The sequence below is a fragment of the Paenibacillus sp. FSL M7-1046 genome, assembly GCF_038007405.1.
In the GTDB taxonomy this organism is placed as follows: Bacteria; Bacillota; Bacilli; order Paenibacillales; family Paenibacillaceae; genus Paenibacillus_AQ.
Genome location: NZ_JBBOXB010000001.1, coordinates 4036168 through 4093838 on the forward strand (window position 1 = coordinate 4036168; position 57671 = coordinate 4093838).

Genomic DNA, 57671 nt, shown 5'->3' on the forward strand with positions numbered 1-57671 from the left:
ATCTCCATTGACCTGGATATGCGCATTATCGGATTTAATCCTGCAGCCTCAAGAATCACGGGAATCAGCTCAAGTGCCTTTAAGGATCAGAACATGATGTTCATTCTCTCGATTGTGGCTGTGGAGGAGCAGGACCGGATGCAGAAGCTGTTCTCAAGATCTTTTGCCGGAGAGGAACTGAGCTATGAAACAGCGATCATCCATCAGGACGGGCACCGTGTCGAGATCAGTGTGGTTAACGCTCCGGTCATGGTCGACGGGCAGGTGGTCGGAACCTATGTAATTGCCAGAGATGTGACAGAAGAAAAGCGGGCCAAGGAGAAAAATCATTACCTTGCTTTCCACGACGAGTTAACCGGTCTGCCGAACAGAAGAATGTTCAATGAGCTGCTGTCACAAACCATTGAAGCGCATAGTGAAACGATGGAGCCGTTTGCTGTTATGGTTATGGATCTTGACCGGTTTAAAATCATCAACGACTCATTGGGGCATATGTACGGCGATCTGTTCCTCCAGGAAATGAGCAGCCGTATCCGGCATAGTGTTGTGAATGAGAATGTGACGTTGGCCCGGATTGGGGGAGATGAGTTTGCGATGTTGTGCCGGTTCTCCCGGAAGAACATGAATGTAACAGCCATTGCGGAGCAGATGGTTGCAGCGATTGAGCAGCCGTATCGTCTGAAAGAGCAGGATTTTTACGTTACGGTAAGCATCGGAATCGCCTTCTTTCCCTGCCATGGTCAAGATGAGGTACAGCTTCTCAAGAATGCGGACACTGCCATGTACGAGGTTAAGAAAAACGGTAAAAATGATTATCAGTTTTTCTCGGACGATCTGGATGAGCAGCTGCTCCAGCGGGTTGAAATGGAAAACGATTTACGGAAAGCGCTGGAGCGCGGCGAGTTTATTCTGTACTACCAGCCGCAAATCCGGGCGGATAACAATCAAATTATCGGAGTAGAGGCGCTGATCAGGTGGCAGCATCCGGACAAAGGGCTCCTGCCGCCTGGCCTGTTCATTTCGCATGCGGAGGAGACAGGCCAGATTGTTGAGCTCGGAAACTGGGTGCTGCGCGAAGCCTGCCGCCAAATGCGGCTATGGCAGGATGCAGGCGGCCCGCTGATTCCTGTGGCGGTGAATTTGTCGTCCCAGCAGTTCCACCAGTACAATTTGCTTGGGGAGATTATGGGGATTCTGGAGGAGAGCGGGCTTGCTCCGCAGTATCTTGAACTGGAGATTACGGAAAGTATGATGATGAACGCTTCTGCATCTGCCGGAATTCTGAACAATCTGACCCGGAACGGAATTCGTATCAGCCTTGACGACTTTGGAACAGGCTACAGCTCCTTCAGTTATTTGAAATTATATCCCATTCATAAAGTGAAGATTGACCGTTCCTTCATCAAGGATATTGTCGCAAGCAGCGATGACCGGGCCATAGTGTCCACCATCATTACTATGGCAAGGCATCTGAATATGCAGGTCATTGCCGAAGGTATAGAAACCAAAGAGCAGCTGGATATTGTGGTGGAGTGCGGCTGCAGAAAGGTGCAGGGCTATTATTACAGCCGCCCGCTGCCGCCGGAGGAGCTGGAGGCGAAATTTCTGCTGGCGACGCAAAGCTTGTAAATACAGTTTTAAGCAAACATGGACCTTCCGGGGTTCATGTTTTTTTGTTGTGGTCAATTTTTCCAGTAAAAGGATGTCGCTAACAGCTTTTATCGTTTATGCTCAGAAAATGAACCTTTTGATGAGCCGGATTGTTAAATAGACAGATCACACAAGAAAGGAGGGGGACATGTGCAGAGCAATCGGGAGTTATTTGAAACCTACAATAAGGATGTGTACCGGACCTGCTACTACATGGTGCATGATGCCGCCGATGCCGAGGACCTGTGCCAGGAGGTGTTCATCACCGTATTCCGCAGCAAATGGGAGGATGTTAAATATCCCCGGGCATGGATTATGAAAATTGCGGTCAATACCTGCCTGAATTACTTGAAACGCCGGCGCAGTCTGCAGCAGAAGGTAGCTGAGCATATGCTTCTGCTGAAAGGCCGTGCCGAAACTCCGGTAGAGCTCTTAATTGAAGAAAAAGAAACGGCGCTGGAATGGAGCAGTTACATGACCAGGCTTCCTGTGAAGATTCGCGTGGTGCTTACGTTAAGGTATATGCATGATTTCAGTCTGGCTGAAATAGCGGAGGCGTTGTCCATCCCGGTCGGGACGGCCAAATCCAGACAGCATAAAGGATTGAAAATGATGAAAAAGATGCTGCAGGAAGCAGGAGAGCATGCAGAGGCAGGGGAGGAGGTTTTGTATGAAATCGGTGGAAGATGCGCTGAAACTGCGCTTAAATAATGATCACGGAATGGAGTATCCCGATTTTGCAAGCATGTGGGAACGGATGGAGCAAGCTGGACATACTGGTGATTCGGACAGCAAACGGGCACGGGGGAGATCGGTCCAGCGCCAGGGACGGAACTTACGGAAATCAGTTGTCGCGCTCTCTCTTGCAGCCCTTCTGGCTGCAGCTCCCGTATATGCAGCGATTCAGGTGGACTGGAACGGGCTGCTTCATGGCAAAAGCGGGATTCAAGCCGCACTCTCCGAGCACCTCGGCCAGGAGCTTGAACAGTCGGTGACAAGAGATGGGGTCACGCTGACCTTGCATACGGCGGTTGTGGATGAGAACCGCACGGTGATTCTGTACAGCCTGAACCCCGGTGAACATAACCGGGCTGAATTCATGAAGTTCAAAGGAATCTCTCTGAGGGATGAACAGGGAAACCTTAGCGAAGGGATTCTTAGAGATATGGTGTGGGATGCCGGCAGCGGCAGATACACCGGCTATGTAGAGAGCAACTGGACACCGGAGGGGGATACGGCAAAGGTAGAATTTATAGCAAGGGATCTGCAAAGCTTCACCCGGCAGGAGCAGGAGCTGGAGGTGGACAATACGACAGGGGAAACGCAGAGCTTCAATATTGCGCAGGACGATCTGCAGGCGCTTCATGTGCAGATGTTTCCCCGGGAGGATAATAGGCTGCTGGTCTACAGTGAGATTACCTTTGAACAAGAGGAGGCTGCAGCATGGGCCAAGCCGCAGGTTGTTGCTTACCGGGATGGAGCTGTCGTAAAGGAACTTACTGGCAGCCTGCAAGTGCGGAGGGGTGATAACGGTGAATATATCAGCCAGCAATTCTATCGACATAGCGACGTTTCGGATGAGAGCACAGCCTATCGGCTGCAATATATGAAAGAAGAAGAGCGACTGGACGGGAAATGGTCATTCGATCTGAACCTGAGCAAGAAGCAGATGAACACAGGGACAGCGAAATATGCTTTGAATAAGCCGCTGGAGACTGGCAGCGACGATATTACCCTGGAACAAATGGTAGTTACTCCGACCCAGATCCGGATCAGCTACCGGACCAGAGAAGCCTATGCTCATCTGCCTTATGAGAAGCTAACTCTTGAAGTACAAGGTATGAGCCTGCAGGGTGAATTATGGTCGACAGCTGAACGGGATCCGAATAAGGGAGCGATTCGCTTCGAACGGCCTTCGGGTCTCGTAATGAACGGGAAAACCCCTGTAACTCTAACAGGCAAATACAAGATTACCAATCATAAGGGGGAGCGGACTCCCATCCGTTTGACAGCTATCAGCGGGAAGCGGCAATCGGTAACATCGCAGGTAGGCGGTTATCCGGTAGTATGGATATACTACACTCTCGATGGGGATTTATATGTGGAGACCGGGAGCCAGACCCCAGGCTTTGGCGGAATCGTTTCGTTCGAAACGACCCGGAACAACTCCTATTTTGCAGGCGAAACGCTGATAGCCAATTACTCCGGGGATGATGACAACACGGCTATAAAGAGGTATGAGGGGGTTGAGCAGACGAAAGCATCCATGTATGTCAGCCGTTATATTACAGTTGAACCGGATCAGATGATACAGGTGCAGCTGCTGCCTTAACCGGCAGGGTGATGAAGCGGAAACAATAGATTGAAAGAGAAACCTTTAATATAAGAGGTTGTCCGGCCCTTGTGGGAAACGGAGGCCTCTTTTATTTGTGTATACAGGGTAATGGCGCTTAGAATATAAAGAGACGCTATATAATTTGAACTGAAGAACTACCTAGAGGCAAAAGCAGCGGAGGGGAATTTTGGAACTGTAGGAGCGATAGCGATCGCCTTTGTCTCCGGATTTCAACCGCAATAGCGGTATAAATCAAGAAATCGGGAGACAACAGCGGCCGGAAGTCCAAACATTCACTGCAGTTGCGTTCTATGCCGGCTCGGTAAATCTAAAGTTCAACTTATTATAGAAACAGCCTATGAATAATGTTCTTCGGACATAAAAAGGAGAGAAGGAGACAGGTGAACGAGATCCGCTGTGACTGGGTGAATGAAGATCCACTATATATTGCTTATCATGATGAAGAATGGGGCAAACCGCTGTACGATGACCGGAAGCTGTTCGAGCTGTTGATGCTGGAGGGGATGCAGGCCGGACTAAGCTGGTACACCGTCTTGAAGAAGCGGGAGCATTTCCGCAAAGTATTCGACGAATTTGATCCGGTGAAAATCGCGGAATATGATGAAGTCAAAATAACCGCACTGCTGGGCGATCCGGGCATTATCCGCAACCGCCTCAAGATTAACGCGATCATCCGGAATGCGGCCGTGTATTTGCAGATCGTCCAGGAGGAGGGCGGCTTTGCAGACTATCTCTGGAGCTTTACCGGGGGTGTGCCGGTAATCAATAACTGGAAGAGCAGAGCGGAAGTGCCGATTACAACCTCCCAGTCAGACCAAATGAGCAAAGCGCTGCGTAAAAAAGGCATGAAGTTTGTCGGCTCAACCATTTGCTACGCGTTTATGCAAGCTTCCGGAATGGTGGACGATCATACACAGGAATGCTTTTGCCGCAGCAAAAGTCAGCTTTCCGGAAGCTGATCCGCAGTTTGGCGCTACCCGGGGAAGAAATGGTATACTGTTAAGCAGCGCTCACAAAACTTTTTGTGTATGCTTCCGAAGCCAGTTTTGCCCGAAGAATAACCACGTAAGCTGCGCTCACAAAACCTTTAGGAGGATCCACAAAGATGTTATGGCATGAACTGACAGTACATACAACAGAAGAGGCGCAGGAGATGATTTCCAATCTACTGTATGAGGCCGGGGCAGGCGGTGTTTCCATCGAGGAATCCGGAACCCTGAATAAGGTACGGGATACACGTTATGGTGAATTATACGACGAGCCGCTGAATGATATCCCTGAAGGGGAAGCGGTGATTAAAGGGTATTATGCCGAAACCGTCCCGATGGATGCCATTATCGAAGAGCTGGCTCCACGGATCGAAGAGCTGAGAGAGTTCGGGATTGATCCCGGCAAAGCACTGATTTCGTGGAAAACTGTGGATGAAAATGATTGGGCGCATGCCTGGAAGCAGTATTTCAAGCCGCTTCGCGTATCGGACCGGCTGACGATTAAGCCCACCTGGGAGGAATATACCCCTGCCGGCCCGGAAGAAAAAATTATTGAGCTTGATCCCGGCATGGCATTTGGAACCGGAACGCATCCAACGACAGCACTGTGCCTGCGGGCACTGGAGAAACATATCAGCGGCGATGAGGAAGTGATTGACGTTGGAACGGGCTCCGGCATTCTTGCTGTAGGCGCGGTGCTGTTAGGTGCCAAGTCTGTGCTGGCGCTGGATCTGGATCCGGTGGCTGTGGAAAGTGCCCGCGAGAATGTGGCGCTGAACCGGCTGCAGGAATCCATTACGGTAAAAGAAAGCGACCTGCTGTCACTGCTCGGCGGCGAAGGCGCGGCAGATACGGCGGCGGGAGATATGTGGCCATCGGCAAGATCCGGCCATACGGACACGCAGCAGGCTGTTCCAGCGAAGCCAAAAGCTGAAGACAGTCTTGGTGTCACACTGCCGGTGAAGGTTGTGGTCGCCAATATTTTGGCAGAGATCATCGTGTTGTTCACCGATGATGTCTACCGTGCCCTGCAGCCGGGTGGCCTCTATATCACCTCCGGTATTTATAAAGATAAGGAAGGGCTCGTGGCGCAGGCGCTGGAGTCGTCCGGGTTTGAGATTAAGGAAGTATCCCGTGAAGAAGATTGGGTGGCCTTTACAGCCGGAAAGAGGTAGAAATGGATTTTTTGGATGAAATTTTAGTAGTACCCCTGCAGCAGCTTCCGTTTTTCCTGATTACACTGGTGATTGCATTTACCGTGCATGAATTCGCCCACGCCTATTTTGCCAACAAATTTGGTGACCCAACCGCAAGGCTGCTGGGCCGCATGACGCTGAATCCCGCAGTGCATTTCGATTTATTCGGTATCATCCTGCTGCTGATTGCCGGCTTCGGCTGGGCACGTCCGGTTCCGGTGAACCGCGACAACTTCAGACGCCCCCGCCTGATGGGGGTTATCGTGTCTGCAGCCGGTCCGATCAGCAATCTGCTGCTCGGTATTCTCGGTACTCTAGTATATGCCGCCCTGCATGCCAGCGGCGCCATTGAGTCCATTACGAATGAACAGCTGCTGCGGGCGGTGTACTGGTTCTTTGGCATGTTTATTCAATTTAATTTCTTCCTATTCCTGTTTAACTTAATTCCGCTGCCTCCGCTGGACGGCTACCGGATCGTAGAGGATGTGGCACCGCGCCCGATCCGTGCAAAATTACAGCAGTATGAGCAGTGGACGGTCTTTATCTTTTTGCTTATCATCTTTATCCCCGGCCTGCGTGCCTACACGATCGAACCGCTGAACAGCTGGGCACTGCAAATCGGGAACGACTTTTTCCGGTTGTTCTTCAATCTGTTTGGAGGGTAAAGCCTGAACAGGGGCTGTTCACAGGCAGGCAAACGTTGTATGATGTAATGTGAATTTTTAGACGGTTTACAAGTGAGTAGAGCGGCGGCTGGAGACCTGAACAGCAGGATCGCCGCCGCTTTTACGCTGAATAATGGATAGGATGAGGATGAAGATGCAGCGTTATTTCGTAGCACCGGAGCAGTTCGGCCCGGAACAGGTAACCATTGACGGCGAGGATGCCCGCCATATTGCCAAAGTGATGCGCGGCAAAGCCGGAGACAAGCTAATAGTCAGCGACGGCGTTTCCCGCGAGGCGTTGGCGGAGATCTCTTCGATTGAGATCGGCGAGATTATAGTAGACATACTGGAGTCTCTGGAGATGGCGCATGAGCCGCGGATCAAGATTACGGTGGCCCAGAGTCTGCCGAAGGGAGACAAGCTGGAAACCGTCATTCAGAAGTGCACCGAAATCGGTGCGGTGGCTTTTGCCCCGTTCCTCTCAGAGCGCACGATAGTGCAGTATGACGAGCGCAAGGAGAATAAGAGGCTGGAACGCTGGCGCAAGATTTGCAAGGAGGCAGCGGAGCAGGCACACCGTAATATAGTGCCGGCCGTGCATGCGCCTTTGAGCTGGAAGCTGCTGCTGCAAAGCTTCTGCGACTATGATGCCGTTTACTTTTGTTATGAGAAGGAAGAAGGACTGCAGCTGCGGAGCGCCGCCGCACCATGGTTGTCTGCGTTGGCGCCGGAATCGCCGGGCCGGGTAATGATCGTTGTCGGTCCTGAAGGCGGCTTCAGCCCGGAGGAATGCCATGCGGCCGAAGAGGCCGGAGCGGTACCGGTAGGCCTTGGGCGGCGTATTCTGCGCTGCGAGACGGCCGGCATGGTCGCTGCAGCCTGCATCCTGTATGAATCCGGAGAAATGGGGGGAGCTTGAACAATGCCATCCGTAGCATTTTATACTTTAGGTTGTAAAGTGAATTTCTATGACACTGAAGCCATCTGGCAGCTATTCAAAAATGAAGGTTACGAGCAGGTTGATTTCGAAGGGCCCGCCGACGTATATCTAATCAACACCTGTACGGTAACCAATACCGGCGACAAGAAAAGCCGCCAAATGATCCGCCGCGCCGTGCGCCGCAACCCGGAGGCTATCGTTGCCGTAACGGGCTGCTATGCGCAGACCTCACCCGGCGAGATCCTTGATATTCCCGGGGTCGATCTCGTGATCGGCAACCAGGACCGTGAACAGATTATGACTCACGTTAAAAATATCCAGGGGTCCCGCCAGCCGGTGAATGCTGTCCGCAACATTATGAAGACGCGTGAATTCGAAGAGCTGGATGTGCCGGGTTTTGCCGACCGGACGCGGGCGTTTATGAAAATCCAGGATGGCTGCAACAACTTCTGCACCTTCTGCATCATTCCGTGGTCGCGCGGGCTGTCGCGCAGCCGCGATCCGAAATCGATTGTCGCCCAGGCGCATCAGCTGGTGGAGGCCGGCTATAAGGAGTTTGTTCTTACCGGAATTCATACCGGAGGTTATGGCGACGATCTGGAGAATTACCGTCTCGCCGATTTGCTGTGGGAGCTGGATAAGGTGGACGGGCTGGAGCGGGTACGTATCAGTTCGATTGAAGCCAGCCAGATTGACGATAAATTGCTTGAGGTGCTGAACCGCAGCTCCAAGATGTGCCGTCATCTGCATATTCCGCTGCAAGCCGGACATAACGAGGTGCTCAAAGCGATGCGCCGCAAATACACCACCGAAGAGTATTATGCCAAGATGGAGCTGATCCGCCAGGCGATGCCGGATGTCGGGATCACCACCGACGTTATTGTCGGATTCCCCGGCGAGACCGAGGAAATGTTCCGCGCCGGCTATGATTTCATGAAGGCCGTGAACTACTCCGAGATGCATGTCTTCCCGTATTCGAAGCGCACAGGCACTCCGGCGGCACGAATGCTGAACCAGGTTGACGAGGAAATTAAGAACGTCCGCGTACAGGAACTGATCGACCTATCCGAGGAGATGCAGCTTGCCTATGCGCGCAGGTTCGTCGGCAAGACATTGTCTGTTATTCCTGAACGGTCGGCCAAAGGGGCCCCGGGCCGCAGCACACAGCACGGCTTCAGCGACAATTACCTGCAGGTTTTCTTCAGCGGCGATGATTCGCTGCAGGGAGAACTGTGCCAGGTGAAAATAACGGAAGCGGGCGTTAATGAATGCGGCGGGACACTGGTTGGCATGTCACAAGCTGGCCTGAAACAGGCGGTCCGCCAATAAATACAGCTTGGAACCAAGGATTTCGTCCCCTGCAAGGGATGAAGTCCTTGTTGTTTGTTGGGGGACATGTTTGCAGCAGACTGGATCATAAGAGCCTGCCGCGCGTATGCGAATCATTCTGAATTTCAACATGAGGCGCTGGTACTGGAACATATGGGAAACACTGGTTATAAAGTCCCTAATTGGGCTTTTAAGACCCCTGATTTCAAGAAAAGTTAAAGTCTTCAGTGCTAAATGTCGATAGTAGTGGAAGAGTGTGGGAATGTACCCTCCCAGAACAACATCACAATGAAGGAGAGAAATGATGACTGTGAACAGGAAAATGACGAAGTTGCTTCTCATCATAGCGCTGCTGGCTACCGTAGTATTTCCGGTAAGTGTCTTTGCAGAAAAGGGAGATATCAACTCGATTGAGTTTGAGAGTTCGGCCAAATTGGATCTCGTAGTCGGCCAGACACCGAAGCAATTGAAGGTGTTCGCCAATGTAGAAGGTTCTTCTTCCAAGAGAGATGTAACGGGTGCGGTGACCTGGAATTCTTCCAATACCACTGCTGTAAAGGTTGTAAACGGCCTTTTGACGCCGTTTGACAGTGGCACGGCTATTATTACAGCTACTTATAATAGCATGCTTACTACGATTGAAGTTTCTGTGACTCATCCATTCAAGGATTTGAAGATTGAGCATAAAGAAGGCAACTATAAGCTGGGAGACAGTGAAGAGAAGCGGACTATCAAAGCTAAGGTACTCGGAGGAAAGTCCATCACCGAAGCGACTGATGTTACGAAAGATGTTGAATGGTCCAGCTCTGACACCAATGTATTGACGATATCGGACGGTAAAGTCAACCTTCTTAAAGAAGGTAAGGTAACGATCACTGCGAAATACAAAGGCCTGACGGCTACATATAAGACAGAAGTTGAAATGGCTTTTACCGACATCGACATCAAACAGAATGATAAGGTTGTGAAGGATGTCGAGACCCTTATGGGGGATAGCGCGATTAAGCTGACGGCAACTACCAAAGCCGCTACCCAAGCGGAGTCTGAGGACGTGACGGCTAAAGGCGACTGGAGTTCTTCAAATACTGCTGTAGCTACCGTCAAGAACGGAGAACTCAAGGTTCTGGCTACGGGTAAGACTGTAATCACGATTGCTTATCTGGGTGTGAAAGCTTCCGTAGACGTATACGTCCGCTCGTCGTATGAAGCGATTCTATTGACGCCTTCCAAGGAACAGAAGCTGTTCATGGGTGAAGTGCTAGATGTGAAGGCTGAGGTCAGAGATGCTGCCAACTCTACGCTGAATGTATCCCAGAACGCCACCTGGACATCCAGTGATCAACTGGTAGCCACAGCCAAATCCGAAGCAGACGCTGCGGACATTACGGCTAAGGGTGTGGGCGACTCTACTATCAAAGCGGAGTATAAAGGTGTCAGCAGAGAGATTAAGCTGAAAGTGCTTCCGACCATCACGGCCATAGAGGTTGAGAAAGCAGAGAATGAAAAGTCCGAAAAGGAAATGTTCAAAGGTGACACTTTAAGCTTGCCTAAGGTAAATGGCACCAAGCTCGACGGTACCAAACTTGAACTGAGCCAGGAGATAGAGTGGACTTCTGACAATGCAGAAGTTGCTACCATCAAGGATGGCAAGATTGAAGGTAAAGCAGCCGGTACAGTTACACTGATCGGTAAAATTAAAGAAAGCAACGTCAGTGCCTCAAAAGCGGACATCCGCAACAAGAGCGTTGAATATAAGCTTACTGTTCTGGATAAAGTGCTGGTGCTGATCGGGCCTGAGGACAACCTGGTGGTTGTTACTGGCGAAGAGAAGGCTATGCCTTCAGTTAAAGTAGTTATGGAAAACGGCGATGAGCGTGAGACCTCCGACAAGATTACTTGGGAGATTACGGGCACGAATGCCGTGATCAAATCAGGCACAAGCGGAAAAACGGTCAGAGGATTGGTAAAGGGCAGTGCAAGCCTAAAAGGGACCTATGCCAACAAGACAATCACCATTCCGGTGACCATTGAGCAAAAGATTACCAAGCTTGAAGTTGAGCCGGCATCGCTGGAGATGAACATTAAAGCCTCCAAATCGGTAAAAGTAACAGCTTATTACTCCAACGGAAAAACAGCCAACTTCTCGAATACGATTAATTGGGAATCCTCCAATCCGGCAGCAGCGACTGTCAAGGGCGCTTCCGTGAAGGCCGTGGCTGAAGGCACAACTACGTTAACGGGATCTTATCAGGGTATTAACGTCAGCCTCAAGGTCAACGTGATTCCCAAGCTGACCAAGCTGACAGTGAATGAATCACGCCTGAAGATGGCTCCGGGAGGCAAACAGACCGTTGTGGTAACCGCCTTGTATGATACTGGTAAAACGGCAGACGTGACTGGTCTGATAACCTGGACCAACTCGAAGCCGTCTGTAGCCAAGCTCTCCTCAGGCAGCATCACAGCGCTGGCCAAGGGAAGCACTTCTTTCAAAGGCAAATACAATAACAAGACCGTGACAATTTCGGTTAAAGTCAAGTAGCAGCAACAAACTGCTGTATGCAAAATCAAAGAAAGACCAAAGAACTGCAATGCCGCCTTGGGGCACTTTGCAGTTCTTTTTTTTCTGGTGCGCTCGACATTTCGTCTTTGCATTAGATGAAAAGGCTCAATTGAAGTATAATAGTACAGCGATAGCGCATGCGTCCGGGGATAGCCCGATCGGCCATGCGCATGTTCTCACGGCTGGAGCCGGCTTTCCAGCCTGGACCATAAGGGAAGGTAGCACAACGGGAGAGCCAACAGCGAGCAGACCACATTGAAGATCGTCTGGGCATGGGCGAGCTGTGCGGCGGGACCGCCGCCGATCCAGGCGGCGAGGCTCTGCAGCGGCCCTATAAAGGGCAGGAACAGCAGTGCGCCACCGACGTTGAGCGCCACATGCGACCAGGCGACGAATACCCCGGAAGGCGAGCCGCCGATTGCGGCAATTACGGCGGTGACACAGGTGCCGACATTTGCGCCAAGCACGATGGCGATGCCCAGCTCCGGCGGCATCACGCCGGTGGAAGCCAGGCCCATCGCCATCCCGATGACCGCCGCGCTGCTGTGCAGCATTGCGGTCAGACAGGCTCCGGCGGCAAGCCCCCAGAGAGCGCTTGTGGCAGCATGGCCAAGGAACCAGCGGAACAGTCCGCTGGCTTGCAGCGCGGGGCTGATCGACTGCATGACGGCGATGCCCCACAGGACAAGCGCGAAGCCGGCCACCGCGAGGCTGATGAACTGGAGCGGCCCGGAGAATTTACGGCAGGCTCCCGCTGCCCGCCATGAGTAGGGCGGCAGTTCGCCGATCATGACTGCCGCGGCCCAGACGCAGAGCGAGGCAGCCAGCAGCGGCGTGGCCATCGTGCTGATCTGTAGTCCAATCAGCTCGGTGGTTAAGCAGGTGCCAATGTTGCTGCCGAGAATGATGCCCAGGGTACGGGCATAGGTAAGCAGGCCGGCATTGACCATGCCGATGGTCAGCACCGTGACGGCAGTACTGCTCTGCAGCAGTGCCGACAGCAGACTGCTGGCTATGAGGCCTTTTACTGGCGTAGATGTGGCCTTATGCAGGCCCCGCGACAGCAGGGGTCCGGCAAGCCGCGACAGCGCGGCTTCCATAAGCTTCATGCCGGCAAGAAAGATAACTAGACCATATATAATAGGGAACAGCAGGTCACGGATCATAAGGACAGGCTCCTTTGAACGGGGGTTGTACACCAATATATGAAAGCATTGCAGTGGACATGTATGAAATCATTAACAAGAACAGGGAGTTGAAGTCATTGGCATCGGTTATTCTGGAACGAAACCGCAAGAAAAGACTGGAGCAGGGTCATCCGTGGGTCTACGCCAGCGAGGTGGCCTCGGTGGATGGAGATCCGCAGGCAGGCGGATTGGTGGATGTGCTTAATCACCAGGGGCGTTTTTTGGGTGCTGGTTATTATAATCCGGCTTCGCAAATCCGGGTGAGAATTCTCTCCCAGAGTCCGCTGGCCGTCATGGATGCGGCCTTTTTCGCGGAGCGGTTCTCAAGCTGCCTGCAGCATCGGGAACGTTTTCTGCCGGGAGCAGACGCGTACCGGCTTGTGTACGGTGAAGCTGATTTTCTGCCCGGTCTGATTATTGACCGTTTCGGCGAGATTCTTGTCGTTCAGCTCTTGACGCTGGGCATGGATCTGCGCCGCGCCGAGATCGTGGAAGCACTAGTACAGGTGATGAATCCACGCGGGATTTATGAGCGGAGTGATGTTAGTGTACGGGAGCTGGAAGGCTTGGAGCAAAGAACCGGAGTGCTCTACGGGGAATGTCCGCGCCACATTACTGTAAGCGAGAACGGTCTGAAGGTAATCGTGGATATCGAGGAAGGCCAGAAGACGGGCTATTTCTTCGACCAGCGGGAGAATAGAGCTTCCATCGCTCCGCTGATTAAAGGCTGGGGCGGCCGCAGCGGAATTACGCTGCAGGAGATCGAGACGGAAGAAGGTCTGGTCCAGACCCTGCCGGTGAACAAAAGCGGCAAGCCGGTCACCTTCCCGTATTGGGACGGTGCGACAGTGCTGGAATGCTTCGCGCATACGGGCAGCTTCACACTGCATGCCTGTAAATACGGAGCCAAAAAGGTTACCTGCCTCGACGTATCCGCGCACGCGATCGAAAGCGCCAAGGCCAATGTGGAACTGAACGGATTCACGGACCGTGTGGAATTTGTGGTGGATGATGCTTTTGCTTTTCTGCGCAATCAGGTCAAAGGGCTGGAAGAGCGGACGGAGCGTGCAACCGGTACAGGAGAAGCTAAGTCGGTAGCCAAGTCGGCGGCTAAGGCCGATACGGCGAAGCCGATGACTGCTGGCGGCGGACGCACATGGGATGTCGTCATTCTGGATCCTCCGGCGTTTGCCAAAACCAAAAGTGCTGTTGCCGGTGCCTGCCGTGGTTACAAGGATATTAACCTGCACGGCATGAAGCTGGTCAATGAGGGCGGTTATTTGGTGACGGCAAGCTGCTCCTATCACATGCAGCCGCAACTGTTTCTGGATACCATTGCCGAAGCGGCGAAGGATGCCGGTAAGGTCCTGAGACTGATTGAATGGCGGGCCGCAGGGAAAGACCATCCGCAAATTCTCGGTGTCGACGAAGGGCATTATCTGAAATTTGCCATATTCGAAGTGCGCAGCAAGAAATAACGAACCCGGCCCCTAGGCCAGCTCTGCGGGAGTCTCTGTAAAGAGGCTCTTTTTTTCTTTTTTTCATTGATAATCATTCTCAATAAAAGCTATAATAACTATAGCAGGGGGCGAGGATCATAATGGGAAATAACATTTCGAATAAAGATGCAGAAAGAATTGATGCCTGCAAAACGCTGGAATGCGACGGGTATAAATATACATATCAACTGGATGGAAGCCATTTCGAGATCAGGCCGCCGGAAGAGCTTGGCAAGGGCAGCTGCCGGAGCCTGCTGTCACAGGGCCGGATTCAGATGACCGACTTCAACCTCACCTTCCACCGGAACATTGAAGCCAGTGGAGAATTCAGAGTTCCGCGGACAGAGCTGATTTTTTGCCTTGGCGAAGGGATTGAATGGGGGACCTCGCTTAAAGGCAGTACCTTTGGAATTGAAACGGGTGAGATCGCGCTGTTGCATGGGGGTGGAAGAGCGGAGAACTGCCGGTATATCGAGAACGCCGCTTACCGCTTCCTGAGCATAGATATGAGCCCTGAACAATTCGGGCGGATGACCGAAGGGATGAGCGGGGCTGACCGGCAGCGGTGCGGAATAGGAGTAGAGGCATTTTTTACTAAGCATAAGCTTACCGCATCGATACGAATGATCCTTGCGCAAATTTCCGAATGCTCGTACGGGCAGGGAATGCGGGAGCTTTATTTGGAAGGGAAAATGCTGGAGCTGTTCGCGGTCTATCTCAACGAGGTATTTTATGAAGCCGATAAGGTGCCGTTAACAGTAAAGCTGTCCAAGGATGATATGCGGAGTCTCCATCTGGCAAAAGAAATGTTGCAGCGGGATTATGCGTATCCGCCAACACTGGCCGGACTGTCACGCAGTATCTGTCTCAATGAATTCAAACTGAAAAAGGGCTTTAAAGATATGTTCGGGACCACGGTTCATGCCTATGTGATTGAGCAGCGGCTGCAGCGGGCGTATCATTTGCTGTGCCACGACAGGCTAAGTGTCAGTGAAGCGGCTTCGCAGGTGGGCTATGGAAATGTCAGCCATTTTGCAGCAGCCTTCCGCAAGAAATACGGCGTACGCCCCGGGGAATATGCCATGAACAGCAGGAGAAGCTCAGCGGAGCAGTTGTAGCTGCGTTTGCGGGTGGATCGAAGGACGGTAGCGATACGATCCTTTTTTGAGCATAAATAATCCCGGAAGCAGTAGAGAAGGGCTTAGTTTTTCTTCTACACTTGTGCACAGATAATCATTCTCAGTGCACTTTTTTTGTGCATCCATTTATAGAACGGAGGAAAGAGCTGTGAGTAAGAGTAAGACGGGCATACCTCGATTACTGGAAATTGCCGGAGAGAAAAAAGGGCTGCTTCTCCTGTCCGGGTTGCTGTCATCCGCCAGCGCCGTGCTGATGCTCGTTCCCTTCATTTCGGTTTATTTTATTCTCGCCGAGCTGTTGCGCCATGCAGCTTCCCCCGGAGGGATAGACAGACAGGCTGTTATTTTCTGGGGACTTGCTGCACTTGGCGGGCTGATTCTTGGGTTGATCACTTCCTATTGCGGGATCATGTGCTCGCATGTGGCCGCTTTCCGCATTCAGTATCAGCTGCGGATCACTATGACGGAACATCTCGGCAGGCTTCCGCTGGGTTACTTGAACGGGACATCGACCGGCGCTGTCAAAAAAACGCTGGAGCAAAATGTAGATAAGGTGGAGAACTTCATCGCCCATCAGCTTCCCGATATTGTCAGCGCAATGGCAACTACAATACTGATGCTTGGGGTGATGTTCTGGCTCAGCCCGCCGCTGGCGGCCGCTTGTCTGCTCCCGGTTCTGCTCGGGATCATTCTGCAGGCGGTTCTGATGACCAGCAGCAGGGGGCAGGCCAGTGTGAAGCAGTATCATCAGTCGCTGGAGAACATCAATGCATCTGCTGTGCAATATGTGCGGGGGATGCCTGCTGTCAAGGTGTTCGGCCAGACGGTCCACTCCTTCCGCAAATTTTACCGCGATATGGTCAGCTACCGGGATTACTGCCTGGAGTACACAGACCGTTTCCAGAACGGTTACATCACCTTCAAAACATTGCTGGCTTCCTTGTTTCTCTTCATCCTGCCCGTTGGCGTCTACCTGCTGAGCCGGGAGCCGGACAATAGGTCGACAGCCGCGGTGCTGCTGTTCTTTCTGATTATGGCGCCGGGCATTTCAGCCCCGCTGTACAAGCTGCTCGCGCTGGCCTCCAGCACCCGTGATATCGGCGAAGGCGTGCGGAGAATGGACGAGCTGCTGGCACAGCAGCCGGTACCGGAACCTCTGTCGCCGGAGTCTCCAGGCAGTTTTGAGATCGAGTTTTCCGATGTGAGCTTTACGTATGATGAGAGCGGGGAAGCTGCTGCTGCGCTGAGTCATATTTCCTTTCGGGCAGAGCAGGGGCAGGTAACGGCACTGGTCGGACCCTCCGGTTCGGGCAAATCCACGGTGGCGAGTCTGGTGCCGCGGTTCTGGGACCCGCAGGAAGGGAATATTTGCATCGGCGGCGTGGACATCCGGCATATGGCAGTTCGTGAACTGATGGACACAGTGGCTTTTGTGTTCCAGGAATCCTTCCTGTTCTACGACACGCTATACGAGAACATTGCCGTCGGCAAACCGGGAGCTTCAAGGCATGAGGTCGAAGCTGCAGCTAGAGCGGCCCAGTGCGACGATTTTATTACACGCCTGCCGCAGGGCTACGATACGCTGATCGGCGAAGGCGGGGTATACCTCTCAGGTGGAGAAGAACAGCGAATTGCGGTGGCGCGGGCCATTCTTAAAAATGCGCCGGTGCTGGTGCTTGATGAAGCGACTGCTTTTGCCGATCCGGAGAATGAGCATCAGATGCAGCTTGCGCTTACTGAGCTGATGCGCGGCAAGACGGTCATTGTCATTGCCCATAGACTATCCTCGATCCGTGAAGCCGGGCAGATTCTGGTGCTGCGGGACGGACAGATTGCTGAGCAGGGCAAGCATGAGGGGCTGCTCTCGCAGAACGGCCTCTATGCGGACATGTGGCGGGCTTATACCGGTGCAGGAGAATGGGTGATGGAAAAGGGAGGCTTGGAACATGAAGGTACTGCATAATATTACTGCGGGTAATCCGCGCCAGTTGCTAAAACCAGTGCTGTATTCGCTGCTCAGTAATTTGGCTGCCGTTTTTCCGTTTGCGCTTATTATTGAAGCGGTCCGGCTTATTTTCGAGCCGTACATTTCTCCCGGGATGGTGCTGCAGACAGAGCGGCTATGGTGGATTTGCGGCGGACTTGCGGCCACGGCAGTGCTGATGTTCCTCAGTGAGATTCCCGCTTACCGCTCGGCATACCGGGGAGCCTACAACGTGGCTGCACAGGGCCGGGCAGAACTGGCCGAACATTTGTGCAAGCTTCCGCTTGGCTATCTGACACGCCGGGACCCCGGCGATCTCGCCAATATGATCATGGGCGACTTTACGCTGGTGGAGACCGGCATCTCCCATCTGCTGCCGCAGCTCGCCGGTGCCTTTGTACTGCCGCTATTCGCCCTGTCCGGCATGCTTATGCTGGACTTTCGCATGGCTCTGGCCATGTTCGCCGCACTTCCGTTCGCCCTTCTGATGATGATTCTGTCTTCTCGCCTAAGACGTAGGCTTGGAGCCTCGCATATGCGGGCCAAGCTGAACGCCGCCAACCGGCTGCAGGAATATTTGAACGGCATCCGCGTGATGAAGGCTTATAATCTGACAGGCCAGCGTTTTGTCCGTCTGGAGCACTCCTTCAAGACTCTAATGAAAGAAAGCATCAGGCTTGAGGGAATCTTCGGGCCGGTGATCTTGACTGCCATGGGCCTTCTAAGAGCCGGACTGCCGCTGATGGTCTATATCGGTGTACATCTGCTGCTCGGCGGCGAGCTTGGCGTGCTGCAATTTGCCGTGTTCCTGGTCGTCGGCACCCGAATCTATGATCCGCTGACGAACGCACTGGCGAACTATGCGGAATTCCGCTACAACGAACAGGCAGGCGGCCGTATCGTTGATCTGCTGAACGAACCGGTCATGACTGGAGAATCCGCACCGCTGCCGCAGAACGGCGACATAACCTTCCGGAATGTAACCTTTGGCTATGGCGGTGAACCGGTGCTGAAGGATTTGAGCATGGTGCTGCCCCAGGGATCGCTGACAGCTATTGTCGGGCCCTCAGGCAGCGGCAAAAGCACTGTGCTTCGCCTAATCTCGCGGTTCTATGATCCGAATGAGGGCCATATCACGCTTGGAGGACGAAAGCTCAGTGAGATAGAGCCGGAGCATTTACTGAAGGCGGTATCTGTGGTCTTCCAGGATGTGTATCTGTTCCAGGATACGATTGGCAATAACATTGCCTTCGGCCGGCCAGAGGCTTCTCATGAAGAGATCCGGCGGGCGGCGGAAACGGCGCGCTGCCATGATTTCATCATGAAGCTGCCCATGGGTTATGACACCCCGGTAGGTGAAGGCGGGAGTACGCTGTCCGGTGGGGAGAAGCAGCGGATCTCGATTGCCCGCGCCATTCTCAAGGATGCTCCGCTTGTACTGCTGGATGAAGCGACTGCCTCACTGGACCCGCAGAACGAAGCCGAAATCCAGCAGGCCATTGATGCCTTGATCCAGGGGCGGACGGTCGTCGTTATTGCCCACCGTCTCAAAACGGTCCGCGGCGCGGATAACATTATCGTACTTGAAGAAGGAAGACTGGCTGAGCAGGGACGCCATGAGGCATTGCTGGCCTCGGAGGGGCTGTATGCCCGTCTATGGAAGCTGCAGCAGCAATCAGGCGGGTTCCGCATATCATCGTAACAGGGGGAAGGGAAATGAGCCTATCGACAGATGAGTCTGGTTGGCCGCTTGTAAGCATTAATCTTGGGAGTGATTTTGGCCGGGAGACGGTGGAGGAGTATATCCTTTATTGGGAGAAGCTGCTGGAGCGAAAAGTGCCTTTCGGGCTGCTGATGCTGCAGCAGGGAGAACGCAGTGAACGTCCTCCGCGTGACTCGGCGAAGCAGTACATGGACTGGTGCAAGGCCCATAAGGACGAAATCGCCCGCCTGTGCGTAGGTATTGCCGTAGTAATGGGAAATGCCAAGCTGCTTGCCTTGTATAAGCCGGTGACCGCATTGTCCACCAAAAGAATGTATGGCTGTCCGGGAGGGGCGTTCTCCTCCCAAGAAGAGGCGGCCCGGTGGCTGGAACCGCTGCTGATGAAGAAAGGGGAGGGCAGCAGGAAGTGAAGCTGGACCATGCTTATTTGTGAATATTACTGTGAATGATCAAGAGACTGCCGCAGCTTAAAAACGCGGCAGTCTCTTTGTGCTGTACATGCGGATATCCATCCGCTGAAACTTGAAAACAATGGCAAACGTATGTTCCGTTTGGAAGAGATATGCTATAATGTTGGGACGGATTCATCAACTGGGTTTAGAAAATTGATACCGGTTGTATTCATAGATTTGGCCACGGAAGGAGTCTACTGCAATGACGGTAAACTTTTTGATAGGCCGCTCGGGCAGCGGCAAGACAACAAGAATATGGGAAACGGTATCCTCAAAGCTGGAGTCTGAGCCGCTGGGCGCACCGATCATTGTACTTGTTCCGGAGCAGGGCTCGTTCGGGGCGGAGAGAGGCCTGCTGGCAGCAGGCAGCGTGAAGGGCAGCATCCGGGCCCAGACCTTGAGCTTCTCGCGGCTTGCATTCCGGGTGAAGCAGGAGACCGGGGGCAGCGCCAGTCTGCCCATCAGCGAAGAAGGCAAAAAAATGCTGATATACAAGATCATCAACCGCCGCAAGGAAGAACTGAAGCTGTTCGGCGCTTCAAGCGACAGACCGGGCTTTGTGGAACGGCTCAGTGCACTGCATACCGAGCTGAAACGCTGCTGCCTGGGTGCTTCCGATCTGGAAGAACAGCTGGCAAGAATGCGTGAGGCCATAGGAAGCAGTCCGATTCTGGCCGGTAAGCTGGATGATCTGCATATCGTATTCAGCGAGTTGGAGCAGGAAATGTCACAGCTGTATATAGATCAGGAAGACCGGCTGGCTGAACTGGCGGAGCATATTGCGGATTCCTCTTACATAAGAGAAGCCGAGATCTGGGTAGACGGGTTCCATGGTTTTACCCCGCAGGAATTTATGGTGCTGCGCGAACTGATGCAGCATGCATCAAGGGTGACAGTGGCCCTTACGCTTGACCGGATTTATCCAACGGGGCTGCAGCCGCATGAACTGGAGTTGTTTCACCCCTCCGCAGTTACGTATATCAAGCTGCGCGGGATGGCCGAAGAGCTGGGCCTTGCGGTCTGGGACGAGCTGCTGGCGCCGCCTGTGCTTCCGCGTTTCGCCGGAAGTCCGGCCTTGGCCCACCTGGAGCGCGGATTTCACCGCCGCAGCCGCTGGAGCGGCGATACCGGGCAGGCCGCGGAAGCCATCACGATCAGCGCTGCAGTCTCGCATAGAACAGAGGTCGAGGGCGCGCTGCGTGAAATGATCAGGCTGGCCCGGGATGAAGGGGCAGAGTACGGCGAGATGGCTGTATTCATGCGCAACATTTCAGATTATGAGCAGCTGATTACCCCGTTGTTTCAAGACTATGACGTCCCGTTCTTCCTGGACCAGAAGGTGAATGAGCTGCATCATCCGCTGGTGGAATTTGTACGGTCCGCACTTGATGTGGTGCGCCGCCGCTGGCGGTATGAGGATGTGTTCCGCTGTGTGAAGACCGAGCTTCTGCTTCCGCTTGACGGCAGTATTACCCGCGAGGATATGGACGCGCTGGAGAATTATGTGCTGGCCTGCGGCATCCATGGATACCGCTGGACCGACGGACGTTCCTGGAAAGGAATCCCCAGTCTTTCGCTGGAAGGCAGCCGGATTGTGGATGAGGAGCTGCTTCTGAAAATGGAGCGGTGCCCGGAGTGCATTACCGGTCCGCTGTATGCTTTTGAGAAAAGAGTCAAGAAGAGCCGCAGTGGTCTGGAGCTATGTACAGCGGTGTACCTGCTGCTCCGGGAGTCGGATACCGCCCGGAAGCTGGAGAAGCTGAGCAGAGAGGCACTTGAGCTGGGACAGCCGGAACGTGCGCGGGAACACAGCCAGCTATGGGATGCAGTGCTCGATTTGCTGGATCAGATCGCGGAAATGATGGGATCGGAGAGAATGGAATTCGAGCTGTTTGCCGGGGTGCTGGAGACCGGACTCAGCGAGCTTAAGATGGGTTTGGTTCCGCCTGCCCTGGATCAGGTGCTGGTCGGAAGCATGGACCGGACGAGGGTTTCAGGTGTAAAATATGCTTTCCTGCTGGGATTCAACGAAGGGGTTGTCCCTGCACAGTTCAAAGAGGACGGCATCCTGTCCGAGGGAGAACGGCTGCTGCTGGAGAACAGCGGAATGGAGCTGGCTCCGGGATCCTCGCGCAAGCTGCTCGATGAGCGCTTCCTGATCTATGGCGCGCTGACAACGGCAAGCACCAGACTGTGGATCAGCTATGCCACAGCCGATGATGAGGGCAAAGCGTTACTGCCTTCGGAAATCATCCGCCAGCTGCATAGCATGTTCCCGGATGCTTTGCAAGAACGGTCCCTTTCCGGGTTCCCCGCAGCGGTATCTCCTGACGAAGCCGATGCAGGTGAAGCTTTGCATCTGGGCTTTGTGGGGCATCCCGGACAAAGCCTGCGCATGCTGATTATGCAGCTGCGCCAGTGGCGGCAGGGAGTGGAAATCCCTGGACTGTGGTGGGATGTCTATAACTGGTTCGCGGAGGATGAGCATTGGAGTCCGAAGCTGCAGCAGCTGCTGGGTTCGCTGTTCTACCGCAATGACGGCATTCCGCTTAAGCGGGAGACCAGCCTCCGTCTATACGGAGGCAGAACATTGCGCGGCAGCGTGTCGCGTATGGAGAAGTTTGTTGCCTGCTCCTTCTCCCATTTTGCTTCATACGGCTTAAGGCTGAAAGAACGCCAGCTCTATAAGCTGCAGGCGCCGGACATTGGACAGCTCTTCCATGCCGCGCTAAGCGATATGGCCAAGCGGCTGCAGGAGCAGGGCCGCGGCTGGGGGAGCTTGACGGCTGAGGAATGCCGCCGGGAAGCCGGAGAGACAGTAGACAGGCTGTCGCCGCTCCTGCAGGGCGAAATTCTGATGAGCAGCAAACGCTACGGATACATTTCCCGCAAACTGAAGAATATTGTCGGCCGCGCTTCCGTGATCCTCGGCGAGCATGCCCGCCGGGGCAGCTTCGAGCCGGTGGGGCTGGAGCTGGACTTTGGCCCGGGTAAAGATCTCCCGCCGCTGAGAATTTCATTGCCTAACGGCTGTGTAATGGAGGTGGTGGGCCGGATTGACCGTGTCGATATGGCCGAAGGAGAGCATGGAGTTCTGTTGCGGGTTATTGACTATAAATCAAGCCAGAAGGATCTTAAGCTGCATGAGGTGTACTATGGGCTGTCGCTGCAGATGCTGACTTATCTCGATGTGCTGCTCACCTATTCCGAGCAGTGGCTGGGCAAGGCTGCGCTTCCGGCAGGAACCCTGTATTTCCATGTGCATGATCCGCTGCTTTCGTCGCCAAACGGGTTGAACCGTGAGCAGGCGGAGCAGGAGCTTCTGAAACGGTTCAAAATGAAGGGTCTGCTGACTGCGGACCGTGAGGTCGTTTCACTAATGGATACTACGCTCGATAAAGGGCATTCCTCAATTGTGCCGGTAGCGCTGAAGAGCGACGGCAGCTTTTACAGCAGCGCCTCTGTAGCCACGCCTGAGCAGTGGGGGCATTTGCTGTCCTCGGTGCGGAGCAATATTTCCGATATCGGGACGCGGATTACGGAAGGCGATGTGGCGATCCAGCCATACCGGATTCAGCAGGAAACAGCCTGCACGTTCTGTTCCTTCCGGCCGGTATGCCAGTTTGACGAGGCTGTGGAGGGCAATGGCTATAACAATCTTGCAAAGCCGGGCAAAGACGTGATTTGGGATCTGCTGTCCCATAAAGGAGGAGAGAAGCCGTGAGCATTAGAGCTGAAATAGAGGCCAAGCCGGAAGGCAGCCTGTGGAGCGATGATCAATGGCGCGCTATTGCTGAGAGCGGCGATGATATTCTGGTTGCGGCAGCGGCAGGCTCCGGCAAAACAGCCGTACTGGTCGAGCGGATCATCCGCAAGATCAGCAACGAGGAGAACGGCTTCAGCGTGGACCGGCTGCTGGTGGCCACCTTCACGAAGGCGGCAGCCTCCGAGATGCGGCAGCGGATCCGCGAGGCACTGGAGCGGAAGCTAGAGGAGCAAGAGGGGGCGGAAGAGGGCGGTGCAGCGGACAATGACTACTTGCGCCGCCAGCTTGCCTTGCTGGGGAGAGCGTCGATCACGACCCTGCATTCCTTTTGTCTGGAAGTCATCCGGCGTTATTATCAGCAGATCCCCATTGACCCCGGATTTCGGATTCTGAATGAGCACGAGGCGGAGATGATGCGCCAAGAGCTGCTGGAGGAGCTGCTGGAAGAGAAATACGGCGAGGTCTCTGAAGACGGAGAAGATGGCATTTTCGTAAAGCTTGCAGACTGGTTCAGCGGCGAGCGTACCGATGATGCGGTGCATGCGCTGGTCCAGCGGCTGCATGATTTTGCCCGCAGCCATCCCTGGCCGGCGCAGTGGCTGAGGGATACTGCGGCTGATTTCTCGCTGCCGGACACGGAAGCTCTGAGCCGTACGGCTTGGGTGCAGAGCATTCTTGCCGAGGCGAAGCTTACGCTGGACGGCGCGGCCAGCCAGCTTATTCAGGGGCATGAAATCGCCTTGCAGCCCGGCGGACCGGCTCCCTATGCGGAGAATCTGACTGCGGATCTGGCAATGGTCCGGGCGCTGCAGGATGATCTGTTAAATAAACCCTGGGCAGAGCTCTATAATATATTCATAGAGATTTCCTTTGGCAAGCTTAAGGCTTGCAAGAAGGATGCAACTGACCCAGGACTCCAGGAGACGGTCAAGGAGCTGCGGGACAATGTGAAGAAGAGCCTGCTGGAGCTGCAAAAATCGCTGTTTGGGCGTCCAGCCGAGGTTTTTCTGGCGGAGCTGCATGAGGCGGCTCCGCTGATGCAGGAGCTCGCTGAGACGGTCATCGAGTTCGGTGAACGTTACCGGATTGAGAAAGCAGGCCGCGGTCTGGTCGATTTCAGCGATCTGGAGCATTACTGCCTGCAGATTCTGCGCCATCCTGATTCTGCACCGGGCCATTCGCTGCCATCGGATGCGGCAATGGAATACCGCGGGCAGTTCGATGAGGTACTGCTGGATGAATACCAGGATACGAACAGCGTACAGGAAGAGATCGTGCGGCTTATCTCCCGCGAATCGCCGGGCAACCGGTTTATGGTCGGCGACATGAAGCAGAGTATTTACCGCTTCCGCCTGGCGGAGCCGGGGCTGTTCCTGGATAAGTATCTCAGCTTTAGTGCGTCAAATAACGGGACTGGCCGAGAGGGGATTCTCGGAGATGAGGAAGAGCAGGGCGGAGCAGCTACTGCCCGGGGCTCGGTGATCGATCTGGCGCGTAATTTCCGCAGCCGGATGGAAGTTGTGAATGCCGTGAATATGATTTTCCGCCAGATCATGAACCGGACCGTTGCAGAGATCAGCTACGATGAGCGTGCCGAACTGGTCTACGGGGCGAATTTCCCGGGAGCGGAGGAGAACCGGCCGGATACTTATTTCGCGCCGGAGCTGCTGCTGATTGACCGGGGGACTGCACCGGCGGGCCGCATGGAGGAAGCCGCTGAAGACGGGGAGCTTCCTCCCCAGGAGAGCGAAGCCATCGAGAGCGAGACGGCGCAGCTGGAAGCGCGGGCCATTGCCCGGCGCATCTCGCAGATGACCGGGATGACCGGCGGCGCGCCGCTGCTTATCTATGACAAGTCCTTGCGTATCATGCGTCCTGTAGTGTACGGCGACATCGTTATTTTGCTGCGTTCTGCGCGGATATGGACACCGCTGATGATCGAGGAGCTCCGCCTGGAAGGCATTCCGGCCTACGGCGATCAGAACAAGGGGTATTTCCAGGCAACGGAAGTGGAAATTGCCCTGTCGCTGCTGCAAGTAGTGGATAATCCCCGTCAGGATATTCCGCTGGCGGGGGTGCTGCGCTCACCTGTAGTCAATTTAAATGAGGAAGAGCTGGCAATGGTTCGTCTATGCAGCCCGGGTTCTTTCTATGATGCCCTGATGGCGGCTGCAGGTGACTCGGCTGCGGGCAGTACCCGTGAAGTCACTAGGGCTGAACAGGAGCTTACTGCTGCGGCTGAGATTGCTGCGGCTGTATCCCCCCTTATTAACGTTCCTGCAGCTTCCGCAGAAGAACTTGAATCCGGCGCTGTGACCGGTGCGCTGCAGTTAGGCGCCGCCGGATGGGGAGCCGATGAAGCAGCGGTGTCACAGATTCCGCCTGCACTGCGGAAGAAGCTGCAAGCTTTCACAGCATTATTGGAGGGTTGGAGAAATGCAGCCCGTCAGGGCAGTCTCAGTGCGTTGATCTGGCGCATCTACGGCGAGAGCGGATACCTGGAATGGGTGGGCGGCCTACCTGGCGGATTTCAACGCCAGAACAATCTAAAAGCACTGTACGACCGGGCGGTGCAGTTCGAGAAGGATACCTCCGCGCGCGGTTTGTTCCGCTTCATGGTGTTTATCTCCCGGCTGAGGGAGAATGGCGGGGATCTGGGTGTTGCCGGGGGAAGCGGTGAGGAAGCCGGTGGCGTCAGAATCATGACGATTCATAAATCCAAGGGTCTGGAATTCCCGGTTGTCTTTCTGGCCGGGATGGCCAAGCCCTTCAACCGGCAGGATCTGTACTCCCCGTTCCTGATGCACAAGGAGCTGGGCTTCGGCCCGCGGTTTGTGGAGCGGGAGACGCGTGTCAGCTATCCGACTCTCCCCTATCTGGCTATTAACCGCCGCTCGCGGCTGGAACTGCTGGCGGAGGAAATGCGCGTGCTCTACGTCGGGTTAACCCGACCAAGAGACAAAATGATCCTCGTCGGCACTGTAAGAGATTTGCCGCGTGCCGTTTCAGGCTGGACAGGTATGCAGGGCCGCGAGGAACTGCTGCTGGCCGACCATCTGCTGGCCCGGGGCCGCAGTTATCTGGATTGGGTAGGTCCCGCTTTGATCCGTCATCCCGGCGCAGCTATTCTGCGCAAGCTGGCGGGAGCGGAAGGCACCGTCTCACCGGTGCTGCATGGCGATGCTTCCAATTGGAGCATCTCTGTACTGGCTGCTTCCGGACTTGGGTCAGGTTCTTTTGCCGGCACGGCGGATGATGCTGCAAAAGGTGAAGAACGGCAGCTTGTCCAGAATGCGCTTCGCACGGGCAGTGCACTGCGTTCACTAGAAACACCGTATGAAACAGAAATCTCCGGAAGACTGGAATGGGAGTATCCATACGCGGCAGCATCCGGCATTCCGGCCAAAACATCGGTGACGGAGCTGAAGGCCATGTTGTCTATGGAGGAACAGCCTTCCTATGACCTGCTCGAAGAAGGGTATTCTGCAAGCGGGGGTAACGGGTCTGGCCGCAGTAATGCACTGGCGGAGAGTCTCCATTTGCGGCGTCCAAAGTTTATGGAGAAGCGGGGCTTGTCAAAGGCAGAACGTGGAACGGCGTACCATACGGTGATGCAGCATGTCCCGCTGGACGGGCCTGTGGACCGTGCTGTTCTGGAAGCTGTGATGGCCCATCTGACCCGGGTCGCTATTCTGAACGGGGAGCAGGCGGAGGCGGTTGACCTTGCCGAAGTGGAAGCTTTTTACGCCGGTGAGCTTGGGCAAAGACTGCTGGGAGCATCATGGAAGCGCAGAGAGCAGCCGTTCAGTTATATGGTTCCGGCAGGCGAAGCCTACCGGGGACTTGATTATTTTGATAGAGAGCTGTCTAATCTTTCGATGGACAACGGCCGCCGGACGCTTGACGAAGCAGTGCTGATTCAAGGGGTGGTTGACTGTCTGTTCCGTGAGGAGGAAAGGCTGATTCTGCTGGATTATAAAAGTGATGCCGTGCTGGAGCATGAAGGCGGACTGGACGGGCTGAAGGAGAAATACCGGTTTCAGCTGGAGCTGTACAGCAAGGCGCTGAATGATATTTTAGGAGAACCGGTTAGCGAGATTTGGCTGTACTTTTTTGACGGCGGACATGCTGTGAAACTATAAGTCTACTATAGAAGATAAAATGAAAAAAACTAACCCAAAAGGTGAGATTGACGGAAGTTGATCTTATATCACCTATATGATGGCCGCGTGAGGGCGGGGAAAAGAGGGCGAAAATGCGCATATTGCATACGGGCGACTGGCATTTGGGCCGTACGCTGGAAGGACGGAGCCGGCAGAAGGAGCAGGAGCAGTTCATGGATGAGCTGGTGGAGATTGCCGATGACTCCAAGGCTGATCTTATTCTAATGGCGGGGGATGTGTATGATTCAGTCAACCCTCCGGCTGCGGCGGAGCAGCTGTTCTATGATGCCGCAGCCAGACTGACGGCGAACGGCAGGCCGCTTGTTGTCATCTCCGGCAATCATGACCAGCCGGAGCGGGTAGCTTCCGTGTCACCGCTTGTGCGCAGACAGGGCATCACCCTGGTGGGGCTGCCTACCTCGGAGCCGGTGACGGTACATGCCGTCCGGACCGGTGAAATTGCCAAAATCGCTGCACTTCCCTATCCCTCCGAAGCCCGCCTCGGGGAGCTGCTCGCCGGGGACAGCGGGGAGGATGAACTCCGGCTGGCCTACAGTGCGCGGGTAGGCAAGCTGATGAAGCTGCTCGGCCGGGAGTTTACACCGCAGACGGTGAATCTGGCCATGAGCCATATCTATGTGCTCGGAGGCGTGGAAAGCGATTCGGAGCGCCCCATTCAGGTAGGCGGAGCGTATACCGTAGATCCTTCGGCTCTGTCCTGCGGTGCGCAGTATACGGCGCTCGGACATCTGCACCGCGCCCAGCGGGTCAAAGGCGAGGGTATGATCCGCTACAGCGGCTCACCGCTGGCCTACAGCTTCTCCGAAGCGGGCCAGGCCAAATCGGTGACGATGATTGATGTGGTACCGGGCGGGGAGCCTTCCTTTGAGGAAATCTATCTCCGCTGCGGCCGTCCGCTGGTGAACTGGAAATCTTCCGGCGGACTGCAGGAGGTGTATGGCTGGCTTGATGAAGGCAGGGATGCCTCCGCCTTTATCGATCTGGAGCTCCGCCTGAGCGAAGCGATGTCGATGAATGATATTCAGCGGCTCCGCAAATCACGGGAAGGGATTATACATATCCGCCCGATCTATCCGCAGATGGAGCTTGAGCTGGAGAAAATCTCCCGTTCGCGGATGCCGGTCCAGGAGTTGTTCCGCAAGTTCTACCAGCGGCAGACCGGCGGTGCGGAGCCGGAGGACAGCCTGATCGAGCTGTTCCTTGAACTGACGGAAGAAGAACGGCGCCAGCCGGAGGAAGGGGAGGAGAACTAGGTGAAGCCGATTCTATTAAAAGTATCCGGGCTGCAAAGCTATCGGGAGCAGCAGGAGATTGATTTTGCGGGTCTGACGGAAACCGGGCTGTTCGGGATCTTTGGGCCGACCGGCAGCGGGAAATCCAGTCTGCTGGACGCTATTACATTAGCGATGTATGGCAAGGTGGAACGGGCAGTGAACGGAACGCAGGGAATTATGAACCATTCCGAGGATCAGCTCAGTGTGGCTTTCACCTTCGAGCTCACTTCCTCCGCCGGTGCCCGGCGTTACCGGGTGGAGCGGAAATTCAAACGGACCGGGGAGCAGTCCATCAGCAATACAATCAGCCGGTTCATCGAGGTCACGGAAGACGGAGACCAGGTTATGGCTGACAAGCTGGCGGATGTTACCCGCTGTGTAGAAGAGCATATCGGGCTGAAAATGGATGATTTCACCCGTGCGGTGGTTCTGCCGCAAGGCAAATTTGCCGAGTTCCTGTCGCTGCGGGGTGTGGACCGCAGGCAAATGCTTCAGCGGCTCTTTCACCTCGAACAGTACGGTGACCAGCTGGCCCTCAAGCTCAGCCGCCGGGTCAAGGAGAATGAGGCGGCGCTGCGGGCGCTTGAAGCGGAGCAGCAGGGCCTTGGCAGTGCAGGGAAGGCGGATGTAGAGGCCGCAGCGGAGCGGCTGCAGGAAGCGGTCCGCCATGCAGAGGAATGCCGCAAGAAGCTGGAGGCGGCTATGCAGCTTGCCGAGCGCTTCGCGAAGATCCGCGAGCTGCAGGAGGACCGTACCCGCCGTGAGCGGCGGCGGCAGGAATTGCTGTTGCAGGAGGAGAACGTCCTCCTGCTGGAGCAGAAGCTCGTCAAGGCTGACGAAGCCGAGAAGCGGCTGCCTGTGCTGAAGGCGTGGCGAAGCGCCGAGGATGCCTGGCGGAGCCGGCTCGCTGTTGCCGAGAGCCGGGAGACCTTGGCAACCGCCGCCGAGCATGAGGCGGCGGGGCTTGCTGCGGCCGAGGCTGCGGCGCAGGCGGCGCTGGCCGCCGAGGAGCCGGCCCTCCGGCAGGGGGCCGATACCTACCGCCGCGCGCTGGAGCTCGAAGCCGAGCTCAGCGAACTGCGGCGTGAGCGCGCGGCGGTGCAGGCGCGCCAAGGCGAGGCCTCCCGCGGGCTGGCTGCCCGGCGGGAGAGCATGGCCCGGGAGCGTGAGCTTTTGGCCAAGGGCCAAAAGCGCCAGCAGGAGCTGCAGCAAAGCCTGCAACCGCTTGCGGTCCGCTCCCAGGAGCGGCAGTCTCTGCAGGAAGCGATGCAGAGACTGCAGGAACTGCGCTCCGCCGAGTCCCAGTGGGAGACGGCGGAGCGGGAGCGCCGCGAGCGCGCGGCGGTGCTCGCGGCGGCAGAGGCGCGGCTGGCCGCAGCCGAAGCCCGGCGGCAGTCGCTGGCCGCAGCCCGCGGAGAGCACATTGCTGCGGCTGCGCTGCACCAGGAGGAGCTGCGGGCTGCGGAAGCCGCTGCAAGAAATGCCGCCGAACGCCTGGAGCTGCACGGCGGCACGCTGGAGGCTGCGCTGAAGGAGCAGGAGCTGCACAGGCTCTCGCTTACCCTAGCCCGTGAGCTGCAGGACGGGCAGCCTTGCCCGGTCTGCGGCAGCGGGCATCATCCCTCGCCTGCGTTGTCCCAGGACAACGGCGGGCGGGAAGGGCTGGAAACTCAGCTCCAGCATATCCGTGCGCTTGAACGGCGCGCGCTGGAAGTCCGCCATCTGTTCCGCAGCCTGCTGGAGCAGGATGGTGCATGGCTGGAACAGATTTATGGTGAAGGGGTTATAGGCGACGCTCTGAAAACACCTGCGGCTGCAGGACTGGAGCAGGGCGGCACGGATACCTCTATGCATTCAGCTTCCACCGGGACCATCCCGGATGAAATGTCCTTATCCGGACTGGAGGCACAGCACATGGCCCTGAAAGCCCGCTCCGGCGAGCTGCGCCGGGAAGCGGCGGAATGGCAGCGGGGTATGCAGGAACAACAGCAGCTATGCCACCAGGAAGCGGCTGCGGCCACTGCCGAGACGGCCTGGGTGGAAGGGCTTGCCGCCAAGGCTGGCGATCTTGCCGCCCGGTTGAGCACCTTGCGCCAGGAATGGGCGCGGCTGTTCCCTGAACTGGCCGTGGATGAGGCTGAGAAAGCTTATCGCGGGATGCTGGCAAAGGACGAACAGGCTGAGGAAATCAGAGGCCGGCTCGACATCAGCGTGAAGTTTCTTGAGGAGAAGGGCAATGCTGTACAAGTTCTGCAGGAAGAGATTGCCGGGCTGGATAAAGAGCTGGCCCAGTGGAATGCCCAACTGGAAGGCAAAGAAGCGCTCGAGCGCGAGAAGGAGCAGCGTCTGCTCCAGTGGACAGGCGGCCGTTCCGCCGCCGCCTTGCTGGAGGAATGCGAGCGGCGTCTTCAGGAGCTGCAGGCGGCGCTGGACAATAATAAGCAAAGGCACCGCCAGGCAGCGGACAAGGCGCAGCATGAGGTGAAGGAGGCGGCCATTGCCCGCCAGGCGGCGGAATCAGCTCGTGAGCATAGCGCTGCGGCCGCGGCCCACTGGGAGGAGAGCCTGAACTCTTCTCCGTTTGCTTCCGCCCCTGAGGTTGAAGGGGCGGCGCTCATGCCTGAGGAACGCAGCGGAGCCGCTGCCCGTATTCGTGCTCACCGGGAGGAAGAGGCGGAAGTGACGCTTCAGCTGCGGAGCATCGAGGAGAAGCTGTCCGGAGCCTCCTTAAGCACTGAGGAATGGCAGGAGAGCCAGTCTGCCCTGCAGACATGCAAGGAAGAAGATGAACACTCTCTGCAGAGCCGTGCGCGCGCAGAGCGTGATCTTGAGGATCTGCAGCACCGCCATATCCGCTGGATGGAGCTCGAAGGTCAACGTAAGGAGCATGCGGCGCAGCAGGACCGGCTGTCCAAGCTGCAGGCTGTGCTGCGCGGCAACGCCTTTGTGGAATATATCGCCGAAGAACAGCTGATGCAGGTATGCCAGGCCGCTTCACAGCGGCTGCGGTTCCTGAGCAAGCAGCGTTACGCACTGGAAGTTGACTCCGGAGGCGGCTTTGTTATCCGCGATGATGGCAATGGAGGAGTCAGACGTCCGGTCTCGACGCTGTCTGGCGGAGAAACCTTCCTGACCTCCCTTTCATTGGCGTTGGCCTTATCGGCACAGATTCAGCTGCGGGGTCAGTATCCGCTGCAATTCTTTTTCCTTGATGAGGGCTTTGGTACTCTTGATCCGGATTTGCTGGACACCGTCATTACTTCACTCGAAAGATTGCATAATGACCAGCTGTCCGTCGGGATCATCAGCCACGTTCCTGAGCTCCGGGCGCGACTGCCGCGCAAGCTGATAGTCGTACCTGCTGAGCAGGGCGGGGGCGGTTCGCGTATTCTTTTGGAAAAAATGTGAAAGCGGGTTGAAGGTGTGATGACAATCACAGATACACCTTCAACCCCCTGTTATAATACAGCTAAGCCGACATCATTTTGAAACACCTCGGCGGACGTATGACCGGGAAACGCTCCTTTTCATACGTCCGCCGCCGAATCAGCTTTTTAAGCTGGTAGGGTGTTTCTTTTTTTTGCTTTTTTTTATGAATCTGATGGGTCCCGAAGGTTGAGATCCCTGTCAGATATGCGACTAGATTAAGCTATCATTACCTTGTTCCCACGTACCGAACCCGCAACTACACATAGAGAAGCGCCTCAGCAGTGCCTTTTTGACAACGATTACTTTGTATGACGATCACCCTGAATGTTGGATACGGATGATGTGGGACAAACAGAATACACTTTTTCTGTATCTGATACAGATAAGCGGGATATAAAGCTCCACATAAATATAAATGGGCTGATAGAACACAGTCCGTGCGTAAAAAGTCCGAAGTCTGAAGTGCGTCCTGGGCAACAAAGGAACCGGGCAGATAGATGCCCCCGGAAGTCAGGCCACAAGCGAAATAAATAAAACAATACCAACCCGTTTGCCGGCAGCTAACACTGTCTATAATACAGCCATGGTGATAAGCAGAGTTCTGTATTATCCCTAGTACACATTTTCACTAAGCAATGTCCCAATCCATGTTTGAGCTATCCTCCTGCTTGCGTGTGTATTCATTTCATTTGACCGATGATATGATCTTTCCGGCTTCCCCGCGTTGTATTATTCTTGTGCCGCTTTCGTAATCCATGATTATCCTGTATGATTAGAGAACATAAAAACTAATTGTGGCGAAGAAGGCCGGTCTGAAGAATTACTACGGAAGTATCGCTCCACAAACTTTTAGGAGGAAGCGTTGTATGGAAACTGTCTTTAGCAAGATTATTGAAGGCTCAATCCCTTCCAAAAAAGTGTTCGAGAACGAGCGGATACTGGCATTCTACGATATTGAGCCTGCCGCACCGGTGCATGTGCTGATTATCCCTAAGAAGTTCATCGCTTCGATGAATGATGTCACGGCTGAAGATCTGCCTCTGATCGGTGAGATTCACGCTGTAGCGCAGCAAATTGCTATTCAGTTGGGAATTGCGGAGACAGGCTACCGTCTGATCAACAATTGCGGTCCGGACAGCGGACAAGCCGTGCCTCATCTTCATTATCATTTGCTTGGCGGTGCCAAACTGGGCGCACTGGTCGGCAATTCCGCATCACATGCTTAGCAGATATTTCAAATTCTGATAACCTGCCTAAAAAAAGAATAACACGAAGGTTGACACCTTATTTCGGTTTGACCTATAATGAAATATGATGAACCGTGTTATGCTCTTGGACGGTCTGGTCGGAGGGAGGGAAAACTGGTGTCTGAAACGAAAGTTCGTAAAAACGAGACAATTGATGCTGCACTTCGTCGCTTTAAACGTTCCATCGCTAAAGATGGTGTCTTGGCTGAGGTGAAGAAACGTAAGCATTATGAGAAGCCAAGCGTAAAGCGCAAGAAGAAGTCTGAGGCTGCTCGTAAGAGAAAGTTTTAGGAGGATTACCCACGCATGAATCTTAGCGAACGATTAAACGAAGATATGAAGCAAGCGATGAAGAGTAAGGACAAGTTCAGACTCTCCACCATTCGAATGGTTCGTTCTACAATAAAGTATCTTGAAATAGATTTGAAGAGAACATTAGACGACAACGAAGTGCTTGATATCCTTAGTCGTGAAATCAAACAGCGCAAAGATGCCCTCCAAGAATTTGAATCAGCGGGTCGCGACGAGCTTGCCGCGAGTACGAAGGCAGAAATCGAGATTATCATTAAGTATCTTCCCGAGCAGCTTTCCGAAGAAGAAATTAAAGTAATTGTACAGCAGACCATCCAGGAAACCGGTGCTTCTTCGAAAAGTGAAATGGGTAAGGTCATGAGCGCACTGATGCCTAAGGTCAAAGGTCGCGCCGATGGTAAACTCGTGAACCAGGCGGTTCTGCAATTTCTGCAATAATATAACGCTAGCACCCCTTGAATAAAGGGGTGTTTTTCATTATTGGTGGATAAAATGAAGGGAGAAAGTAAAGCGCAGCTTACTTCCTCCCTTTTTTTGTTGCTCCGCCCTGTTTCCGCTAATGTGTTCCTGAACAGACCGAACGATTGTTTGAAACATATTTCCGGGAATGGCGTACTAAGGATTATGTGCTGGAGTTATTTTTAGAGAAAGGAGGTTTACAAGTGAAAAAAATCCGTAAAATTGCCTTTTCGGGCATAGTCACCGTCCTGCTGCTGATGCTCTTGACGCCGTTTGCAGCTTACACGCAAGCAGAGGGAACCTCGTCGGCTGCAGGAGGAACGGCTGCGGAAAAGCTGAAGGGCGGGCCGGTGTTCATTATTCCGGTTGACCAGGAGATTGAACGCGGACTGCAAAGCTTTTTGGAGCGGGGATTTGAGGAGGCGGCAAAATACGGGGCGGTTCTGATTGTACTGGAGATTGATACACCAGGGGGACTTGTCGACTCTGCGGAACAAATCGGGCAGATGGTCAGGGACAGTGAAATTCCTACAGCTGCTTATGTTAAAGGAGATGCTGCGTCTGCCGGCAGTTATATTGCCCTAAACGCCAACTCAATTATTATGAAGCCCGGAAGTATGATTGGCGCTGCATCGCTGGTGGATATGAACGGAAAAAGCGTGGAAGACGCAAAGATGGTATCCTACTGGAAATCCAAGATGGTTGGTGCCGCTTCACTGAACGGACGTGATCCGGAGATTGCTGCAGGAATGATGGATGTGAACCTTGTCGTGAACAAGCCTGAACTCGGGGTGAACAAAGCGCAAGGCCAAATTATTGCTTTGACCAGCGATGAAGCGCTGAAAGCCGGATATGCCGATCATCTTGCCGATACTCCGGAAGAGGCCATCACTTTGCTTGGTTATTCCACAGACGACATTTTTCGAGTGGAACATACCGGAGCAGAAAAAATGTCGCATTTTCTGACAAATCCGATTATTATGACGATATTGCTCTTCATCGGCATCGCCGGAATTGTCATTGAGCTGCTGGTGCCGGGCTTTGGCGCTCCGGGAATTATCGGGACGCTCGCATTTGCCCTTTATTTCTTCGGCAACTATGTGGCGGGCTTTGCTGGAGCGGAGACCTGGCTGTTATTCATTCTGGGGCTTGTCATGCTTGTACTGGAGCTGTTTGTCCCAAGCTTCGGGATTCTGGGTTTGCTGGGCTCTGTAAGCCTTGTGGCAGGTGTTGTTCGGGCTGCGTTCAGCTTAGAGCATGCATTCTTGAATCTGGGAATAGCCTTTGCGGCAGCCACGGTAGTTATCGCCATCGTAGCTGTGGTCTTCAAGGAACGGGGCATCTGGAACCGGTTTATTCTGCGCGACAGTCTAACCAAAGAGCAGGGATTTGTTCCGGTGCTGGAGAAATTGAGTCTGATTGGTGCCTCGGGCGTAAGCATTACACCGCTTCGTCCGGCCGGAACGGCCTTGGTCGGCAATGAACGTGTGGATGTGGTAACCGAAGGGAGCTTCATCAGTTCGGGGGTTCCGGTTTCGGTAGTGAAGGTCGAGGGAGGCCGTGTGGTTGTGAAGGAATCCGAGGAATAAGCGGAGCCTGCAGCCAGCATGTTTATGAATTTTAAAAATGTAACGGAGGTTGACAAAAAGTATGGGCGAAGCGTCTTTAATTCCGATTTTGCTGATCGCGGTTGTTGTGATCATTGTACTGAGCGTGTTTTTCAGTTTCTTCCCGGTGATGCTGTGGGTTTCCGCATGGGCATCCGGCGTAAGAATCAGCATTATTACCCTGGTGGCTATGAGACTCCGCCGGGTTACTCCGAGCCGGATCGTTAATCCGCTCATTAAAGCCACCAAAGCAGGACTTGGCCTGAATATCAATCAACTGGAAAGCCATTACTTGGCCGGCGGTAACGTCGACCGGGTTGTCAATGCATTGATCGCCGCCCAGCGGGCGGATATTCCGCTTGAATTCACACGCGCCGCTGCCATTGACCTTGCCGGCCGCGACGTGCTGCTGGCCGTACAGATGAGCGTTAATCCACGGGTGATTGAGACCCCGATTGTCGCTGCTGTTGCCAAGAACGGGATTGAAGTCAAGGTTAAAGCGCGGGTTACAGTCCGGGCGAATATCGACCGGCTCGTCGGCGGTGCGGGGGAAGAAACAATCATTGCCCGTGTCGGCGAGGGGATTGTTACGACAGTGGGCTCCAGTAATTCGCATAAAGACGTATTGGAGAACCCGGATTCGATCTCGCGGACCGTTCTGTCCAAGGGTCTGGACTCCGGCACGGCCTTTGAGATTCTCTCGATTGATATTGCGGACGTGGATGTCGGCAAGAATATCGGAGCCTATCTGCAAACCGAGCAGGCTGAAGCGGATAAACGCATTGCACAGGCCAAGGCGGAGGAACGCAGAGCGATGGCCGTTGCCCATGAACAGGAAATGAAAGCCCGCGTCGTTGAAATGAAGGCGCTGGTCGTCGAAGCTGAATCCCAGGTACCGCTGGCTATGGCTGAAGCGCTGCGTGCCGGTCAACTCGGGGTCATGGATTACATGAACCTCAAAAACATTGAAGCCGACACGCAAATGCGCGGCTCGCTCGGCAAATTAAATGATGGCGATGATTCGAGCCGTCCGACCAATAAATAAGGGGATGTGAGATCCCATGAGCAGTTTGATTTATATCGCCGTAGTCATTGTGATTGCGATCTTTTCCAACATGAACAAAGCGGGGAAGAATAAACAGAAAAATGCTCCGCGCGGCGGTATGCCGACTTTTGGCGGCGGAGGGGACGCCAGTCCTCTCCGCCGTGCCCGGCAGCAGGAACGGAACCCTGAGGATGAAAGCCCGGCCCGTCAGGGCAGCGGGTTTCCTGTTCCAGGCGAGTCTTCTTATCCGGGCCAGCCTTCCGTGTCCTATGAGGAGCGTGAGTACGATTCTTCTCCTGTCTGGAAGGAATCTCCTGAGCGGCCTTCTCCCGACTATGATACAGGTGAAGGCATGTCCCTTGAGCAATCGGGAGAAGACAGCGTACAGGCGCGTACAGAACGGATGCAGCGGGAGCTGGAACGTCTGCAGGCGTCGTTTGACGGCATGGCAGGCGCTTCAAAGGCAGGGGACGAAGGGAATGCACGTAAGAGTGGTGCTGTCTCCGCGCGATCTGCTGCCCGTCATGGTCTGGCAGATAATCGTGAAGCGCTGCGGAACGGGCTGGTATGGGCTGAAATCCTTGCTCCTCCCCGTTCACGCAAACCGCATTCTTCGCGGCGTTAAGTATAGTTATGAAGTATTAAGCGGCAATCAGCCGCCGGTATTCCACCGGTGCTGATTGCTGCTTTTTTTTATGAAGTCCTTCCTGGTGTTGCGGGGAGGATATGCTTTTACGGAGTCAGAGCGGGATCAGTTAAGTGTAGAGATACTGCTGGTTGTCCGCTATTTTGCCGCCAGCGTCCACGCCTACGTGGTAACGACTACTTCAATATCAGGGTTAGGCGTAGCTGCCATAGTAAATTCCTTCGTCCCTGTTAGATAGATTATTATATTTTGAGATTTTCATTTTGGATTGTATTTTCAACCAATTTCAAAAATACCGATTGGAACGGGGATGCCGGATCTATGCTGATATTGAAATTACAGTGGCAGGGTGAGTTCTTCTCATAAAAAACAGCATTGCCGCATAAGGTGTACAGAAGGCAGGAAGGGGGAGAAGTCTACATATGACCCGTATCGGCCGCAGGCTGCGGGGATGGACAAACGGGGTATTGGATCTTCCGCAGGATGTGCTGCAGGAGATGCCCCGAATCACCCTGATCGGCAATAAGGAGCTGTATATTGAGAACCATCGCGGCGTGCTGCATTTTTCCTCCGGGCAGCTTAAGCTTGCGTTAGTCAATGGTTATCTGGAGATTTCCGGCGAGGGATTAGTGATCCGGAATATTCTTGGCCAGGAACTGGCTGTAGAGGGTTTAATCGGGGAGATCAGATATAAGGGAAGCGAGGAGAAACCATGAAAGAACCGCCTCTGGCATCTCTGCGGGGGTTCGTTACACTGCATGTGACGGGACCGCAGGTGGAAAGGTTTATCAATGCAGTGAACGAACAAGGCATCGTCATATGGGATGTGAGGCCCGCGGGGGATGGCGTTTCCCTGAAGCTGCTGCTGAATGACTTTTATGTCCTTCGGCCGCTGTTAAAAAAGACAGGCTGCCGCATGCATGTGACAGGCAGGAATGGCTTGCCCTTCCGGCTCGCGCGGCTGTGGAAACGGAAGCTTTTTGCTGCCGGTTTATTGCTGTTTGGCATTGGCCTTCTGCTGCTTTCTTCAATGGTGTGGAGCATCAAAGTCGAAGGGAATCAATTCATTGCCTCCGAAGATATTCTGGATGCTGCTCGTCAAGAAGGTATCTATCCTTTCCAGTGGATTTGGCGTATGGAGGAGCCGGACAAGCTCTCCAGGGAGATGACCTCGCGGATGCCGGGGCTTTCCTGGGTAGGGGTGCAGCGGACGGGGACGAGCATTACCATCCAGGTTGTCGAGGCTGACAAGCCCGAGAACAAGCCGCTGCTAAGCCAGCGCCATCTGATCAGCAGAACCGATGCGGTGGTTACCGAGATCTACGCCGAGCAGGGCAGACCGGTTGTAGCGCGCAATTCGCGGGTCAAAAAAGGGGATATTCTGATCTCCGGCACCCTGGGTGATGAAAACAATATGCAGACGGTGGTTGCCAAAGGCGAGGTAAAGGGTCTAGTATGGCATGAATACAACATCGAGGTGCCGCTCAAAACAACCGGCAGTTCATATACAGGGGACCGGAAAGACCGCACATATCTGGTGATCGGCAATTGGGCGGTTCAACTTTGGGGATACGGGAAATCCGGATTTGAGAAATCACGGACGCTTACGGAGCATGATCTGCTGTCCTGGCGTTCTTTGCAGGTGCCGCTTGGACTGATGACTGAGAAGGAAATGGAGGTCAAATATACTTCCGGCACCAAAACTCCGGAGGCTGCCCGGCAGGAAGGAATCACTCGGGCAACTAATGATATTTTGGCCCGTTACGGCACTGACAGCGTTATTAAAAGTCAAAAAATTTTGCATGAGAAGAAAGAGAATGGTAAAGTTTATATGAAAGTGCTGTTTGAAGTGGAAGAGAGAATCGCGGAAGAACTTCCGATAGTAAACAACCGAGGAGAATGAGGCTACTTGTCAGAACAGACTGCAAGCATTCGTATATCTTTGCAAAATGCGGGAGAAGCGCAATCCCTGTTCGGCCCGCAGGATGGTTTTCTGAAAATTATCGAGAGTGAAATACCGGCGGTTATCGACTCGCGTGAAGCTGAAGTTACAATACGCGGGGCGGAGCGGGAAGTGGACATGCTGGGACAGCTGTTCAATGTGCTGCTGTCTCTGATCCGCAGCGGTTACATACTTAGTGAACGTGATGTGCAGTATGCGGTGGAGCTGGCAAAGGATTTCCGTGCTGACCAACTGCTTGATTTGTTCAAAGGTGAAATTACGACAACCTTCCGCGGCAAGCCGATCCGTGTCAAAACGATTGGCCAGAAGCACTATGTGACTTCGATCAAGAAGCGCGATATCGTCTTCGGCATCGGACCTGCGGGAACAGGGAAAACCTATCTCGCCGTTGTGCTCGCCGTCACCGCGCTGAAGGAAGGTTCCGTGAAGCGCATCGTGCTTACGCGTCCTGCAGTTGAAGCAGGAGAGAGCCTGGGCTTCCTTCCCGGCGATTTGCAGGAAAAGGTTGACCCATATCTCCGTCCGCTCTACGACGCCTTATACGACGTTATGGGCCCCGATCAGGTTGCCAAGGCACTGGAACGGGGATTGATCGAAATTGCACCGCTCGCTTATATGCGCGGACGCACGCTGGATGATTCTTTTATCATCCTGGATGAAGCCCAGAATACGACTCCTGAACAGATGAAAATGTTCCTTACCCGGCTTGGTTTTGGCTCCAAGATGGTTATTACGGGTGACGTTACCCAGATTGACCTGCCGCGCGGCAAAAAATCCGGGTTGATCGAAGCGAAGGCGATTCTGTCAGGTATCGAGGAGCTTGGGTTTGTTTATTTTGCGGAACAGGATGTCGTACGGCATTCCCTGGTGCAAAAAATTATCGTCGCCTATGACCGCTCTGCCGAAAACCAGGAATAACAAAGGGGACTGTCTCCATGGCCTCAAAGCAACCATCGAAATTAAGCGGATTTGTATATAGCAACAACGGCTGGAAGTATAGCGCGGCGACGCGCTATGCTCTTTTCCTGTTATTGGGGATTGTTTTCTACTTCAGTCTCTCGTCTGATTTGCTGCCTAAACGCTATGACATTAAAGAAAACACCAAAAGCGCCAAGGAAATTACTGCACCGAAGCAAATACTCGACAGCAAAGCTACGCTGAAGGCTCAGGAAGCAGCTGCTGAGACTGTGCAGAACAGGTATGAGATTATTCCGATGAGGCTCGATAATCTGGTAACCTTGCTGATAGACCGGATAGACCGGCTCAATCAGGATGATCTGATTTCACAAAGTGAGAAGACCGACATTTACAAGGATGTCATTCCGCAGCGGGCCAATGATTTTATCGTGAACTTTGTGAATTCGAGCCGTAACTCCGGCACGTATTCCACTACACTGCTTGATGAGATGCAGTCCGTCATCAAAGAGCAGACCTACGTCATCCCGGAAGAGACTTATATCAAAATTCCGCGGCTGACCTCCCAGGACATCATCGAGATGAAGCCGGTTGCCCGGGATATTGTCACCAAGCTGATGAACGACCAGATTGTGGATGCCCAGACTGCGCGCGCGAAGGTAGCGGAGCAGGTCAGCGTCAGCTCACTAAGCCAGCGCACAGCCCGTGAGGTGGTGCAGGAGCTGGTGCGGCTGGTGATCACGAGCAATAAGTTTTACGATGAGGAAGCTACCAAGGAAGCTAAGGTGCAGGCCCGCGAGAACACGCCGGATGTGTTCATTGAGCAGGGGGATGTGCTTGTTGCTAAAGGGGATTATATTACACCCGAACTGTACGCACTGCTGGATGAGAGCGGCCTGCTGAGCAATGAGGTCAATTATTGGCCGCAGTTGGGCCTGTTCCTGCTGTCAGCTATGCTCTCCGCCGGCCTGCTGATGTTCATCCGTTATACCGGAGGGACCTCCGGCTTCAAATACAATAATTCCCAGCTGCTTATGCTGGTGCTTGTGTTTATTATTACGATCATCTCGATGCGGCTTGCCGCGTTTTTACAGACCGATGTCCGGTCTTATGTCGGGTTCCTGGCTCCGGTAGCCATTGGCGCTATGCTGATCGCAATGCTGCTGGATATGACGCTGGCTTATTTCTGTTCCATCCTGTTCAGTATTCTTTCCAGTATTATATTGAATGTGCAGCAAAATACGGTATTTGATTTCAACTTCGGCTTTTTTGCTCTTATTGTTTCCTATGTGGCAATTTTCGCCACCCACCGCGCCGGGCAGCGCTCCACGCTGCTGAAAGGCGGGATTATGGTGTCCCTGTTCGGTTGTGTGGCTGTGTTTATGCTGACGCTGCTGAGCGGCGGAGACTGGAATCAGACGCAGACACTGTACGCTATCGGCTTTGCCTTTGCCAGCGGTCTGCTGACCGCGGTGCTGGTAATCGGACTGATGCCTTTCTTCGAGGCTACCTTTGGCATTCTATCGGCTCTCAAGCTGGTAGAGCTGTCGAATCCGAATCATCCTTTGCTGCGCAAGCTGCTTACAGAAACGCCCGGAACCTATCATCACAGTGTAATGGTCGGCAATCTGTCAGAAGCTGCGGCGGAGGCGATCGGGGCGGACGGGCTGCTCTGCCGCGTAGGCTCCTATTATCATGATATCGGCAAGACGAAGCGGCCGTTTTATTTTATCGAGAACCAGAACAACATGGAGAATCCGCATGATTCGATTGAACCGAAGCTGAGTAAATCAATCATCGTGGCCCATGCCCGCGACGGGGTGGAAATGCAGAAGGAGTACAAGCTGCCCAAACCGATCCGCGACATTGCCGAACAGCATCACGGCACGACATTTCTGCACTATTTTTATCATAAAGCATTGAAGCTGGCCGAAGAGAAGGGTGTGGAGCCTGATTTCACGGAAGAGGATTTCCGTTATCCGGGGCCGAAGGCGCAGTCAAAGGAATCTGCAGTTGTCGGAATCGCCGATAGCGTGGAGGCTGCTGTCCGTTCGCTTCGCAAGCCGACGGTTGTGCAGGTGGAGACGATGATCGAGAAGATTATCAAAAGCCGGCTGGATGACCATCAATTCGATGAGTGTGATCTGACGATTAAGGAATTGGATATTATCGCACGGACGCTGAAAGAAACGGTTATGGGGATTTTTCATTCCCGGATCGAATATCCGGAGGAAGTGAAGAAACCTAAAAAAGAGGAAGGAGCCGTAAATACATGAGTCTTGCAATCGTTTGGAACAATGAACAGGAAGAACACGAGATTAATGACGAGCTAATATCCCTGCTGGAGCGCATTCTGCAAAAGGCGGGTGAAGCCGAAGGTATTGAGGGCGGCGAGGTGGATCTTACTTTCGTCAACAATGAACGGATCCATGAGCTCAATCGGGAATACCGGGGAATTGACCGTCCGACGGATGTGCTTTCCTTTGCCATGAACGAAACCGGCGAAGATGAACTGGAAATTATATACGGACAAGATGAGAATGAAGAGCTTGAAGATGTGCCGAATGTGCTCGGAGATATCATTATCTCTGTCACCCGCGCGCAGGAGCAGGCTTTGGAATATGGCCATTCCCTGGAGCGTGAGCTAGGTTTCCTGTTTGTGCACGGATTCTTGCATCTGCTGGGCTACGATCATCAGGATGCTGCTTCTGAGGCTGAAATGATGTCCAAGCAGGAGCATGTGCTGGCTCAGGTCGGGTTAACACGCTAATGGTCAAAAATACGGCGGTAGGCCACAAAAAGTTCTGGCATTCGTTTCGATTTGCGGCGCAGGGCATTGCCGGAGCGTTCAAATCCGAATTGAATATGAAGGTACATAGCGGCTTGGCTGTTCTTGTGCTTGCTGCTGCCGCCGTATTCAGGCTTCCTGCGGCAAGCTGGATGCTGTTGTTGCTGGCAATTACGCTCGTTTTGACTGCTGAGCTGCTGAATACGGCTATTGAAGCGACGGTTGATCTGGTCTCCCCGGAGATTCATCCCCTGGCCAAGACTGCCAAAGATACCGCCGCAGGTGCTGTGCTGCTTACGGCGGTGTTTGCTGTGATCACGGGAATCTATGTTTTTTATCATCCGGTGATGGACTGGATCACTGGACTTATGTCATAATCAGTTTACAACTTCAGCTCGGGGAGAGGCGGATCGGCGTTTTGCGCTCCGCCATCTTTGGTTAGATCCATACTTCTCGTAGTAAGAATCCTGCAGGTTGAACAAATTTAATGGTGTGTTGGCGAAACGATTTTGCCCGAATCAACTCAATGAAATCTATGTTCACAAAACTTAGGGTTATGCTTCCGAAGCGAGTTATGTCCGAAGTTACTCAATGAAGTCTATGCTTACAAAACTTAGGGTTATGCTTTCGAAGCGAGTTATGTCCGAAGTTACTCGATGAAGTCTATGCTTACAAAACTTTTAGGAGGATCACTATGGATTCTGCGCTACTTCTTCAAGAAGCGATAAAGGCACGAACGAGTGCCTATATACCTTATTCCCGCTTTGGCGTCGGTGCTGCGCTGCTGGATCAGGACGGCCATGTCCATCATGGCTGCAATATTGAGAATGCTGCTTACGGGCCGACCAACTGTGCGGAGCGGACTGCGATGTTCCGCGCCATCGCGGACGGCCATAAAGCCCGCAGCTTCCAGGCCATCGCGGTTGTTGCAGATACTGACGGCCCCGTATCGCCCTGCGGTGTCTGCCGGCAGGTGATGGTGGAACTATGCGGTCCCGACATGAAGGTCATCCTCGGGAACATGAAAGGCGATATCGTGGAGACTACCGTGCGTGACCTGCTCCCGGGTGCTTTCGGTCCGGACGATCTGGAGCAGGGCCAGGCTCCTGAGTAAAAGGGTAAAAGCCTGCATTTAGAAAACAGCGGTTAGCTGTTTCGATGTTAACTGTATTCTACTGCACTATGTGCAGTAGAATTAGCTGATGTTTCTTTGAAATGGAAATCTGTTGCACTATGTGCAGCAGGATGAGGTAGTTCGCCTGTTTTTCACCTGTTCTGAGCAAATCAATTGCACAAAATGCAGCAGATGCAGAAAACAGCCTTATTTATGTGAATTCTGCTGCACTAAATGCAACAGAATATCAAGTGAGACTATTTCAAATTGTTTAACGTAACTATCCGCGCGAAAATGTTCAAAACGTGCTAAGCAACTCCTGATCTTCAGAGTAACTTGGCTAAGGGGAGCGCGAACAAGGTTTTGAGTAATATCCCCTGCGCCAGCGTCCAAGCGTGTTCCCGCAGGGAACGAAAGCGCTCTAAGCACCATCCGTCTCACTCAAGCGCCGAACCTAACTGTGCCATCCCATTCCGGGTGTCCAGAGGGCAGGGGCCCTTGGGGTCCCCCTTGGCTAAGGGGGATTTAGGGGGATCGAAAAAAGCTTTTGAAACAGTTTTTAACGTTTTTGAAAAAGGAAGGAAGATTATATTGAAATTCAAATCAGGGTTTGTCGCCATTATCGGCAGACCGAACGTAGGCAAATCGACACTCATGAACCAGGTGATTGGCCAAAAAATAGCCATCATGTCGGACAAGCCGCAGACAACCAGAAACAAAATCCACGGGGTTTACACTGCCAACAACTCGCAGATCGTATTTCTGGACACGCCGGGTATCCATAAAAGACAATCCAAGCTGGGCGACTACATGAACCAGACGGCGATGAGCACGCTGCATGAAGTGGAGGCTGTGCTGTTTCTGGTGGACGCATCCGAAGGACTCGGCGGCGGAGACCGCTTTATCGCCGAGCAATTACACAGTATCAAGACACCGGTTATTCTGGTGATGAACAAAATTGACAAGATCGAGCCGGAGGCGCTGCTGCCGCTGATTACACAGTACAACAAGCTGCATGAGTTTGCCGAAATCGTGCCGATCTCCGCCAAGCTGGGCAACAATGTGAATACCCTGCTGGATCAGGTGGCGAAATATTTGCCGGAAGGTCCGCAGTATTATCCCGACGATCAGATTACCGATCATCCGGAGCAGTTCGTCTGCGCGGAGCTGATCCGCGAGAAGATTCTCCATATGACCCGCGAAGAGGTGCCGCATTCTATCGCGGTGGCCATCGAGGATATGAGTGTAGAGCCCAATGGAGTTGTGCATATTTCCGCCGTTATTTTTGTGGAGCGCGATTCCCAGAAGGGGATCATTATCGGCAAGCAGGGTGCGCTGCTGAAAGAAGTGGGCCGGCGGGCCCGTACGGATATCGAGAACCTGCTGGGATCGAAGATTTTTCTGGAGCTATGGGTAAAAGTGAAAAAAGACTGGCGCAATCAGGACCGCGTACTGCGGGATTTGGGCTTCCATAAAGACCTTTAATCTTGGGCTCCGCAGCTTCTTGGCAGGAATTGCAAGGATAGAACCTGGCACATCGCACATCCTATTTCTGAAGAGACATCGTGTTTCCGAAGAAAGGATGAATACGAATGCGAGACTTTTCGTGGAAGTATTTTGCAATGACTGGAGATGTCGATGCTTATCTGCTGTACAGGGAAGCCGTAGATCCGCTGGATGAAGGCGGACTGCTGCTTGCAGAGGAAGAGAAGGCCCTTGATGAAGAAGCGCAATAAGGACTGGTTGCTTGCCGAATGGTTGGGGGAAGAGGCATGCTACACAGGGTGGAAGGGATCGTCATCCGCAGCATGGACTACGGCGAGGGGAACGCGATTATTACGCTTTGCACCGAGAACGCCGGCAAAGTAGGCGTTCTGGTGCGCGGCGCCAAGAAGGTCAAAAGCCGCCATGCTGCCCTGATCCAGCTGTTCACTGTAGGGGAATTTGTGTTTTTTCGCAACAATGGGGGACTGGGTACATTAAATGCCGGGGAAATTACACAGTCTCACCATCCGCTGCGCGGGGATTTGTTCAAAGCGGCATATGCTTCATATGCCTGCGAGCTGCTTGATCGTGTGCTGCATGATGAGGAGACGGGAAGCTTTTGGTTCCGCCAGCTTTCAGCCTGCTTGAATGCGCTTGAGGACGGCAAGGAACCCGGCGTCATTATAAATGTTTTTGAGATGAAAATACTGCAGGCGGCAGGATATGGTCCAGAACTGGATGCCTGTGTCGTATGCGGGTTGGACAAACCTGATGAAGAACTCAGAATAAGCCCCCGTCTCGGCGGGGTGCTCTGCCGCAGCTGCAGGCATAATGATCCTCCAGCCATGGAGATTTCTCCGCGGGCGCTGAAGCTGCTGCGTTTATTCGCTGCACTTGATTTAACCCGGCTTGGAAATGTCGACGTGAAGGAAGGCACCCGCGCAGAACTTAAAAAGATTATGCGTGCCTTTATGGACATGCAGCTTGGGCTGAAGCTGAAGTCGCAAGGGTTTCTTGATCAGCTTGATAAATACGATATTTGACGAAATCCAAATTTTCCGGTACTATGGTGACAGTTTCTTTTTGTATATAGCCGTTGTTGCTCTTACATTTGGAGACGTACAGTGATCGGGAAAGTAGTGGACAGATTTGTCGCTTAAGCGAGCCGGGGATAGTGGAAGCCTGGCGGGACAAGGTTCATGAACAGGGCACCCGGGAGTACGGTAACGGCAGAATGAAAAGTGGATTGCGCTCATCGGATTAGGCCCTGCTTTATAGGCCAGATACCGGATTCGTAATCAAGTAGGGTGGAACCGCGGGAGAATAAGTTAAGCTCTCGTCCCTATGTCTGTATATCAGGCATGGGGGCGGGAGCTTTTTTGCCTTGTGGCGAGGATCTTAACCAAGGATCCTGCACCGCCGCAAGTATAAAAGAGTGCCGCCTCCATCGCGCAGGAGCAAGATGCCTCAAGGCACAGTGTGCCAAAAACTTGTAAGCGAAGGAGTCGGTAGTATGAATTTTCAGCAGATGATTTTGACACTGCAGCAGTTCTGGGCAGCAGAGAATTGTATTCTCGTCCAGCCGTATGATACGGAAAAAGGGGCGGGCACGATGAACCCCATGACGTTTTTGCGTTCGCTTGGACCGGAGCCATGGAAAGTAGCTTATGTTGAGCCTTCCCGCCGTCCATCGGATGGACGTTATGGCGAGAACCCGAACCGCCTGTACCAGCATCACCAGTTCCAGGTGATCATCAAGCCTTCACCGGACAATATCCAGGAGCTTTATCTGGAAAGCCTGAAGGCGCTTGGCGTAGACCCGCTGCAGAATGATATCCGGTTTGTCGAAGATAATTGGGAGAATCCGTCGCTGGGCTGCGCAGGCCTTGGCTGGGAAGTATGGCTGAACGGGGAAGAGGTTACTCAGTTTACTTACTTCCAGCAGGTCGGAGGAATTGAGACCAAACCGGTTGCTGTTGAGATCACATACGGATTGGAACGGCTGGCCTCCAACATCATGAAGAAAGAAAATGTGTTTGATCTGGAATGGGTGGACGGCATGACCTATGGTGATGTATTCCATCAGCCGGAGGTTGAGCACTCGACCTATACATTTGAAGTCTCCGATGTCAAAATGCTGTTCACACTCTTTAATACCTACGAAGAGGAAGCACGCAGAGCTATGGAGCACCATCTGGTGTTTCCGGCTTACGATTATGTGCTGAAATGCTCGCATACCTTCAATCTTCTGGATGCACGCGGAGCGATCAGCGTTACCGAACGCACGGGCTTTATTACGCGGGTGCGGAATCTGGCCCGTACCGTTGCGGCGACATATCTTGAGGAACGCGAGAAGCTTGGCTTCCCGCTGCTGAAGAAAGAAGGTGCTGACCTTGTCTAAAGATATATTGTTCGAGATCGGTTTGGAAGAGGTGCCTGCACGCTTCATCCGCGCTGCGATGGAGCAGTTGAAAGACAGAACAATTAAATGGCTGGAAGCTTCGCGTATTTCCCATGGCGGAATCAACGCATATGCTACACCGCGCCGTCTTACGGTTCTGGTGAAGGATGCTGCCGAAAGGCAAGAGGATATCAGCGAAGAGGTGAAGGGCCCTTCTCGCAAAATCGCGTTGGACGCAAGCGGCGAGTGGAGCAAGGCCGCACTCGGCTTTGCCCGCAGCCAAGGGGTGTCGACGGAGCAGTTTACCTTTAAAGAATTGGCCGGAGTGGAGTATATCTACGCCACCAAAAACAGTGAAGGTGTAAATACTTCCTCGCTACTGTCCGAAGGACTCAGCGGCATTGTCAGCTCGATGACCTTTCCGAAAAATATGCGCTGGGGAGCGTATGATTTTAAATTTGTCCGTCCGATCCGCTGGCTGGTTGCCTTGTTCGGGCAAGAGATCATTGATCTGGAAATTACAGGGGTTAAAGCAGGCAATACCAGCCGCGGCCACCGTTTCCTTGGAACGAATGTTGTTATTGCTGAACCTGCGGATTATGTGGAAGCTATGCGTGCGCAGCATGTGCTGGTAGATGTGAAGGAACGCGAAGAGCTGATTCTGAACCAGATCAACAAGCTGGCAGCAGAGAAAAGCTGGACAATTGCCATCAAAGAAGATCTGCTGGAGGAAGTGCTGTTCCTGGTAGAGACACCGACTGTGCTGTTTGGCACTTTCGATCCTTCGTTCCTCAATATCCCGCAAGAGGTTCTGATCACCTCGATGCGGGAGCATCAGCGTTACTTCCCGGTCTTAGATAGCGCAGGCACGCTCCTGCCGTTCTTCGTTACCGTGCGTAACGGAAATGCAGAATCGCTGGACGTCATTGCCAAGGGAAATGAAAAGGTGCTGCGTGCCCGCCTATCGGATGCGAAGTTCTTTTATGGAGAGGATCAGAAACTGCAGATCAGCGATGCGCTGGCTAAGCTGGAATCAATCGTGTATCACGAAGAGCTGGGCAGCGTTGGCGATAAGGTCCGCCGCATCCGTGCCATTTCTGACAAGCTCGCTGCGAAGCTGGGGCTGTCCGCAGATACCGCGGCTGAAGTCAGCCGTACGGCCGATATTTGCAAATTCGATCTGGTGACGCAGATGGTCTATGAGTTCCCTGAGCTTCAGGGCACAATGGGTGAAGATTATGCCCGCAAAGCGGGAGAAGCGGAAAATGTGGCAAAAGGTATTTTTGAGCATTACCAGCCGCGTTTTGCCGGAGATGCAGTTCCTTCTACGCAAGCTGGTCTTGTAGTCAGTCTGGCCGATAAAATCGATACGATTGTGGGCTGCTTCTCCATCGGCATTATTCCGACCGGTTCACAGGACCCTTATGCACTGCGCCGCCAGGCAGCAGGCATCGTGCAGATGGTGCTGGAGCATCAATTGCCGATCTCTTTGCAGGAAATTTTCGCTGCGGCTTTGGAAATTCATGAAAATTTGCGCACAGAGAAACATTTTGCCCCTGAGCTGCGTATAAACCTTTACGAGTTCTTCGGTCTGCGCGTAAAACGACTCTTGTCCGACGACAATATCCGCTACGATGTGGTGGATGCCGTGACTGCCGCTGGTTTTGATGACATTGTCGCTGTTGTAGGCAGAAGCCGTGCGCTTACCGATGCTGTGAATGACGTCGCTGATTTCAAGATTACTGTGGATTCGCTGACTCGTATCAGCAATCTGGCAGCAAAGGCGGCAGAAGGTATTGTGGTTGAGCCTTCATTGCTGAAAGAAGAGGCTGAGCTTAAGCTGTACGAAACATGGCAGGGAATTCACACGCCGTATCATGAAGCGCTCACTGCCCGGAATGCTGCTGAAGCGCTGCGGATTCTTTCCGGCCTTAAGGAGGCCGTTACCGGATTCTTCGATTCTGTAATGGTTATGGCTGAAGATGAGGGAATACGCGCGAACCGTCTTGCACTGCTGGCCGGCATTGATGCCGACTCCAAATCTTTTGCCGATTTCGGTAAGCTGGTTTGGTAAAACCCGGCAGCATTCAAGTAATGTTTGTGATTTTTATGGTATAGATCGATGGTTTAGGGTATAAATATACGGAACGGTGCCAATGCGTAAGTTGACATTCGTTCCGTATTTATGCTTTATCAAAGAAGGATTTTTCGTTTGGCAAAGCGTATATATATTACACGGGAATTTGGTGATGTCATGTTGAGATCCCAAGCAAGAACAATTGTAGTCGACGGGGACGCGTGCCCGGTTAAGAAGGAAATCGTTGCTGTAGCCCGTTCTTTCGGCATTCCGGTATTGATGGTTTCTTCTTTTGACCATGTGCTGCAGGCTGAAGAAGGTGTTACTGTGGTGCAGGTGGACCGCGGTGCTGACAGTGCAGACCTGTATATTGCCAATCATGTTTCTGCTGGAGATGTAGTCATTACCCAGGATTACGGCCTGGCGGCACTTGCGCTCGGCAAACGCTGCAAGGTGCTCTCTAACCGGGGACAGGAATATGACAATTCCAACATGGATTTCATGCTGGAGAGCAGGCATGCCAGTGCGGTGGAACGCAGGCGTGGGCACTATTCCAAGGGTCCAAAAGCCATCACCGCAGAGGAAAAAATGAATTTTCAACATAAACTGACAAAACTTTTAACACTTTTGCAGGAGAATGTGGAGCTATAGCGAATTATATTTATTTGTTAAGAGATGAAGGTGGTTGAACTGGCTAGCGGACACGGTAATATTCCAGAAGAAGTTATCGAGAGCGTGCTGGCGCGGCATGACATTGTCGATACCGTCGGTAAGGTTGTCCATTTGTCCAAGCAGGGGAAATATTTATGGGGCCTCTGCCCGTTCCATTCGGAGAAATCCCCTTCCTTCACCGTAACCCCGGACCGGGGAGTTTTTCATTGCTTTGGCTGTGGTATGGGCGGAAATGCCATCAAATTCAGGATGGAAATCGAAGGGTTATCCTTCCCCGAAGCAGTCAGAATAATGGCGGAAGAAAGCGATATTGCTATTCCCGAAGGCAAAGGAGGCACATTATCTCCTCCCGACCCTGAGCGGGACCGGCTGATACAGGCTTATGAGTTGTCGGCCAAATTTTATCATTTTTTGCTGAAGAACACGGAATACGGCACTGCCGCAATGAATTATTTAAGATCCCGGAACTTCAGTGATAAAATGATCGACCAGTTTCAAATCGGCTATGCTCCAGACCGATGGGACACCCTGCTGCAGTTTCTGGAGAAACGGAATTTTGATCTTGCAGAAATGGAAAAGGGCGGGCTGTTGTCTGCCAGGGGCGAGGGCAAAGGGTATCTCGACCGTTTTCGCGGGCGCGTTATTTTTCCGATTGCGAACCGCACAGGCAAGACCATCGCTTTTGCCGGAAGAATTCTTGGGGAAGGTCAGCCGAAATATTTGAATTCCCCGGAGAGCAGACTATTTAACAAAAGCCGGATTCTGTACAATTTGCACCAGTCCAAAGCATCCATCCGCAAAACGCGGCAAATCGTCCTCTTCGAAGGATACGGCGATGTCATTTCGGCCTGGGAAGCAGGTGTGCATAACGGCGTGGCTACCATGGGAACCTCGCTGACCGAGGGACATGTAGCCCTGATGAAAAGCCTGGCTGACGAGATTGTTCTTGCCTACGACGGCGACCGGGCGGGACAAGCTGCAGCGATGAAGGCGATCCCGATGCTGGAAAGCAATGATCTGCGGGTGAAGGTTGCCGTGCTGCCGAGCGGTCTGGATCCGGATGAATTTATCTCCCGTCACGGCGGGGACAGATTCAAGGAACAGGTGATGGATTCGGTGGTATCATCCATAAAATTTAAGCTTATATATCTGAAAAAAAACCATATACTCCTAGAGGAAGACGGCAAAATCGCCTATGTCAAGGAGGCATTGGAGATTATTGCATCACTGCAATCTTCGACCGAGCGTGAAGTTTATCTGCGGGAAATATCCTCAGAGCTGGAGCTGTCATATGATAGCTTAAAGCAGGATTGCAACTTGCTGCGGGCGTCGATGCAAAAAAACATCCCCGAAGGGGATAATAACGATAAAAGGTGGAATAATGGTAGGCATAAAAAAGGGCAAGTGCAGACACCTACTTTACTGCCCGCTTATCATGTTGCGGAACGGCGCCTGCTTTCCTTTATGATTCAGGACCCGGAAGCTGCTACTTATGTAGGCGAACGCCTCGGAGAAGAGTTCAACATCGATGATCATGCGGCAATCGCCGCTTATCTATATGCCTATTATGCGCAAGGCAAGCCACCCGGCATCAGCCGTTTTTTATCATCACTACAGGATGATCGTCTGGAGAAGACTGCAACAGCGATATCCATGATGGACACACCGCCGGATTGGAACACGCAGGTTTTGGACGATTGCATCCGTGAAGTACGGAAGTACCCCCTGCAGCGCAGGATGGAACAAAAACGCGAAGAAATGATTCAAGCGGAGAAATCCGGTGACTTTTTGCGTGCGGCACAAATTGCAAGTGAGATTATAACCCTAGAGAGACAATAAGGAATTGACAGGATGTACCTAGGGAGGAGGGAGTCGAATTATGGCGAACGATCAGCACACTGAACTGGAAGCAGAATTTACTCTGGATCAGGTTAAGGACCAGCTTATTGAGCACGGCAAGAAAAGATCATCATTGAACTACAAAGATATTATGGAGAAATTGTCGCCGTTTGATCAAGACCCCGAGCAGATGGAGGAATTCTACGAGCAGCTCAGCGACCTCGGCATCGAGGTTGTAAATGAGAATGACGAGGAAGGTTCGCCGCTCCGCCAGAGCGAGGACAACGAGAATAGCGACTCTGACGACTTCAGCTTTGACGACGATTTGTCGCTGCCGCCGGGAATCAAAATTAACGACCCCGTCCGGATGTATCTGAAGGAAATCGGACGTGTGCCGTTGCTCTCGGCTGACGATGAAGTCGAACTGGCCATGAGAATCAAAAATGGTGATGAAGAAGCGAAACGCCGGCTGGCCGAAGCGAATCTGCGGCTTGTTGTCAGTATCGCCAAGCGTTATGTTGGACGCGGCATGCTGTTCCTGGATTTGATCCAGGAGGGCAATATGGGTCTGATCAAAGCGGTTGAGAAATTTGACCACAATAAAGGGTTCAAATTCAGTACCTATGCCACTTGGTGGATTCGCCAGGCCATTACGCGGGCTATCGCTGACCAGGCGCGGACAATCCGTATTCCAGTGCATATGGTGGAGACCATCAACAAGCTGATTCGTGTCTCCCGTCAGCTGCTGCAAGAGCTTGGACGCGAGCCTTCGCCGGAAGAAATTGCGGCTGAAATGGAATTGACGGTTGAGAAAGTCAGAGAAATCATGAAGATTGCCCAAGAGCCGGTTTCCCTGGAAACACCAATCGGTGAAGAGGATGATTCGCATCTGGGCGATTTCATTGAGGATCAGGAGGCGCTTGCTCCTGCGGATGCAGCAGCCTATGAACTGCTGAAGGAACAGCTGGAGGATGTGCTGGACACGCTCACCGAGCGTGAAGAGAACGTGCTTCGTCTTCGTTTCGGTCTGGATGACGGACGGACGAGAACGCTTGAGGAAGTGGGTAAAGTATTCGGCGTAACCCGTGAGCGGATCCGCCAGATTGAAGCAAAAGCGCTGCGTAAGCTGCGCCACCCAAGCCGCAGCAAACGGCTTAAAGATTTCCTCGAATAGGTTTTATAAACCGGACCTTCTGCTGCACGGTGGCAGGAGGTCCTTTTATCTTGAGATACACCTAAGTAAAGGTGTGAAAAGAGGGATTAGCCGTTGAATTTGGAAAAACGAGAAATTATATTAAGAGAAATTCATTACTGGAGAAGGAGCAAGCTACTGCCTGAGCAGTATTGCGACTTCTTGACCAACCTTTACGATGATGAGAAGGAGATCAAAGACAGCAATCCGATCTCGCTGAAAAATCTTCAGCAGGGCAGCATCAAAATATGGTTGTTTGGTTTTGGAATTATTTCCTTGATTTTCTTGATTAGTCTTTATTTTAGCGTTTTTCCTTGGCCTTTGCAACTTGCCACAGCTCTATGTGTACTAATTGTTTGTTACGGCTACTCGGCTATTTACCGGGACCGGAACCACATGATCAGTCTTGTTTTGGCAGGGTTTGGCAGTGTACTGACGATAGGATTTGGCCTCTGGCTCATTGCTCTGCATGATCTGAACGCGGACTTTTGGCGGCCGCTGCTGATCGCAGGATGCGGCCTATTGTGGGTGATACTCGGCTTCACATTGCGCATAGGCTTGCTGCACTATTGCGGGTTTGCCTTCTGGGCCCTGCTCTATGCCGGGTTCTCCGGCCAAATGCGCCCTGATGCTTCGGTCCTGGAGCTTGAACTGCTCTGGCTGCCGCTCTGTATTCTGATGGTCTGGCTGAGCTGGCTGTTGTACCACAGGATCAAAGGGGTTTCAGGGGTGTATTTGGGTGTCGGAGTGTCGCTGTGGCTGATGCCGGAGATTGATGCGCTGTGGCTCAGACCGGATTATCCGGAATGGGTGTCGCTAGTGTTAATATTCAAGATTGCAGCCGGCCTTGCGCTGCTGTTTATTTTCCGAAAAAAATGGATAACGTGGGTGGCCTCATGAACAACGTAAAATTATCAAACCGGCTCCAGCTTGTGCTGGAGCAGATTCCAACAGGCAGCAAACTTGCCGATATCGGCTCGGATCATGCCCTGCTTCCGGTAGCAGCCTTGAGAAGCGGGAAAGCGGTCTCTGCAATAGCAGGTGAAGTCAATCCAGGACCTTATGAAGCAGCACGTAGAGGTGTGGCGGAGGCGGGCCTGGGCAAACAGATTGAGGTGCGGCGCGGAGACGGTCTCGAAGTGCTGGAGCCGGGTGAAGCTGACTGCATCTCCATCGCCGGAATGGGCGGCGCATTGATTGCCGCTATCCTGGACCGCGGCAAAAGCCTCGGCAAGCTTGCAGGTGTAAAGCTGCTTGCGCTGCAGCCAAATGTGGGCGAAGATATTCTGCGCCGCTGGCTGCTGAACAACCACTGGGTGCTTACAGCAGAGCATATCCTGGAAGAAGACGGGAAAATATATGAAATACTGACGGCGGTCCCTGAGGGTGAAGCTGCAGGGATCACAAATGAGCAGCTTTATCATGAACAGCAGCTTGCTGGTGGCAACCTGGTATGCAGCAAGGAGCTGCTTCTGCAAATGGGGCCTTGGCTGCTGCAAGCGCCAAACGCCGTATTTACTGCCAAATGGCAGAGTGAGATTGCAAAATTGGAAGGGATTCTGGCTTCACTGTCCCGCTCGGAGCTTGAATCTGCGGAAGAAAAGCGCAGCAGGATCACGGCACAGATCACAACAATCTCGGAGGTGCTGGAATGTACGCCAAAGGACAAACTGTAATCGGGTATATGGAGCAGCTTGCCCCGAAACATCTGGCTGAGGAATGGGACAACATCGGCCTTCAGCTGGGCAGCCTGCAGAAAGAAATTACCGGCGTGCTGGTTGCACTGGACGTCAACGACAACATTGTGGACGAAGCGATTGCTCAGGGCTGTAACCTGATCATCGCCCATCATGCGATTATCTTTCGTCCGCTTAAGGGGATACAGACCGAAACACCGATGGGCAAGCTCTATGAGAAGCTGATCAAAAATGATATTGCCGTATATATCAGCCATACCAACCTGGATGTCGCTGAAGGCGGGATGAACGATTGGATGGCGGAAGCGCTTGGCATCGAGAATGGTGCGCCGATCAAGGACATTCATACCGAGCAGTTGTCCAAGCTGGTTGTATTCGTGCCGAAGGATCATCACCAGAAGGTGCTGGACGCCATCCTGAATGCCGGTGCAGGCTGGATTGGCAACTACAGCCATTGCAGCTTCAACATCGAAGGCTACGGCACCTTTATTCCGCGTGAAGGCTCGGAACCTTATATTGGAGAAGCGGGTAAAATGGAACGCGCCGAGGAAGTCCGCATTGAAACGATCGTGCCGCTGTCTATCCGCAATAAAGTAGTTCAGGCGATGCTTAAAGCTCATCCTTACGAAGAGGTGGCGTATGATCTTTATTCCATGGACCTTAAAGGCCGCAGCCTCGGACTCGGCAGAGTAGGCAAGCTTAAGGAGCCAACAACGCTTGGCGAATTTATCGAGACAGTCAAAACCGGCCTGAAGGTCGATCACGTTCGTGTTGTGGGCGATTTGAACCGCCCCATCCGCAAAGCGGCTGTGATGGGCGGCTCGGGGGCGAAGTATTATAACAGCGCCATCTTCAAAGGAGCCGATGTACTGGTGACTGGCGATGTCGATTATCATACGGCTCAAGATGCTTACTTGGCCGGCATCTCATTAATTGATCCGGGACATAATGCGGAGAAGATTATGAAGGAGAAAGTGGCCAGGTGGATTCAGGGCAAGCTGGCTGAGCATAAGTACGGCACAGCGGTGTATGCTTCGCAGATTGATACAGAGCCTTTCAAATTCCTGTAGATTCCCTTTATTTACACTTGTGCAGGTTGCGGCAAATCTGTATAATATACAATGTTGATCGGGAAGTTTGACAGACAATCGCCGGTGTGCGTGAAGACGCCGCGGGAGGAAAGTCCGGGCTCCACAAGGCAGGGTGCTGGATAACATCCAGTCGGCGCGAGCCGAAGGATAGTGCCACAGAAATGGACCGCCGATGGCCGCTTTCGGGCGGCACAGGCAAGGATGGAACCGAGGTGTAAGAGACCCCGAGGAACGCTGGTGACTTCGTTCCTGGTAAACCCCATCTGGAGCAAGACCTAATGAGACGCAGCGCTTCCTTAACCGGAAGAGCAGCCTTCGCCTGAGGCGTGTCTAGGTTGGTCGCTGGAGCTGTGCAGTAATGTATGGCCTAGATAGATGATTGTCGCTTATGGTGGGAGGGTAGTTCCCGTTTGAACCACGACGAGCACAGAACCCGGCTTACGGCAAACTTTCCTAACTGACAACTCTTATGAATTGTTATTCTGTGAAGCTTATATACGACAGACAGCGGCTGTCTCAAAAGTAGATTTTCTATGAGCGGAGACAGGCCACCTTCAATTTTAAAAGCATAAAAGTCAATAGAGCAGCGCTCCTCCTGTTATTGGAGGAGCGCTGCTCTATGTTTTTGGTCCATGGCTGCTCGCTTCAGTAGATTGTGGGCAAGCGAAAGCCAACCGACCTCTAGCGTCACTTTTTCTATCCCGCGAAGCAGAAAACGCCGGAAGCCCCGGTTATTTTTTAGTTGTCCAAATACACTTTCTGGCTCCGTCATTCGACGTACAGCTAAGGCGTAGCCCTC

General features: G+C 53.3%; 45 protein-coding genes and 1 other RNA gene (2 of these 46 only partly in view). 44 read left to right on the forward strand and 2 right to left on the reverse strand.

Annotated features, from left to right (window positions below):
- From NYE29_RS17730 to NYE29_RS17770, 9 genes are all read left to right on the forward strand, one after another.
- Positions 1-1629 carry the 3' portion of an EAL domain-containing protein gene (locus tag NYE29_RS17730; protein ID WP_340896925.1) on the forward strand. Its footprint begins 804 nt before the window's first position, so the window shows 1629 of its 2433 coding nt (coding positions 805-2433); its start codon lies beyond the left edge, outside the window; its stop codon occupies positions 1627-1629.
- A 171-nt stretch (positions 1630-1800) separates the two neighbouring features.
- On the forward strand, positions 1801-2361 hold the full coding sequence (locus NYE29_RS17735) for an RNA polymerase sigma factor (protein ID WP_340896926.1): 561 nt from the start codon (positions 1801-1803) through the stop codon (positions 2359-2361).
- Positions 2321-3982, forward strand: coding sequence for a DUF4179 domain-containing protein (locus NYE29_RS17740; RefSeq protein WP_340896927.1), 1662 nt, complete (start codon positions 2321-2323; stop codon positions 3980-3982). Before NYE29_RS17735 ends, NYE29_RS17740 begins: the two co-directional genes overlap by 41 nt.
- Positions 3983-4386: 404 nt before the next feature.
- Positions 4387-4965, forward strand: a complete 579-nt coding sequence (locus NYE29_RS17745) for a DNA-3-methyladenine glycosylase I (RefSeq protein WP_340896928.1) — start codon at positions 4387-4389, stop codon at positions 4963-4965.
- Between the two features lie 146 nt (positions 4966-5111).
- Complete coding sequence (gene prmA, locus NYE29_RS17750; RefSeq protein WP_340896929.1) at positions 5112-6170, forward strand: 50S ribosomal protein L11 methyltransferase; 1059 nt, start codon at positions 5112-5114, stop codon at positions 6168-6170.
- 2 nt (positions 6171-6172) lie between these two features.
- Positions 6173-6856, forward strand: coding sequence for a site-2 protease family protein (locus NYE29_RS17755; RefSeq protein ID WP_076109107.1), 684 nt, complete (start codon positions 6173-6175; stop codon positions 6854-6856).
- Positions 6857-7010: 154 nt separating this feature from the next.
- Positions 7011-7775: an RsmE family RNA methyltransferase gene (locus NYE29_RS17760; protein WP_340896930.1), complete on the forward strand. Its 765-nt coding sequence runs from the start codon at positions 7011-7013 to the stop codon at positions 7773-7775.
- A gap of 3 nt (positions 7776-7778) precedes the next feature.
- Positions 7779-9125, forward strand: coding sequence for a tRNA (N(6)-L-threonylcarbamoyladenosine(37)-C(2))-methylthiotransferase MtaB (gene mtaB, locus NYE29_RS17765; protein ID WP_340896931.1), 1347 nt, complete (start codon positions 7779-7781; stop codon positions 9123-9125).
- Positions 9126-9447: 322 nt separating this feature from the next.
- A complete protein-coding gene (locus tag NYE29_RS17770) occupies positions 9448-11664 on the forward strand; it encodes a hypothetical protein (protein WP_340896932.1) in 2217 nt (738 codons plus the stop codon).
- A gap of 197 nt (positions 11665-11861) precedes the next feature.
- Here the strand turns inward: NYE29_RS17770 and NYE29_RS17775 are convergent, their stop codons facing one another.
- Entirely contained in the window at positions 11862-12851 is a 990-nt protein-coding gene (locus NYE29_RS17775; protein ID WP_340896933.1) for a Na/Pi cotransporter family protein, read from the reverse strand.
- Between the two features lie 98 nt (positions 12852-12949).
- Between NYE29_RS17775 and NYE29_RS17780 the strand changes: the two genes are divergently transcribed.
- The 35 genes from NYE29_RS17780 to rnpB all read left to right on the forward strand — a co-directional run bounded on the left by NYE29_RS17780 (position 12950) and on the right by rnpB (position 57328).
- Positions 12950-14350: a class I SAM-dependent rRNA methyltransferase gene (locus tag NYE29_RS17780; RefSeq protein ID WP_340899752.1), complete on the forward strand. Its 1401-nt coding sequence runs from the start codon at positions 12950-12952 to the stop codon at positions 14348-14350.
- 122 nt (positions 14351-14472) lie between these two features.
- Positions 14473-15489, forward strand: a complete 1017-nt coding sequence (locus tag NYE29_RS17785; protein WP_340896934.1) for a helix-turn-helix domain-containing protein — start codon at positions 14473-14475, stop codon at positions 15487-15489.
- A 169-nt stretch (positions 15490-15658) separates the two neighbouring features.
- Positions 15659-17473 (forward strand): ABC transporter ATP-binding protein, encoded by a 1815-nt coding sequence (locus NYE29_RS17790; RefSeq protein WP_340896935.1) that lies wholly within the window; start codon positions 15659-15661, stop codon positions 17471-17473.
- A complete protein-coding gene (locus NYE29_RS17795) occupies positions 17457-19196 on the forward strand; it encodes an ABC transporter ATP-binding protein (RefSeq protein WP_340896936.1) in 1740 nt (579 codons plus the stop codon). Before NYE29_RS17790 ends, NYE29_RS17795 begins: the two co-directional genes overlap by 17 nt.
- A 14-nt stretch (positions 19197-19210) precedes the next feature.
- Entirely contained in the window at positions 19211-19627 is a 417-nt protein-coding gene (locus tag NYE29_RS17800; RefSeq protein ID WP_340896937.1) for a hypothetical protein, read from the forward strand.
- Between the two features lie 244 nt (positions 19628-19871).
- Positions 19872-23393, forward strand: a complete 3522-nt coding sequence (addB, locus tag NYE29_RS17805) for a helicase-exonuclease AddAB subunit AddB (protein WP_340896938.1) — start codon at positions 19872-19874, stop codon at positions 23391-23393.
- Positions 23390-27577, forward strand: coding sequence for a UvrD-helicase domain-containing protein (locus NYE29_RS17810; RefSeq protein ID WP_340896939.1), 4188 nt, complete (start codon positions 23390-23392; stop codon positions 27575-27577). Before addB ends, NYE29_RS17810 begins: the two co-directional genes overlap by 4 nt.
- A 113-nt stretch (positions 27578-27690) precedes the next feature.
- The gene (locus NYE29_RS17815; protein WP_340896940.1) at positions 27691-28872 is read left to right on the forward strand and encodes an exonuclease SbcCD subunit D; all 1182 of its coding nucleotides are present in this window, start codon (positions 27691-27693) and stop codon (positions 28870-28872) included.
- Positions 28873-32301 carry an SMC family ATPase gene (locus NYE29_RS17820; protein WP_340896941.1) on the forward strand — a complete coding sequence of 1143 codons (3429 nt, stop codon included), beginning with the start codon at positions 28873-28875 and terminating at the stop codon, positions 32299-32301. It abuts the gene before it with no gap.
- An 887-nt stretch (positions 32302-33188) separates the two neighbouring features.
- A complete protein-coding gene (locus NYE29_RS17825) occupies positions 33189-33548 on the forward strand; it encodes a histidine triad nucleotide-binding protein (RefSeq protein WP_038595438.1) in 360 nt (119 codons plus the stop codon).
- A 138-nt stretch (positions 33549-33686) separates the two neighbouring features.
- Entirely contained in the window at positions 33687-33860 is a 174-nt protein-coding gene (gene rpsU, locus NYE29_RS17830; protein WP_005547957.1) for a 30S ribosomal protein S21, read from the forward strand.
- 15 nt (positions 33861-33875) lie between these two features.
- Entirely contained in the window at positions 33876-34319 is a 444-nt protein-coding gene (locus NYE29_RS17835; protein ID WP_076109093.1) for a GatB/YqeY domain-containing protein, read from the forward strand.
- Between the two features lie 278 nt (positions 34320-34597).
- A complete protein-coding gene (locus NYE29_RS17840) occupies positions 34598-35929 on the forward strand; it encodes an NfeD family protein (RefSeq protein WP_083675459.1) in 1332 nt (443 codons plus the stop codon).
- A gap of 61 nt (positions 35930-35990) precedes the next feature.
- Entirely contained in the window at positions 35991-36992 is a 1002-nt protein-coding gene (gene floA / locus NYE29_RS17845) for a flotillin-like protein FloA (protein ID WP_076109091.1), read from the forward strand.
- Between the two features lie 16 nt (positions 36993-37008).
- A complete protein-coding gene (locus NYE29_RS17850) occupies positions 37009-37617 on the forward strand; it encodes a hypothetical protein (RefSeq protein ID WP_076109090.1) in 609 nt (202 codons plus the stop codon).
- A 70-nt stretch (positions 37618-37687) separates the two neighbouring features.
- Entirely contained in the window at positions 37688-37876 is a 189-nt protein-coding gene (locus NYE29_RS17855) for a hypothetical protein (RefSeq protein WP_340896942.1), read from the forward strand.
- Between the two features lie 184 nt (positions 37877-38060).
- Positions 38061-38354 (forward strand): sporulation protein YqfC, encoded by a 294-nt coding sequence (yqfC, locus tag NYE29_RS17860; RefSeq protein WP_038595431.1) that lies wholly within the window; start codon positions 38061-38063, stop codon positions 38352-38354.
- Positions 38351-39541 carry a sporulation protein YqfD gene (gene yqfD / locus NYE29_RS17865; RefSeq protein WP_076109089.1) on the forward strand — a complete coding sequence of 397 codons (1191 nt, stop codon included), beginning with the start codon at positions 38351-38353 and terminating at the stop codon, positions 39539-39541. Before yqfC ends, yqfD begins: the two co-directional genes overlap by 4 nt.
- 6 nt (positions 39542-39547) lie before the next feature.
- On the forward strand, positions 39548-40519 hold the full coding sequence (locus NYE29_RS17870; RefSeq protein ID WP_038595428.1) for a PhoH family protein: 972 nt from the start codon (positions 39548-39550) through the stop codon (positions 40517-40519).
- Positions 40520-40536: 17 nt separating this feature from the next.
- The gene (locus NYE29_RS17875; protein ID WP_340896943.1) at positions 40537-42792 is read left to right on the forward strand and encodes an HD family phosphohydrolase; all 2256 of its coding nucleotides are present in this window, start codon (positions 40537-40539) and stop codon (positions 42790-42792) included.
- Positions 42789-43286, forward strand: coding sequence for an rRNA maturation RNase YbeY (gene ybeY, locus NYE29_RS17880; protein WP_076109087.1), 498 nt, complete (start codon positions 42789-42791; stop codon positions 43284-43286). Before NYE29_RS17875 ends, ybeY begins: the two co-directional genes overlap by 4 nt.
- The gene (locus tag NYE29_RS17885; protein WP_038595423.1) at positions 43286-43681 is read left to right on the forward strand and encodes a diacylglycerol kinase family protein; all 396 of its coding nucleotides are present in this window, start codon (positions 43286-43288) and stop codon (positions 43679-43681) included. The genes ybeY and NYE29_RS17885 overlap by 1 nt, the downstream gene beginning before the upstream one ends.
- 317 nt (positions 43682-43998) lie before the next feature.
- Positions 43999-44418, forward strand: a complete 420-nt coding sequence (locus NYE29_RS17890; RefSeq protein ID WP_038595422.1) for a cytidine deaminase — start codon at positions 43999-44001, stop codon at positions 44416-44418.
- Between the two features lie 654 nt (positions 44419-45072).
- Positions 45073-45903, forward strand: a complete 831-nt coding sequence (era, locus tag NYE29_RS17895; RefSeq protein ID WP_231578510.1) for a GTPase Era — start codon at positions 45073-45075, stop codon at positions 45901-45903.
- A gap of 107 nt (positions 45904-46010) precedes the next feature.
- Complete coding sequence (locus tag NYE29_RS17900; protein WP_076109086.1) at positions 46011-46154, forward strand: YqzL family protein; 144 nt, start codon at positions 46011-46013, stop codon at positions 46152-46154.
- Positions 46155-46190: 36 nt separating this feature from the next.
- Positions 46191-46946: a DNA repair protein RecO gene (recO, locus tag NYE29_RS17905; RefSeq protein WP_038595420.1), complete on the forward strand. Its 756-nt coding sequence runs from the start codon at positions 46191-46193 to the stop codon at positions 46944-46946.
- Between the two features lie 470 nt (positions 46947-47416).
- Positions 47417-48304 (forward strand): glycine--tRNA ligase subunit alpha, encoded by an 888-nt coding sequence (glyQ, locus tag NYE29_RS17910; protein ID WP_076109085.1) that lies wholly within the window; start codon positions 47417-47419, stop codon positions 48302-48304.
- On the forward strand, positions 48297-50378 hold the full coding sequence (gene glyS / locus NYE29_RS17915; protein ID WP_076109084.1) for a glycine--tRNA ligase subunit beta: 2082 nt from the start codon (positions 48297-48299) through the stop codon (positions 50376-50378). The genes glyQ and glyS overlap by 8 nt, the downstream gene beginning before the upstream one ends.
- A 180-nt stretch (positions 50379-50558) precedes the next feature.
- Positions 50559-51032: a YaiI/YqxD family protein gene (locus NYE29_RS17920; RefSeq protein ID WP_076109190.1), complete on the forward strand. Its 474-nt coding sequence runs from the start codon at positions 50559-50561 to the stop codon at positions 51030-51032.
- Positions 51033-51056: 24 nt separating this feature from the next.
- The gene (gene dnaG / locus NYE29_RS17925) at positions 51057-52892 is read left to right on the forward strand and encodes a DNA primase (RefSeq protein WP_340896944.1); all 1836 of its coding nucleotides are present in this window, start codon (positions 51057-51059) and stop codon (positions 52890-52892) included.
- Positions 52893-52932: 40 nt separating this feature from the next.
- Positions 52933-54066, forward strand: a complete 1134-nt coding sequence (gene rpoD / locus NYE29_RS17930; RefSeq protein WP_038595416.1) for an RNA polymerase sigma factor RpoD — start codon at positions 52933-52935, stop codon at positions 54064-54066.
- A gap of 93 nt (positions 54067-54159) precedes the next feature.
- Positions 54160-54984, forward strand: a complete 825-nt coding sequence (locus NYE29_RS17935; RefSeq protein WP_076109083.1) for a hypothetical protein — start codon at positions 54160-54162, stop codon at positions 54982-54984.
- Positions 54981-55760 (forward strand): tRNA (adenine(22)-N(1))-methyltransferase, encoded by a 780-nt coding sequence (locus NYE29_RS17940; RefSeq protein ID WP_340896945.1) that lies wholly within the window; start codon positions 54981-54983, stop codon positions 55758-55760. Before NYE29_RS17935 ends, NYE29_RS17940 begins: the two co-directional genes overlap by 4 nt.
- Positions 55736-56851, forward strand: coding sequence for a Nif3-like dinuclear metal center hexameric protein (locus NYE29_RS17945; protein ID WP_340896946.1), 1116 nt, complete (start codon positions 55736-55738; stop codon positions 56849-56851). The genes NYE29_RS17940 and NYE29_RS17945 overlap by 25 nt, the downstream gene beginning before the upstream one ends.
- A gap of 62 nt (positions 56852-56913) precedes the next feature.
- Positions 56914-57328, forward strand: an RNA gene (gene rnpB / locus NYE29_RS17950) — RNase P RNA component class A.
- A 142-nt stretch (positions 57329-57470) separates the two neighbouring features.
- On the opposite strand, the gene NYE29_RS17955 is transcribed toward rnpB, so the two are convergent.
- Positions 57471-57671 carry the final stretch of an IS1182 family transposase gene (locus NYE29_RS17955; protein WP_076109080.1) on the reverse strand. It continues 1359 nt past the right edge of the window, so 201 of the gene's 1560 nt are visible here — the last part of the coding sequence; its start codon lies beyond the right edge, outside the window; the stop codon is at positions 57471-57473.

Excerpts from the sequence above, each read along its gene's own strand:
- NYE29_RS17740 (WP_340896927.1), top strand. The coding sequence starts at position 2,321 with ATGAAATCGGTGGAAGATGCGCTGAAACTGCGCTTAAATAATGATCAC.
- prmA (WP_340896929.1), top strand. The coding sequence starts at position 5,112 with ATGTTATGGCATGAACTGACAGTACATACAACAGAAGAGGCGCAGGAG.
- NYE29_RS17755 (WP_076109107.1), top strand. The coding sequence starts at position 6,173 with ATGGATTTTTTGGATGAAATTTTAGTAGTACCCCTGCAGCAGCTTCCG.
- NYE29_RS17760 (WP_340896930.1), top strand. The coding sequence starts at position 7,011 with ATGCAGCGTTATTTCGTAGCACCGGAGCAGTTCGGCCCGGAACAGGTA.
- mtaB (WP_340896931.1), top strand. The coding sequence starts at position 7,779 with ATGCCATCCGTAGCATTTTATACTTTAGGTTGTAAAGTGAATTTCTAT.
- NYE29_RS17770 (WP_340896932.1), top strand. The coding sequence starts at position 9,448 with ATGACGAAGTTGCTTCTCATCATAGCGCTGCTGGCTACCGTAGTATTT.
- NYE29_RS17775 (WP_340896933.1), bottom strand. The coding sequence starts at position 12,851 with ATGATCCGTGACCTGCTGTTCCCTATTATATATGGTCTAGTTATCTTT.
- NYE29_RS17785 (WP_340896934.1), top strand. The coding sequence starts at position 14,473 with ATGGGAAATAACATTTCGAATAAAGATGCAGAAAGAATTGATGCCTGC.
- NYE29_RS17795 (WP_340896936.1), top strand. The coding sequence starts at position 17,457 with ATGAAGGTACTGCATAATATTACTGCGGGTAATCCGCGCCAGTTGCTA.
- NYE29_RS17800 (WP_340896937.1), top strand. The coding sequence starts at position 19,211 with ATGAGCCTATCGACAGATGAGTCTGGTTGGCCGCTTGTAAGCATTAAT.
- addB (WP_340896938.1), top strand. The coding sequence starts at position 19,872 with ATGACGGTAAACTTTTTGATAGGCCGCTCGGGCAGCGGCAAGACAACA.
- NYE29_RS17815 (WP_340896940.1), top strand. The coding sequence starts at position 27,691 with ATGCGCATATTGCATACGGGCGACTGGCATTTGGGCCGTACGCTGGAA.
- NYE29_RS17825 (WP_038595438.1), top strand. The coding sequence starts at position 33,189 with ATGGAAACTGTCTTTAGCAAGATTATTGAAGGCTCAATCCCTTCCAAA.
- NYE29_RS17835 (WP_076109093.1), top strand. The coding sequence starts at position 33,876 with ATGAATCTTAGCGAACGATTAAACGAAGATATGAAGCAAGCGATGAAG.
- NYE29_RS17840 (WP_083675459.1), top strand. The coding sequence starts at position 34,598 with ATGCTCTTGACGCCGTTTGCAGCTTACACGCAAGCAGAGGGAACCTCG.
- floA (WP_076109091.1), top strand. The coding sequence starts at position 35,991 with ATGGGCGAAGCGTCTTTAATTCCGATTTTGCTGATCGCGGTTGTTGTG.
- NYE29_RS17850 (WP_076109090.1), top strand. The coding sequence starts at position 37,009 with ATGAGCAGTTTGATTTATATCGCCGTAGTCATTGTGATTGCGATCTTT.
- NYE29_RS17855 (WP_340896942.1), top strand. The coding sequence starts at position 37,688 with ATGAAGTCCTTCCTGGTGTTGCGGGGAGGATATGCTTTTACGGAGTCA.
- yqfC (WP_038595431.1), top strand. The coding sequence starts at position 38,061 with ATGACCCGTATCGGCCGCAGGCTGCGGGGATGGACAAACGGGGTATTG.
- yqfD (WP_076109089.1), top strand. The coding sequence starts at position 38,351 with ATGAAAGAACCGCCTCTGGCATCTCTGCGGGGGTTCGTTACACTGCAT.
- NYE29_RS17875 (WP_340896943.1), top strand. The coding sequence starts at position 40,537 with ATGGCCTCAAAGCAACCATCGAAATTAAGCGGATTTGTATATAGCAAC.
- ybeY (WP_076109087.1), top strand. The coding sequence starts at position 42,789 with ATGAGTCTTGCAATCGTTTGGAACAATGAACAGGAAGAACACGAGATT.
- NYE29_RS17885 (WP_038595423.1), top strand. The coding sequence starts at position 43,286 with ATGGTCAAAAATACGGCGGTAGGCCACAAAAAGTTCTGGCATTCGTTT.
- NYE29_RS17890 (WP_038595422.1), top strand. The coding sequence starts at position 43,999 with ATGGATTCTGCGCTACTTCTTCAAGAAGCGATAAAGGCACGAACGAGT.
- era (WP_231578510.1), top strand. The coding sequence starts at position 45,073 with ATGAACCAGGTGATTGGCCAAAAAATAGCCATCATGTCGGACAAGCCG.
- NYE29_RS17900 (WP_076109086.1), top strand. The coding sequence starts at position 46,011 with ATGCGAGACTTTTCGTGGAAGTATTTTGCAATGACTGGAGATGTCGAT.
- recO (WP_038595420.1), top strand. The coding sequence starts at position 46,191 with ATGCTACACAGGGTGGAAGGGATCGTCATCCGCAGCATGGACTACGGC.
- glyQ (WP_076109085.1), top strand. The coding sequence starts at position 47,417 with ATGAATTTTCAGCAGATGATTTTGACACTGCAGCAGTTCTGGGCAGCA.
- NYE29_RS17920 (WP_076109190.1), top strand. The coding sequence starts at position 50,559 with ATGTTGAGATCCCAAGCAAGAACAATTGTAGTCGACGGGGACGCGTGC.
- dnaG (WP_340896944.1), top strand. The coding sequence starts at position 51,057 with ATGAAGGTGGTTGAACTGGCTAGCGGACACGGTAATATTCCAGAAGAA.
- rpoD (WP_038595416.1), top strand. The coding sequence starts at position 52,933 with ATGGCGAACGATCAGCACACTGAACTGGAAGCAGAATTTACTCTGGAT.
- NYE29_RS17940 (WP_340896945.1), top strand. The coding sequence starts at position 54,981 with ATGAACAACGTAAAATTATCAAACCGGCTCCAGCTTGTGCTGGAGCAG.
- NYE29_RS17945 (WP_340896946.1), top strand. The coding sequence starts at position 55,736 with ATGTACGCCAAAGGACAAACTGTAATCGGGTATATGGAGCAGCTTGCC.